The sequence below is a fragment of the Rhodococcus sp. AW25M09 genome (genome assembly GCF_000333955.1).
GTDB lineage: Bacteria > Actinomycetota > Actinomycetes > Mycobacteriales > Mycobacteriaceae > Rhodococcoides.
In genome coordinates this window covers 1-42326 of sequence record NZ_CAPS01000088.1, presented here as the reverse complement: position 1 = coordinate 42326, position 42326 = coordinate 1, and the positions used below count along the sequence as shown (strand labels likewise).

Genomic DNA, 42326 nt, shown 5'->3' with positions numbered 1-42326 from the left:
ACCGGCCGGCGACTTCGAGATCTGATTGGCCGTCGTATGGCTGGTGAGTCTCGATGAGTTGCTCGCCTACCCACTTCGACATTCTCGTGCTGACGGCGTTGCCGACCAGCCGCCATCGGCTTCCGGCGCGGGCACCAGCGTCGACCGCCGGGAGCGTCCAACCGACCGGAAAGCCTTGAAGCTTCTCGGCACCTTTGATGCCGAGTGTGACGATGCCGCGGCCGGGAAGCCAGACCGCAGGAGGGCTCGCGATGCCGACCGTCGATCCTGACTTGATCGTAGGTACTCCATTGACGGCCCAACCGAGACCGGTCCTACCCTCGGTCCAGTAGAAGCCACATGGGTCGTCGCCGTTGCGGAGTTCGGTTTGCGGCTGCGCGTCGCCGCTGAATAGAACCGTGCGGGGATCCTCGTCGCGGGAGGCAAGCAGAACAACGCGGTGCCGGCGCTGCGGGAGTCCGAATGCCCGTGCGTCAACCACCCTGTACGCCCAGTTGTAGCCGAGCTCGGTGAGTGATTGCGTCAGATGGTGCATCGCGGCGCCGCGATCAAGTTGGAGCATAAAGGGCACGTTTTCGAGCAGCAACCACCGCGGGCCTTGCTTCCGCTTGATGAGGCGGAACACTTCGCCGACGAGGCCTGATCGAGAGCCGGTGATGCCCGCGGTCCTGCCTGCTTGCGAGAGATCCTGGCAGGGAAAACCCGCCGCGACCAATTCCGTTCCCTTGGGAAGGGCGCGCAATTTCCGAACGTCGTCGACCGTGTCTACTCCGTCGAACTGAGAGTTCAGCACCTGTCGAGCAGCGGGATCGATCTCACACATGAGCGTCGTCGTAAATCCAGCCTGGTTGAGACCGATCTCCAATCCACCGGTGCCAGCAAAAAGTCCTACCGCGTCCACTTAACCTCCACTTATGCCTCTTGAAAGACCGTACGGCAGGGGTCGGACGTTTACTCGTTGCCACGCGGCGAATCGGCCACGGACCTCGGGTCTCGGCTGATCGACACCGGGCACTTTCTACTCATGCCACTCGGGCCGGAGCCATCAAGTCCGGCCGCCGCGAACCGCGTGCGCGCCATCCGTCGACGGGACACGCTCCCGAGGTCGCGGTGCGTCGACTACTTCACACGGAAGGGCTTCGCTACAGCGTTGATGCGCAACCGGAACCTTCACCGCGCCGCCGGACCGGCATCTTTTTCCGGCGGTACAAAGTCAAGGTGCTCATCGATGGGTGCTCCTGGCACGGCTGCCCTCTTCACGCGACGAGCCCGAAGTCGAACGCGAAGTGGTGGCGCGACAAACTCGACGCCAGCAATGCCCACGATCGGGACACCGACCGCCGCCTCGCGAGGCGGGATGGGAAGTTCTGCGCTTTCGGAGCACGAGGACCCTGTCGCCGTTGCAGCAGAAATAACTCGTTCGATGAGTCGGCAGCAGTAGTCTCTCCCATCTTGCTGTTCGTCACACGAAACCGCGGGACGACGCGTACCGACTGGATAGCTATTGACGATTGGGCGAACTCTACGGGGATCGGACGATCCGCCCGAGTTTGCGCAAGGCAATCGCTGACGCGCTCGACCTGGTTCGCTGGGATGTCGAAGGTGGAAGCCGAGCTCAATTCCCGCGGCTGCTTCCATTTGCTAGTGAATCGAATCTCACCACAACATGCGAGGGTGAGGACTCGTGTCTGAGAAAGACCTGGAGAGGCGACGCTCACCGCTGATTCCGCGGCGGGCAGTCTTAGTACCTGCGCCGAATCTCTCCGTGAGTGTCGGCGACGACCGTGTTGGTGGAGTCCTCGTCCCGTAAGCGGTCTCGTCGGTCCCCCGCACTCAGGTACTCATCGAACTCTTTTTCGGCCTCCGCGACCACATCATTGGTATCTCCTCTGGTGCCACACGCTGCCTCGCACCAGTCGGTGAGTAGCTCTACTTCACGCTCGACCCCTCGCGTACGGTTTCTTAGGTCGTGCAGAGGTGGAATATGACGGGTGAAATGATGAACCACCCTCTGTTGCAGTAGAAGTCGACCCTCTTTTGATAGAGACATGACTCGGTTGGATCGATCTAGTGCAGCTCCTGTCACCGTCCCGACGATCTGGAACTCGCCGGCGTATACGCCTGATTCCGGTCCGAGAAGTTCGGGCAGGGGGATCGCGGAATACGTCGTCGCGAACCGCTCGTACGGACGTTTCTTCGTGGTTTTCTTGATCACTCGAAAGACAGTGATGTGGTCCGCAAGCACTGCCCCCTTGCGCATCACGCACGGATGCATGAAGACCATGGCTAGCGCCTCCGAGCCTGGCTCCTCGAAACCAGGTATTGATACCTCGCGGAAGACGTCGCCCTGCTGCACCGGCAACCAAATAGGGGGCCCGTCGTCGGAGCCGGGCTCTCCGCGATATTCGTAGAAGGCGTCTACCCCCGGAAACCGGCCGAGATCGTCAACCGGTACGTCGAGATCGTCAACCGGTGTGTCAAGGTAGTCCACCGTTACGACTCAGTCCGGCGGGGGCGCATCGAGAGCTCGCCGTCAGCCGCTTCGAACACCTCGTACTCGCTCCTCCACTTGTCGCGCCAGTCCGCCATGATCGCGTCAAGCACGCCTTCGGCAGTCGTTCCCACGTTGCCGGCCGCCAGATCCAGCAGACGCGCTCCGTTGTCCGGCGAGTACACGTCAGCTGGCGTCACGTTGTAGCCATCGACCAACGGCATCGACATCCACCGCGCGGGGGATGCAACCAGCTCCGCTAGCCGCGCGTAGAACGCGGTGAGCTGCGCGAGCCTGCGGTGATTCTCCGGCGTCGTCCCGTTCGTGTTCTTCCGCCACTTACGCAGCGCAGGAACGCTGATTCCAAGAGTTGCGGCAAGGTCTGACCACGCGACGCCGTGGTCAGACAGTTCGGAGAGCATGTCGGTCACTGCGCGCGTCGAGTTGCGATCCGACGCCTCGGCAATGCGCTTGGCATAGTGCGCTAAATGGTCCCGAGCGTCCTTGCGGGCGGCCCCCGTCGAATGCTGACGACGCTCGCGCCACTGGGCCTCAAGCAGTTCGGGGCTGGTCTGGGTCTCGCGCCAAGGTTCAGAATTTGCGCTGAGGAACTCGTTGATGAGTTGCTGCGCGGATCGTCCTGTTCCGGCTTCGGATGCGGTAAGCGTCAAACGGCGTTGTGCGGCTAACAGCGTCGCTCGCACTGATGCCGCAGCAAACTGTATCGAGGCTTGCACTGACTCCACCGAATCCTCAAAGTTCGCGGCCGACTGCATTGCCGCGGCGCGCGCCTCCTCATACTGTGTCTCAGTCATTTGAATCCCCCCTGAACATAGATCGCGCCTGCTCGGTCAGCGAAGCTTGGAAGATCTCGCTGACGGGGCCGTGTAACTCCTTGAACTTTTCAAGTATGCCTGTAGGCGCAGTTGCTACCGGAGATTCGGGGACCCAAAACGCGTCGGCATCAAGCACGAAAAACTTCCCCGGCTCGGCAGGGGTGGTCCGCACCTCCGACGGAGCCACGACTGAATGCCCCACGACCTGGCCCCACTGGAAGACAAGAAAAACACGAGCTGCGACCTCGTACGCTGTCGACCCGAGTAACCGCTCCGGTGTTCGACTGGGAACCAGGTTCGCGGCGGAAACAAGCTGAGGCGCAATCCACCGGTCCCACTCGTGGGTGAGGGTTATGCCTGGCGGACGAACTTCATCGATATATCGAAGTCCAGCCCGCTCGACGTAGAGATTGCCGACAGCCTTCTCAAGGGCTTTAAGGCAAACCCCCAACAGGTCCGAGAAGCTGACGAAGTGTGTGTACTCCGTTGCGTCAATTGTCAGAGCTTGGGAACTGATTACTACAGTGATTGAACGCTGTTCGTTTGTCGCACGCAGCTGGCGAGTGATTTCGCCAGCCTCGTCCTCAACTGATTCTACGTCGAGAACGGGAAGGACCCTCCGCAGGACCTCGGCGGCAACGTCCCGCACCTCCGGCACGTTCAGCTTCGGTTCGTGCGCGTAGCGAAGCTGAGCGGTTACGAGGACCAAAGGCGCCTTCGCGTACACCTCATGCTCAACTGGCATCGGCAACCACGACTCCTCTCATGAGTCCATAATACGTAGGGTGTAACCGGAACTGTAACTCGGACTGCCGACAACCTCCCCGCCAATTCAGGATCACGACGGTGATCGAATGCGAACGGACATCTGCTCGACTGTCAGCGGGCGTTGGCCAGATGGCTCGGCGCGATTCTCGTCTAGACCGATTGGGCTTCCGAATCATAGGTCGAGACCGCCTACAGTCGGCCGCACTGCGGCAGGCGGCGGATCCGAGGTGACCTCGAAATCGTTGCGCCAGTCCGTACTCCTCCCCGATACGCCTACCGCGAACGTCTGCGCCAGCGCATTAGGCGACCCCCGTTCCGCCGCGGGCTGCCGTCATCGCGGCGCGGATGCGGCCCGTTGCCTGCGCGGTCTCGAGGCGGGATTGTGCGCGGCGCTGGCGTTCGGCCCGGCTATTTCGGCGGCCCAGCGCTCGCGGTCCTGGTCGTCTCGACGAGACTGCCACTCCCTGCGGAGTTCGGGCATCGGATCGGGATCGTCATATTGCCATCCGCTGGCGAAGTGGACCGACCGTTGATAGCCGGTCGGCAGTTCTTGCAGGCGGCAGTATTGATGCACGGCGTTGAGGTAGTCGGGTGGCTTGGCGGTCTTGTTTTCCGGCTTTTGTTGGGTGCCACAGTGGGATCCGCGGACACCGTGAACAAGTCCAGCTCGTGGAGACTCCTCCTCGTTCGCGAAAACGCTCTCCGGGGCTTTCCGACTCTCGTGCGCGTAGGGATTCACCTGGAGAGCCGCGCGAACCCAATGCACACCGTTGCTGGTCACTTGTCCTCGACCTCGTTCCTTGCCTTGCCGCCGCGGACGATCTGGTCTCCCGGCGCTTCGGACGCGAGCCCGATAGAGGCCGTGACACGTCGCTCATGCGAAGTCGGCCTGGCGGTCGCCCGACTCGACCTCATCAACGACTCGAGCAACTTATCCCAGCTGTTTTTGTTCCCAGCTTTTTTGACGACCTGCCGATCGTCGTGCCGTTTCTGCCTTGGCTCGTGCCCCGCGTCGGATTTCTCCGTTCTCGATCCTGATCCACTCTTGGGTGAGCAACCATCTCGATTGAGCTTGCGCATCGATGCCGCTCGCAAAGATGCGGAGGTCGCGTTCGTTCTTGGTGAGGCTAGCGAGTTGGTTCCACGTGGGACTGCGGTGATGTTGGAACCTGAATTTACCGATGAACCGTCCAACTTGCTGGCCGATTTTGTATGAACTTCGTCGACCTGGTCTTCCGCGGAGGACGGCGAAGTGGGTTGGCCCGGCACAGAGCGACCGTCGGCTCCGGTTAGAGACAAGCCAGCCTGTGCGGTGAAGTTCCGCGCTAAGTATCGATCGCAGCTGCGAGTTGGTCGGATAAGCGAGGTTGTGTTTTTGCGAGAACGCGACGACCGCTGCCACTGCGAAGGCTTCGCTTCGCAGTGGGCCGCGACTGTTGTCGACCCAAAACTGTTCTACTGCGGTCGATATGACCGGGCCGAATGCATCGATGTGCTCATACCACTGGTCAGCGGAGACCTTAAATCCTTTGTCTGCAGCATGCTTTGACACGGGTGTTCTCGTTCCAGCCTGCTTCAGTTGCGCGCGGACGGATCGAGGTGTGGGAACCTGACCAGCCCGAAGTAGCGAGACGACAATTGCTTCTTCTGCCGTATCTGGATCGGGTGCCGACAAAGCCTCGCGGCCAGAACCGTAGGCATGTGGCGCGAACGCTCGGGCCAGAACTGCGATGATTCGCGGTTCTGTAGGTAGTGCAACTCTCTCGAGCCACTGCTGAGCTGCGGAGTTGGCCTGCAAGGCGGCGTCCCCATCATTGTCGGCACGCACTGGTGTACCTCCTGGAAGCGGCTACCGCAGTCTTCAATGGCAACAGAGAGACCTACTAGTAGGGCAGACTTATGTATACCGAATTGTCGTACTTGACGAGTGCCTACGCGACCGAATCAGACAGATCCTGCGCGTGCGCGCCGATGGGAAGAATACCGAGGACAGGTGGGATCTCGTATCCGTCAGTTACGGATCGAGCAGGGCTTGACGCAGGAGGCACTCGCGCTCGAATCGGGAGTTACACGAAACGTGCTCATACATGTCGAGCACGGTAGACGCGGGCTGCTCTACGAGCGGCTGTTCGACATTGCCGAAGTGCTCGGGGTTCCCGCCGGCTCGTTGCTCGGAGAATCCGACCAGGAATTGACGTAACTCGGCAGTCCTTCGCGACATAGATTTGTACGAGAGCAGCAGTTGCACAAAATCCGCTTCCGTTTACGACGACCGAGTACGGATTCGAGTGTGTCGCCAGTACGGTGAGCATGTCAACGCATCGAGATAGTAGACCTTCAAGCAAGTCTGCGATTGAGGTCGGCCAAGACCGTAACGACCTTCTTGGACGCCTCAGCGATCTGACGCCTCCTCGAATTGGCTGCTGCGGTGACCGCGTTGTGTGCGAACGTTTTCGGAGACACGTTCTCGCGTTCCGCGGCGTTCTACAGGCCCTGTTGCTCTATATCGGTGAGGCCGATGTCGAGCGATGGCATCAACGACATCCTTTCGCCGCTCGTAAGGTCTGCGACGGTGGCCGGTGTCAGGGCTGTTCTGCCGGCGGGGTGGTCGGGCGGCCCGCTGCGGCGTCACGGATCCACTGAGGCACTTCGCGTTCGCTGCGTTCCCGGATGGCGATGGACGCACGGGCAGCTGCAGCGGCAACCTTGGGCCGTCCGGCTGAGGTCTTGCGGCTATCAAGGGGCGGCGAGTCGGTGACGGGAGGTGCGCACGTCCCATCCGAGTCCAGCTTCGGCGGGATGGGTGCTGATGGCGTGTTCGCGGCACCAGGTGAAGCCAGCCCTGAGCGCGTTGGTCCGGCCACGGTGCGTTTGAACCACTTCCCCCTATCTAGTCCTGGCTCAATGTCAACGACGACGGGAGGACGCCCACCGCGCCATCATTCGACATCACTTTCACGCAGAAAAAGCCGTCGCGAGGCTCAGGACGCGATCCATTGATATTTCTACCACTTGTCGTAGATGGACTTTCGATCATTGGTCCAGTTGTTGTCCACATGGAGCGACGGACCTTCCGCCGCTATTCGATCCACTATTCTGGCCACCCGATAGTCTTGGGTGAGTTCCCGCCGGACTTCCGATGCCGCCGCTTCCGCGTCGGCGAGTGCTTCGCTGTGGGTGCGGGCGATCACGACGGCGACAGCGTCCGGACTCGTGCGCGAGAACCCTTGCAAAACAACCATCTTGGTGATTCGGCCATCGATGGAGACTTCGATCGTCACGTCGCCGTCCCTCGATGTGGCCCTGCCTCGTAGCTGCGAAAGGGATCGATGCACGCGGGCGGCCTTGACCGTGAGCGCTTCGACGTCCGCGTCAGGCAGGCTGCTCATCGTTGTTCGATCACCAGAGGAGCCACGGCCCGCGGAGGGGTATGCCCGGCCTCGATTGCGAAGCACGGCGAGGACCCGCCCAAGCTCAACCCGCCGTCCGTGCTCAGCAGCGCATCGACCACATACTGATCGGGTGTTCGCGCAGTCGCCGAGTTTCCTCCGTCGTTGCTGTCATCCTCGACGGTCCAGCCCCACTCGGCCCAGGTGGACAGCAACAGGTCGAGATCGTCCCTCCCGACGCCACCGAAAACCACCCAATAGCTGGCGCTGAACCGATGCGGCCCGTCGACGATGGTGTTGCTTGTGTAGCAGGGTGCGAATCCTCCTGTGGGAAGACTCGATTGCGGGAAGTTCGGATCATCGACATCCAGTCGCGCGCCTTCGGGCAAAACCGATAGTGACCGTCCCAGCACCTCCACGGTCCGATTCAGTGCTTGCTCCTGCGACAGTGCGCTGTCCACGTCATCTGCTCCGTTCTGCGAGCACCCGACTGTGAGAAGAACACAACTGAGTGCGATCGCGAGGGATGTTCTGGTTTTGCCCCGGACGGTCCGAACGGTCATTCGACATTTCCTGTGTTCGTCATGATCTGTGCCATCGACAGCAGGGAGGGTGTGCCTGACTTGAAGTAGTCACTGTGCGAGTCGGGGTCGAACCCGACGTCACCCAGCACCGGTATGTCGATCGACTTGTTGCCCGGCGCGCTCTCGAAGACATTCGCCCCGAATACCTCTCCGGTCGGATCCCCGCCATGAGCTACTTCCGGTGCCAGCACCCCGATCCACGTCACCGGGTCGGCCGGGGCAGCGGTGGCGAACACGTGATCAGCCATCCGATCCGCAGCGATCCCGTCGAGTGCCAGCTCCCCGACCCTGGTCACCCCCACCCCGGGGCTCCCTGCGAACACGACACTGTCGACATCGAGCGAGCCGCCATCGCTCATCGCATGCCCAACGACAGTGCTGCCGTAACTGTGGCCGATGACGGTGTTGTGAGAGGGAGGACCGTCGTGTGCCGCGCGCAGACCGTCCTGGAAGCTGTCCAGTCGGGGAGCGCCGGCGTCGGCGAATCCTGTCTGCGCGGCGTCGGACAGCCCAGGCGGTGCGTCGTACCCCATCCACGCGACAACCGAGTTCTTGCTGTCTCGATCCACACGATCCGCTGTCGCCAGCAGATCGTTGGCGCGCGCCATGTCCCCGCCCATCTTCGACAACTCGGTCCCCGTCCCCGGGACATAGGTCGCAACGTTGTGCGCGGTATCAGGATTGTTGAGCGCAATCGCGCCTCGGCCCTGGTCGTCGATGTTCAACAAGAACGTGGGAACTCTGCCGTCGCGGTCGAGCTGGTCACGCACTTCGTGAAGACCCGCCACCGCACTGGACGCCTTCTCACGATCGCCGGTCCAGCTCTCCCATTCTTTGCGAAGAGCCTGCTGTTCGTCGTCGAGAACGCCTTCGCTCGGCGGCACGTTCTCCCCTCTGGCCCAATCAGGATGACGAGCCTCGACAGCGGCAAGGTCAACTTCCGCCGCTGCGGTGATCGGGACGAGCAAGTCCTCGTTCAAGCGTGTCTTGTCGACCGCCGGTAATCCGTCCCGGTTGCCGATCGTTGGGTCCCAGACCGCGAGACCGTCTTTCTCGGCCGGCGTCAATCCGTCCCAGAGCGCAGCGAGCTCTCGAGGATCGTCCGGCAGAAAAGCATTGCCGTCGAGGATGTCTCGAACAACGTCGCTGTAGCGATCCGGCCCACCGGGCGACGCCGATATCTCTGCGATGGCATCGATCGCACGTTGCAGCGATGCAGCGCACATTCGGTCCACGTCTGCTGAGCTCTGCAACAGAGAACGCACCGCGGCCTCGTGTACGCGCGCTTGCTCATCGAAACTGCTTTGCAGCAACAGATCTGCGACGAGGTTGCCGGACGAGCAGATGGGGGCGGTGACTGAACCTGCATCGGCGACTGCAAATCCACCGGCAGTAGCAGCCTCGACAGCCGCAAGAGTCGACGTCCGCACCTCGGTCAGTAGCCCTGCCGCCGTGCCGAACTCGCTGGCTTGATCGTCCACAGCGGTGACAAGATGGGTCGCGGCCAGCCGATCAGCGACAGATCGAGCAGACGCAGCTGTGGCCGCGTCCCCTTCCCAGTGGCTCAGGCCATCCCTCGTCGCACGGCCGACGTCGCTGACCAAGTCGTCGAATTCTGCGTTCACCGCCGCGAGACTGGAAGCGATATCGACGAGTGCAATCGGATTCCATCCGCGAACCTGCGAGACCGTCGCGCTCATCGATGATCGCCGTTCAGACGCATGAGCTGATCACGGAAATCCAGGTCGGTGTCCTCGTAGCTCTCTGCCGAGGCCAACGACGCAGACGACATGTCTCGAATACGATCCGCCACTCCGCGATAGGCGGCGAGGGTCGGAATCGCAGCGGACCGGGCAACATCGCCGAAGCCCGAATTCGGCATCGCATCGGCCGCGGCCACAATCGGAGCCACCGGATCCAACGACCCCACCGCATCGGCGGTGACTGTCAGCGCCCTGCCCAGTGCCCGCAGTGCATCGAGATCAACTGTCAACATCGGTATTCCCCCCGGACAAGTCCCGTCGCGCCCCCCCAGCGCCGCGTCAGCGTAGCAGTAGGAATGCTGTTGCCAGCAATATCGGTACGGAGCCGCCCAGCTCAATGGGGCGCTCCGCGACGTCCGAAAACGCTGCTGCTGATCCAATCCAGCCTGTGACTTGGTCGACGCTAGAACGGACACTCGGATTGACGTGGTTTACACCTAGGAGATCTCGCATGAACACCCTCACCGAGCAAGAACGCAAGCTAATCGACCTGCTCACACGCTCGGTACATCGGACGTTTGCCGATGCTCGCGCCGCCGGCGTACCGGCCGATGTCTTCGACGACGTCGAAGCGATTGCCCAGCACTACCGACCATCCAAATCTATGACCGGCTCATCGGCACGTTCTACGACACCGCCGGCCTCACCCAGTGGCGAGGCGTAAGCCGTCAGGCGATACACCAAGCGGTCGCCGCGGGCACGATCATCGCGTGCCAACTCGACGGAGGCCAGTGGGCATATCCGACCTGACAGTTCACCGACTCGAAAACGACGGAGCCAGCTCTGCTCACTCTGTGGGCGACGTTGCGCGCGGCTGCCGACCGCTGGACCTGCGCAGTATGGCTGCACAGCCCGCAACCCGAGCTGAATGGTCGCAGCGCGGTTGACTGGATCGCGCAGGGCCGCCCCCTCGAGGCGGCCCTGGACCAGGCCCGGGCCGATGCCCACCGGTGGGCGGCCTGAGCCTGAGACAGTGTTGCGCTGCACCCGCCGGCCCAATCGTTGGACCGGTTTTCCTCTCCGCGAACTGCCCGCGGCGCACCCCCCTGTCCCGCCGACACCACACCGCGAACGGTCCGATGCTAGTTTTTTGTCCTCCGGCGCGGCTGCTTCGACCTGATGGCGCTGCGCGGCGACCGCATCGGCTTCAAGTAACGCTGAGGATGTGCGCGGATGGTACGACCGCCTGGTCAAGCCACACCACGGCCAGAAACCCGACCCCGTGGCTGTGTTTGCCGACTCAGAAGACGGCCCTGGCCGGTCGAGCAGCATCCTGAACTATTCGATCCGCACAAGAACACTTGTGCGCGAAACCTCAGCGACTGTCTGAAAGAATTCTCGAATGGTCGATCAGGAGTCGGGCGCGACTGAAACCGTGCCGGCGCATGTGTGGGAGTTCGCAAATGAGCAGGACCAGTTGAAGAAGGCCGCGGACCAGATGCGGGGCTTTTTGTACGAGCTGTCGACCGAGGGTTTGATCCCGGTACACACCATCGAGACGCGGGCGAAGAGTCTGACCTCATACATGGAGAAGTGCAGTCGGACTGACGACAGCACTGGCGCGATCAGGTACCGGAATCCACTCTCTGAGATCGACGACTGCGTGGCGGCGAGGGTGATTGTGTACACGACGCGAGCGCGGAGAGACTTCCTGAGCCTGTTGACCACGCGATCCAAGACTCGGGATCATGCGAATCCGGGCAAAGAGAAGCACAACGGATATGACAGCGACCACTTAGTCGTGACCTCGATTGAACTGCCGCACCTGAACGCGCGCTACCCCGACCTTGGGGCGTACTTACGTAAGCGACCGGGTCTTGAGGTCCAGATTCGGACAGTGGCCGGTCATGCATGGGCGGAGTACGAGCATGACGTACGTTACAAATCGGCGGCCTACAGAAACTTGGAGCCCGGTCCGCGGAAACGCGTAGACCAATGGTTTATTGAGGCTGGCGGCCTCCGGCGCTATCTCGATCAAGTTTTCAACGAGATCGATGAGTTTCTCGTGCCAAGTTCCGAGAACACGGCGAAGGCTGACGAAGGTGTTGACGACAGTGCAAGCGAAGCTGCAGATGGCCTCGCTGACCCGGACGATCGGTCACTGGATCTCGACACTCTGACCTCCCTGATCAATGACCGGTATCAGAGTGCCGCGCCCGGTAGTGAAGAGGCGGCGCAGGAGCTACTCCATCAGCTCGACACTCTCGGCATACGCACCGTGGCCGAATTGCAGACCGTATTGGATCAGAACGACCCGGACGAGGTCGCCTCTCTGATGGACTATCCCATCCCGGTATCCGCCACGCGCCGCCTCGATGACGAGCTCCTCGCAGCTTTCACCCGTAAATATGTCGACGCTGCAGCGCCGAACGAGGCTCGACAACAACTTCTGAGGCTGCGACTTCGCCGAGTGGACGGCAGGTTCACCATCTATGTCCTGGCGCCCAAGGGCAAAGAGCGCACTCGTCCCATCGCGGCCGCTCGCGCTGTCCGAGAGTTGACTCGGCTCGTCGCCGACGAACTGGGACCGGAGGAGGCATGCATCGAGCACGCAATTGCCTTGGAGCGAAGCGATCTTCAGGCTCACACCAATCCGCGGGTAGTCCAGGTAGGTGACACGCCGATCTACGTCGCAACCAACCTGAACCGCGCCTACTCCGAACAGTTAATGAGGCAGCTGGTTGACCGCCTACCGCGCAACGAGATCCTCGTTCTCAGAGCCGGCGACCAGATACTGCCGTCGTTGGCCAACCAGCAAGCCGAAAATGATCCGCAGGAACTATCGGAGACGCCCATTCAGACTTAGCATCCTGCACTGGCTGTCCGCGAAGACGCCACGATCGTGTGTGTCGTTGGCTGGCGCGCATGCTGCCGCCTGGGGGTGGGTTTGCCTGCACGTCGCGGAAGCTTCAACCGCGATAAGCGTTAGGTGGGAGCTGCTGGTTGCGCTTGTCATCCGGTGCGCGGCAGGGCGGCAAAGCGACTCAGTTCGCTGCGATGGCCCGACGGATTCGAAGGCTTAATGCGCCGAGAACGCAGCAGTATCTGCTGCGCCTGGCCTATGGCCGGTACTGTCAGACAGGTGAACACCGAACACGATGTCGAGCTGCACTCGCTTGGTGTGTCGCCGTCCGCCTCCGAAGTTGCAGACCTCGAGGAGACGTTGCGTCTGGCACGTGGCGAAGCCCGCCGGTGGGAGACGCTTTTGACTCGATTGGCGAAGTGACTCGCTATCTGAGCGCTGAAGCACTGATCGCCATCAACGCAGAACACGGTGGCGCAGGGGCGGGCGTTGCAGACCTCGCGGGTATCGAATCCGCCGCACACCGCCCGCAGACCGAAGCCTTCGGAACCGAAATCTATCCGGACATTTGGTCCAAGGCTGCTGCGTACATCCACAGCGTTGCCAGCACTCAATACTTCACCGACGGCAACAAGCGCACCGCATGGCTTGCGGCAATGACGTTCCTGACCCTCAACGGCCATCGGATGCCCCGGATCGGTGATGCCGACTCCGAAGCGCTCGTTCGGTGCGTAGCCGGAAATTTGTTCGCCAGCGACAGCGAACCAGACCGCACGATCGAGGTTGCGGCCGACTGGATACAAACTCGATACGGGCAGCGCAACCGAGTCGGACCCGCCATCGACCCCAGGCTCGAATTCGTGCAGCTGTGCTATCACTACGAAGTCGACCCGGGCCAGGCCGTTTACTCGATTGCCAACGCCGGATTCGACATCCTGTCGGCCCCGAACGGATTTCCCCATCCGGGCGATTTCTACATGCTCGGCCGAATCCACTGGCGTCCCGTCGACATCACTCGGTCCCATACCCTCACCACTACCGTCGTAGCTCTCGATGGCACTAAGCGTGTCAATCGGGCTAGGAAGTCCGAAACACTTTCCGGTTTCCCGATGCTTGAGAGCGACAAGTGGCAGTACCCCAATGGCATCGTGCCGTGGACGTTCGTGACCGACATCGACGCAGTGTTCCTCGAAGCCGGGGAGTACGTCATTCGCCTGGATATTGACGGAGAGTGCGCCGCAGAACATGCCCTGACTGTCGTCCAGTTCGGGGCAGCACCACCGGACATTGCATTCCTTCACCCGAGCAGCTGACCACCGCGTTTCGCGGTGCGACCGTACCGGACCGAGAGGCGTCGGCGAAGCCGACCTCGGAACGCTATCGACGCGATTAGGCAACCCCTACCGTCGCCGCAGATTTGTCCGAGCAGGAGAAACGCCGTGACTGTCACCCTCACCACGATCGACCGCAGCGCGCTGACCCTGCTGATCGTGCCGGTATAGGTGCTCCCGCCCGCCGACCTGCCGCAGGCCCAACCCATCGATCTTCCTCGCACGCAGCGGTACCGCAGTGCGCTGCGCGACGGGTGGGTGCTGCGACGGCCCGAGCACGACGAGTTTCAAGAGCGCTTCGACGCCGTGTGCGCCGAGTTCGGCATCGACGCGCAGCTTAAACCCGCCGTCCCACAAGCGCTTCGTCCGGGCGGACGGGTCGACGCGAGCGACCGGGTCCAGGCCGGTGCCCGCCTTGTCAGGCGCTCACAGCCGGAGGGCTTTAGCTCCGCGCAGCAACCGCGGCTAATTGCCAGGTGTTGCGCCAAGCGGCCGCGCTCACCTAGACAGAGGAGGTCGTCGCGAGGGCAACTCGTCGCCCTGAACTGGGAAAATTGAACGTGGGAAAGTACCAATCCAGCGAGTTCAAGGAGCACCGTTCCGGTGAGTTAGTCAACGTCGTCGTTCCCCGCCCTGTCCGTCCATGCCACCGGGACCGGTGTTGTGTCGCACGCCGGAGCCCTCACGTAGCTGCGGACGGCAGAGGCCACAGGGCTGGCGTCCGCGTTGTCGACGGGCCTGGCGTCTTGGCGGAAACCGTTGGCGCGGTTCGACCCCAGGAAAGTCGTGCTCGATCTTGCGACGGCGTTGGCGGTCGGTGGAGACTGCATCGCCGACATCGCCACCGCGCGCGAACGCCGCGCCGAGTTCAAGAAAGGGCGGGCACATTTAGAGAAGGAATCAGCTGCGCCTACTTACAAACGAGGATTCGGACTTCACCCCGCTGCTCGCGTTCGTCGACCACGGGAGCGACGGAACTGGTGAACCTGTCGCAGCGTAGCTCCGCCCCGACAACGCCGATCACAACACTGCCGACGGCCACCTCGATCTGACCCGAAAAGCGTTGGCGCAGTTATCGATATTGATCACGGTGGCGGGATTTCAGAACCGCCGCTTTTGGCTTGACTAGAGCAAGACGTTGCGGGAAATTGTTTGCGGGGGATGAATTTCATCACGGTCGTCGGCTCCAGTTTCAGAACCTCGCCTCCTGGAAGCCAATTGCTCTGCTTCGCAGTCATTTTCGCCAGTTAGCTGCAGTTGGGGATGTCGCTAAAATGTCGGCGTTGGGCTGCTCACCAGCACAATGGACACGGCAAAAGCCACGGTGGCATGTTCCAACCTGTCAGCCTGCAACTGGCCTTCCCTGCGGTTAGACAATGCCGTCGGGGTGACTTCTGGCCTGTTGCATGTAAGCTGAGCTTCTAAACGTAGTCCTACCTGTGGATTAGGCTTAAATACAGGGTAATCGAGCAACAGTGCAGACACGCGATAGAACCTTCGGGATCGATGCTGCTGCGCATCGGGCAGCTCTCGGAGTCGAGGGCACGACGATGGCGGTGCTCGCCTGTGGCGTCGACCGCGCGTATCCGGCCGGCCACTCTCGACTGCTGCGCCAGATCGCGGCTCATGGTCTGGTTCTCAGCGAATACGCTCCGGGCACCACTCCGGCCAAACATCGGTTCCTCGCCCGCAACAGACTCGTCGCGGCACTCGGATCGGCTGTGGTGGTCGTCGAGGCCGGGTGGCGCAGCGGTGCTCGCAACACTGCGGCGTGGGCGGCGAAACTGGGCCGTCCCGTGCTCGCGGTACCCGGTCCGGTCACCTCGCCCACGTCCAAAGGGTGTCATCGCATGATCCGGGACGGTGAGGCCGTGTTGGTCTCGAGTTCCCACGACGTCGTCGCCGAGGCCGGCGCTCTGGGATCACCGGAGGAATCGCGACCCGATCTCTTCCGCGAGACCGATGCACTCTCGGATACCGCTCTGCTGATCTACGACGCCTTTCCTGCAACGGGATCGCTGTCGAGTCGCGAGCTGTCCGAGCACTCCGGTGTGCCGCTGAGCAAAGTGCGCGCAGCACTGCCCGTGTTGGAACTGGACGGCTTCGTGGCCAGTGACGAGACCGGATGGTTCCGGGTGGTGCGCGGCTGAGTACCACGCTTCCTCGGCACCGAATGTAGAGTGTTAGGTAATGCTTAGTCGGTGCAGTGGGCATCGGCGTCGTTCGCTCGAAGAGGGGTCCGAAGTGCCACGCAAGAAAACCACCCTGTCCGTCCTGCGTACCGAAGCGCTCACTCCGCACATGCATCGGGTCTATCTGGGCGGTGCGAACTTCGACGACTTCGACACGATCGACCAGACCGACGCGTACGTCAAGCTGTTCCTCGGGACCGACGAGGAACCGATCATGCGTACGTACACAGTTCGCTCCGTCGATACCGTTGCGCGTGAAATTGCCATCGACTTCGTCGTTCACGGAGACGAAGGAGTCGCTGGGCCGTGGGCAACCCAAGCGCAGCCGGGGGACGAGATGTCGTTCTTCGGCCCGTCCGGCGGGTACTCGCCGCGCGACGACGCAGATTGGCATCTGTTCGCCGGCGACGAATCGGCGATTCCGGCGATCTCTGCTGCCGTCGAGGCACTGCCGGACGACGCGATCGCCAAGGTCTTCATCGAGGTCGCCGACCGCCACGACGAGATCTACATGGAGACGCTCGCCGTCGTCGACGTCACCTGGATCCACCGGGGTGCAGCTTCGAACGAGGTCGGCGACGACCGAGCCGGAGACAACGCTCCGCTGATCGCAGCGGTCAAGGAGACGGAATGGCTGCCGGGGCAGGTGCAGGTCTTCGTGCACGGTGAAGCTCAGGCCGTCATGCACAACATCCGGCCGTACATCCGCAAGGAGCGTGCGGTCGGTGCGGAATGGGCATCGATATCGGGCTACTGGCGTCGAGGGCGCACCGAGGAGACATTCCGAGTGTGGAAGCGCGAACTCGCGCAGGCCGAAGTCGGCGTGGACGCCTGAACCGAGGTCGAAGCATGAGCCGCGCCCGACTCGGCTACGTCGGCGTGTCCGGTTGTCGTGCAGCAGTGAAGCGCCCAAGCTGAGCCGATGACCGATTCGCTGCCGCCTCACCTCGGTGTCCACGTCGAGGAGTTCGCCGAACATCTCCGACTCGGTCGAGAGCGCTCGGAGCACACGATTCGGGCCTACGTGACGGATGCTCGATCTCTGCTCACGCATCTTGCGGCGTCGACGCCGAATGCGACGATCTCGGATCTGGATCTGCGGACGGTGCGTTCGTGGTTGGCGACGTACTCGGCTGCAGGCTCGGCCCGAACCTCCATGGCGAGGCGAACCTCGTCGGTGCGGACCTTCGGCAAGTGGCTCGAACGGGTGGGAGCGGTGCAGGTCGGACCGGCGGAACGCCTGGCAGCACCGCCGAGTCATCGCACCCTGCCTGGTGTTCTTCGCCACAATCAAGCGGCTCAGGCGTTGACCAATGCCGAGTCGGGTGCGGCCCAACTCGATCCGATTGCGCTGCGAGACCGGCTGATCGTGGAGCTCCTCTATGCAACCGGGGTACGCGTGGGAGAACTGTGCGGACTCGACGTCGACGACGTGGACACCGAGCGCCGCCTGGTCCGCGTGGTGGGCAAAGGCAACAAGGAACGCTCGGCACCGTACGGTGCGCCGGCAGCGCAGGCCCTCGAGAACTGGCTGATCGACGGCAGGCCCGAACTCGCCGGTGATCGATCCGGTGCCGCGTTGCTCTTGGGTCGGCGGGGTGGGCGACTCGACCAACGGCAGGCCAGGACCGCGGTGCATGCGGTGCTCGACACCGTTCCCGGTGGGCCCAGTCTGGGTCCGCACGGCCTACGCCATACCGCGGCAACCCACCTCCTGGAGGGCGGTGCCGACCTGAGAGTGGTGCAGGAGCTACTCGGACATGCCTCTCTCGCGACTACACAGATCTACACACATGTGTCGGTGGAACGATTGCGCGCCGTCCATGATCAGGCTCACCCTCGCGCGTGATCCGAGCGTCGGCGGCGCTACGTTTGGTAGCGTCGTGACCGACTCACTACACCGAATACGGGGGACCGTGGACCGCGACCGACCGCAAGGTACTTCGGAGACGTGGTCGATGCATGTCCGTGAGAGCTCCGCCGCCGGGCAGCAGGATTCTGTGGACCGCACCGACGACGCCCGAGACAACGGTGGCAGGCCCGCCTCTTCGGGCCCGTCGCCGACATCCCGATCCGCGCCTCGCCAGCCCCCTCCGTGGCAGATGCCCGACTCCGGTGACCGGCGGGTGGTCCCACCTCGGTACAACCCACCGGTGCCGGTTCAGCCCGGTCCGGTCGATCCAGGACCGCCACCGGTGCAGCCAGGACGGCATCAGCCTGCGCAGCCGCACGCACAGCAGTTTCCGGCTCCTTCGGATGCGTGGTCTGCGCAGCCGTGGGCAGGCGCACCCAATGCGTACAGACCGAGCAGTCAGGATCTGGGCGCGGATTCGCTGCTCAAGCGTCCCAAGCGAGCGTCCAACTCCGGCTGGCGGCGAGGCGTGCACCGGCTCACCGGCGGCGTCATCAATCCCGGTGAGTCGACGGCGGAAGAGCGATTCCGAAATCAGGTCGAGCGCATCCGTCAGCCTGTGCTGGGCGACTACCGGATCGCGTTCCTGTCACTCAAGGGCGGCGTGGGCAAGACGACGACCACGCTCGGTCTCGGTTCGACCTTTGCGTCACTGCGTGGAGATTGCGTGATCGCCGTGGACGCGAATCCCGATTTCGGCACCCTGGGAGAGCGGGTTCCCCGACAGACGTCCTCGACCGTTCGCGACTTGCTGGCCGCCGGGCCGCGTATCCGTCGGTACTCCGACATCCGCGAGCACACCTCGCAGGCCCCGAGCCGTTTGGAAGTGTTGGCAGGAGAGCGCGATCCCGCGGCGTCGGAGATGTTCGGCGAAGAGGACTATCGAGCCGTCATCGACATGCTGCAGGTGTACTACAACCTCATCCTGACCGACTGCGGCACCGGCATCATGCACTCGGCGATGAACGGGGTACTGCAACTGGCGAATGCGCTCGTACTGGTCAGCTCTCCGGCGGTAGACGGTGCCCGCAGTGCTGCGGCGACTCTGGACTGGCTCGAGCTGCACGGCTACGGGCACCTGGTCGAGCGAACTGTCGTCGTCATCAGTTCGGTGCGGCCGGGTTCGTCGGCGGTGGACATGAATCTGCTTCAGCAGCACTTCCTCGAGCGCTGTCGCGCTGTGCTGGTGATTCCGTTCGACGAGCATCTGGCCGAGGGTGCCGTGGTCGATCTCGATCTCTTGCGCCCGCAGACGCGCAGTGCATTCGTCGAACTGGCCGCCATGGTGGCCGACGACTTTCCCGCCGCAGCCGGACGACACTCCGGACCGCAACGCTGAACGTCACCTGAGCGGTGTGTCGAGGGGCTTCAACCTGATCGGACTCGCGTGTACCAGTGCCGTCGGATCGAGATAGTCACGACCGCGCCGGATGCCCCAGTGCAGGCAGGTCGACGAACAGCTGTAGTGGCCTGATTCCAGGACACCGAGTACCGTTCCGCGGCGAACGCGTGTGCCGGCTGAAACCGAGGCCGTCACGGGCTCGTATGTCGATCGCAGTCCGCCCGAGTGATCCACCGATACGACGGGTTTGCCCGCGACCGACCCGGCGAACACCACCGTGCCGTCGGCGACCGCCAGGACCGACCGGCCCGCTTCTCCGGCGAGGTCGACGCCGCGGTGGCCGGGCAGCCAATTCTGCTCCGGACGGTCGAACGGGGTGACGACGTGCGGCTTCGGAGCGAGCGGCCAGGCGAAATCACCCGCTACCGCCGGTGCCAACGACACGGAGAAGTAGACGGTTGCCACGACGCACATAGTCAGAATCCGCAGTGCCGAAGCGATGATCACCCGTTGACCATCTCTCGATTCGGGGCACCGAGACGAACGTGAATCCGAATTGTGCAGAAGAAAATTGTTTGTCCACAGGCATTGCAATCTCTTGACAGTCGGGCCTGGTTATGACGGGGGCTGGGGCAGGTCTACACTCGGCAGTGCGACCTGTGCGTGCACGGGTCGACTTCGCGCGTCCGCGTCATCGCATCGACTGCTTCGGCAGAACAACCGATACGAGAACTGGTTGCCGGCGGTCCTCGAATCTCCGTGATTCGTAGGTCCGGCGACTTCAGCGGCCGCCAGGGCAGAGGTCACCGACACTCTGCGTCAACCGCACCATCGAAAGAGAGTTCTTCAGCCATGGCTGTAGTAACAATGAAGCAGCTGCTCGACAGCGGCACACACTTCGGACACCAGACCCGTCGCTGGAACCCGAAGATGAAGCGATTCATCTTCACCGACCGCAACGGCATCTACATCATCGACTTGCAGCAGACTCTGACCTTCATCGACAGGGCCTACGAGTTCGTCAAGGAGACCGTTGCCCACAACGGCACGGTTCTGTTCGTCGGCACCAAGAAGCAGGCGCAGGAGTCCATCGCCGCTGAGGCAACCCGCGTGGGCATGCCCTACGTGAACCAGCGCTGGCTCGGTGGCATGCTCACCAACTTCCAGACGGTGCACAAGCGTCTGGTCCGCCTCAAGGAGCTCGAGGCCATGGAGCAGACCGGTGGCTTCGAGGGACGCACCAAGAAGGAAATCCTCATGCTCACGCGTGAGATGACCAAGCTCGACCGCACCCTCGGTGGCATCCGGGACATGTCCAAGGTTCCGTCGGCCATCTGGATCGTCGACACCAACAAGGAGCACCTCGCGGTTGCCGAGGCTCGTAAGTTGAACATCCCGGTCATCGCGATCCTCGACACCAACTGCGATCCCGACGTGGTCGACTACCCGATCCCGGGTAACGACGACGCGATCCGTTCCGCTGCGCTGCTGACCAAGGTCGTCGCATCCGCAGTCGCCGAGGGCGTGCAGGCGCGAGCCGGTCAGAACACTGCATCCGACGCCAAGCCCGAGGTCGGCGCAGGCGAGCCCCTCGCCGAGTGGGAGCTCGAGCAGCTCGCTCAGGCCTCACCGGCAGCGGACGCTCCGGCAACGGAGGCTCCCGCAGCCGACGCCCCGGCAGCAGAGGCTCCCGCAGCCGACGCCCCGGCAGCAGAGGCTCCCGCAGCCGACGCCCCGGCAGCAGAAGAAGCACCGGCCGCTCAGGCTTGATCGAATTCGGTCCCGGTTCACCCTCAGGGGTGGGCCGGGACCGCTTCGGTATGCCAGGGTTGTCCTCGCGCTCGCTGTGAGCCCGTCGACCGCACCCTTTCAACCGCATTTCGTAACCGTCCGTACCAGCATTTGAGGAGGCTCGCCCAACATGGCGAACTACACTGCCGCCGACGTCAAGCGGCTCCGTGAGCTCACCGGCTCCGGAATGATGGACTGCAAGAACGCGCTCGCCGAGGCCGACGGCGACTTCGACAAGGCCGTCGAGCACCTGCGCATCAAGGGTGCCAAGGATGTCGGCAAGCGCGCCGAGCGCAACACCGCCGAGGGCCTCGTCGTCGCCGAAGGTGGAGTGCTCGTCGAGATCAACTCCGAGACCGACTTCGTGGCCAAGAACGCCGAGTTCCAGACGTTCGCCGCGTCCGTGGCAGCTTCGGCAGCCGCAGGCAAGCCTGCCGACGTCGATGCGCTGAAGGCGCTCGATATGGACGGCAAGACGGTGGACACTGCTCTGAACGAGTTGTCGGCCAAGATCGGCGAGAAGCTCGAGCTGCGCCGCGTCGTGTCCTACGACGGCAACACTGCCACCTACCTGCACAAGCGCAGCGCGGACCTGCCGCCCGCCGTCGGCGTTCTCGTCGAGTACACCGGTGATGGCGACGCTGCGGGTGAAGCCGCACGCGCAGCTGCGATGCAGATCGCAGCTCTCAAGGCCAAATACGTCACGCGCGACGAGGTTCCCGAGGATCTCGTCGCCGCCGAGCGTCGCATTGCCGAAGAGACCGCTCGCGAAGAAGGCAAGCCGGAGCAGGCGCTGCCGAAGATCGTGGAAGGTCGCGTCAACGGATTCTTCAAGGACGTCGTTCTCACCGAGCAGAAGTCGGTGCAGGACGGCAACAAGACAGTCAAGGCAATTCTGGACGAGGCAGGCGTGACCATCACGCGCTTCTCTCGGTTCGAGGTCGGAGCCAGCTAGTCTGCGCACCGGTCGAGGCGATGCCGTTCATTCGATTCCATCGAGTGGGCGGCATCGCTCGTGCGCGGGGCAGGTTGGGTGGACGCCGGAGCCCTGTCCACCACCCGAGCCTCGATAAGGCAGGATGATCGTTGAGTAAACCGTAGTGTTCGACGAGTACCGAGGAGAGCTATGACCGAACCGGCCCCTGACCGTCCCGGGTTCCGACGCGTGATGCTCAAACTGGGTGGGGAGATGTTCGGAGGTGGCCAGGTCGGTCTCGATCCGGATGTCGTCAACAACGTGGCAGAGCAGATTGCCGAAGTGGTGGCCACCGGAGTTCAGGTCGCTGTGGTGATCGGTGGTGGCAACTTCTTCCGAGGTGCCGAGCTGCAGCAGCGCGGCATGGACAGATCACGTTCGGACTACATGGGCATGCTCGGTACCGTCATGAATTGCCTTGCGTTGCAGGACTTCTTGGAAAAGCAAGGAGTAGCCACCAGGGTCCAGACCGCAATTACGATGGGTCAGGTCGCAGAGCCGTACCTGCCGCTGCGCGCCCGCAGACATCTGGAGAAGGGGCGCGTGGTGATCTTCGGGGCCGGCATGGGAATGCCGTACTTCTCGACCGACACCACAGCCGCGCAGCGCGCGCTCGAGATCGGAGCCGAGGTGCTGTTGATGGCCAAGGGAGTCGACGGCGTCTACTCGGCCGATCCGCGTGAGGACCCCGACGCGACGATGTACGACACCATCACCCATCGCGAGGCGATCGAACAGGGACTGAAAGTCGCCGACGCGACCGCATTCAGCCTGTGTATGGACAACGACATGCCGATGCTGGTGTTCAATTTGCTGGTCCAGGGAAATATTGCTCGCGCAGTGTCCGGCGAGAAGATCGGAACGCTGGTCACGTCGTGACCGTCACCGACAGGGACGCGAACGAAACGAAGACCGAGACGATGGAGGACAGACCGTGATTGACGAAGCACTCTTCGACGCCGAAGAGAAGATGGAAAAGGCCGTATCGGTTGCGCGCGACGATCTGTCTTCTATTCGTACCGGACGTGCCAACCCCGGAATGTTCTCTCGCATCGTCATCGAGTACTACGGAGCGTTGACGCCGATCACTCAGCTGGCGAGCATCAGTGTCCCCGAGGCTCGCCTGGTCGTCATCAAGCCGTACGAGTCGAGCCAGCTCGGACCGATCGAAACCGCAATTCGCAATTCCGATCTCGGTGTCAATCCCACCAACGACGGAAACCTGATTCGTATCGGTGTGCCGCAGCTGACGGAAGAACGACGCCGCGAATTCGTCAAGCAGGCCAAGGGCAAGGGCGAGGATGCGAAGGTCTCCATTCGCAACGTTCGTCGCAAGACGATGGAAGAGCTCAAGCGAATCCAGAAGGACGGCGAAGCGGGCGAGGACGATGTCGTCCGTGCGGAGAACGAGCTCGACAAGACCACTGCGAAGTACACCGCGTCCGTGGACGACCTCGTCAAGCGCAAAGAGGGCGAGCTGATGGAGGTCTGACCTCCGAAAGGTAGTTGCTTTTCACGACAGAAGACGATGAATTCCGAGGAGTTGACGACAGTGGTGGGTCCGGATCGGCCGGAGGGCAGCGGTACGCCCGCTGCTTCGTCCGGGGCCGCTGCTTCGTCCGGGGCCGCTGCAGCGAAGTCCGCAGGCAAGGCCGGCCGTAATCTTCCCGCCGCAATCGGTGTCGGTGGGAGTTTGGGAATCGGCCTGATTCTCGTCCTCGTGTTCGTGCCGCTGGTATGGATCGGTGTAGTGGCCGTCGCGTTGGCCGTCGCCACGTACGAGGTGTCCAAGCGACTGCGCGAGGGCGGCGTGCTGGTGCCGCGCATTCCACTGCTCCTCGGGGGACAGGCGATGATCTGGCTCGGCTGGCCCTTCGGTGCCGTCGGAGTGCTCAGTGCGGCCGTGGGCACCGTCCTGATCTGCATGGTGTGGCTGCTGCTGCGGCAGGGCTTCGACGCAGCTCCCAAGAATTACCTCGAAGAACTCTCCGTCACCGTTCTGGTGGCATGTTGGCTGCCCCTACTGGCCTCGTTCGCAGTGCTGATGGTGCTCCAGGACAACGGCGCGGGCCGCATCCTGGTGTTCGTCATCGGCGTGGTGTGTTCTGACGTCGGGGGATACATCGCGGGAGTGCTGTTCGGTAAACACCCGATGGCACCGGCGATCAGCCCGAAGAAGTCGTGGGAGGGTCTGGCCGGCTCGCTCATTTTCTGCGTCATCGGATGTCTGTTGACGGTCACGCTCATTCTCGGAGCCAACTCGATGATCGGAGTCCTGCTCGGGGTGGTGCTGGTGGTGACGGGCACCCTGGGCGACCTGATCGAGTCGCAGGTCAAGCGTGATCTGCGGATCAAGGACATGGGTACGCTTCTGCCCGGGCACGGCGGCATCATGGATCGTTTGGATTCGCTGCTGCCCTCGGCATTCGTGGCGTGGCTCGTGTTCACCGTGCTGCTCTGAGCTGATTGCTCGCAGCTGTGCGCAACGATCGCTCCGGGGTGATTCCCAGTCCGAACATCTGGCACTGGCCGCATGTGTACGAGGCGGAGAACCGTGCTCAGGACGTCGGTGGTGCCCTCTTCGACGCAATTCGTTCCGTGAGTGACTGGGCGTCGAAAACGGTCGTCGATGTCGGCTGCGGAAGCGGATTTCACCTTCCCGTCTTCGCCGCCGACGCCGAGCGGGTCATGGGGATCGAGCCACACGAACCACTTGCCGTATCGGCGAGAACACGCGTCGCCGGTCTGTCGAATGTCGAGGTGATGTCCGCACGTGCGGACTCGCTACCCGTCGCCGACGGCACGGTCGACCTCGTTCATGCCCGCACCGCCTACTTCTTCGGGCCTGGATGCGGACCGGGGATCGTCGAGGCCATGCGCGTACTCGCGCCCGGTGGCGCGTTGGTCGTCGTGGATCTGGATGCGACGGCGTCGCCGTACGGCGATTGGATGCGTGCCGATCTACCGCATTACGACCCGGTAGCCGTCGAGTCGTTCTTCTCGGCGCAAGGATTCGATCTCACGCGTATCGACACCAGATGGACGTTCCCGGACAGACGCGTGCTGCGCGACGTGATGGGTATCGAGTTCGGGCCGCGGGTTGCGCGTGATGCGATGAGGGCGGTCGACGGCGTCTCGTTCGACGTGCGGTACCGAATGCACGTACGGCGGAAGCCGGCGGGGATCGAACTGCGTCGAGTGGGTAGGCGACTCGGATGAGCGTGTTCTCAGGATGCGGCGGAAATTCCGAAGACCTCGGCCGACTCGCTGATCTTGAGTGCCTTCGCCAGTCGTGGCAGATCGCTGCCGTCCTTGACGTGGGCGCCATCGGCACCGAGCGCATCGATCACCTCACGCGCCCACGACACATCGCTGGGTGACGGGGCGAGCTCGCGGTTGACGACGGGGGCCTGCTCGGAGTGCATGCACAGCTTGCCCGTCATGCCCATCGACAAGGTCAGGGCTGCGTCGCGACCGAGAATGGTCTCGTTGGCCGTCAGCGTCGGTCCGTCGATCGGTCCGGGCAGGCGTCCTGCGCGCGAGGACACGACCAGACGCGCACGGGGGTACGCCATCGCCAGCGGATCGTCGCTCATACCGGTGTCGCGACGGAAATCGCCGCTGCCGAACGCGAGACGGAAGGTCGAGTCCGCGCGAGCGATCTCGGTCGCTGCTTCGAGTCCCATTGCCGATTCCACCAGCGCCAGAATCGGAGTACCGGGTGCCAGGCGGGCCGCTGTTGCCTCGACCTGGCCGCCGCTCTCGGTCTTGGCGAGCATGACGCCCACCAGGCCGGGGAGGCCCGACAAGGCAGCGAGGTCGTCGGCCCAGTACGGAGTCGTTGCATCGTTGATGCGGACCCACGCGGAATTGCCTTCGCCGAGCCACCGCACGACCGCCTCACGCGCAGCGGGCTTCTTGGCGGGGGCTACGGCGTCTTCGATGTCGAGAATGACGGCGTCGACTCCGGAGGTCACGGCGTCGCTGAACGTTTCCGGCTTGGTGGCGGGCACCAGAAGCCACGAACGTGCACGGTCGGGGGCAACGCCGGATGCCACTGGTGTCTCCATGAAAGTTGTCACGTCATGCTCCTCGGGTGAAGTCGGGCATCACCTACCTTATCGATTCAGTCGATCGAAGCCAGCTTCCGTACATAGTGTTCACGAACTCCGGGGCCACGTGCTGCCTTCGCTGCGAGCCGAAATCGGAGAATTCCATCCATACTGACCAGGGCATTGTCACCGGGTCGAGATTCTGCACCGTGAACCCGAGCAGAACGGTGAGTGCACGGCTGCGACCACCGGTCCGGTCCACGGCGAAGCTGCACGAGTGTGAGCGATATCCGGCCCGTGCACCCGGCGAGCGGGAGTCGAAAACCGGCGCGAATAGGACTGCACGGCAATCGGGTGGACAATGGTGTCATGAAGTGCAGCAGTCAGGAAGGACTCGGGGTGGAGCATGAGTGAAGCCGTCGACGAAACGAACACCTCGACCGAGCAGAAGAGGCCGAACCTCCCATTGGTTTTCACTGCGCCGCGTCGAGGCATGCCCTCTCGGCACCTGGCCGACCTCGACAAAGAGGGTCTGCGGGACGCAGTGAAGGCGCTCGGTCTGCCCGCGTTCCGTGCCGACCAGTTGGCCCGGCATTACTACTCGCGCCTCGAAGCCGACACCACGAAGATGACAGATCTCCCGGCCGAGGCGCGCGAGAAGGTCGGAGCCGATCTCTTTCCCCCCTTGCTGACCGCTATCAAGCATCTGGCATGTGACGACGGCGACACCCGTAAAACTTTGTGGAAGGCCAACGACGGGACGCTGCTCGAGAGCGTACTGATGCGATACCCGGACCGGGCGACGCTGTGTATTTCGAGCCAAGCCGGCTGCGGAATGGCCTGCCCGTTCTGCGCCACCGGTCAGGCGGGCCTGACGAGGAACCTGTCCACGGCCGAGATCGTCGATCAGGTCCGTTCGGCCGCGGCGGACATGCGTGACGGTGTTGTGCCCGGCGGCGAGGGCCGCCTGTCGAACGTGGTGTTCATGGGGATGGGCGAGCCCTTGGCGAACTACAAGCGCGTCGTCTCCGCAGTGCGCAAAATCGTCTCGCCTGCACCCGACGGGCTCGGCCTGTCCCAGCGTTCGGTGACGGTGTCGACGGTCGGTTTGGCACCGGCCATTCGCAAGTTGGCCGACGAAGGACTGTCGGTGACGCTGGCGGTGTCGTTGCACACGCCCGACGACGAGCTGCGCGACACGCTGGTTCCGGTCAACAACCGGTGGTCGGTGGCGGAGGTGCTGTCGGCGGCTCGGTACTACGCCGATCAGACCGGTCGTCGCGTCTCGATCGAGTACGCGATGATCCGAGACGTCAACGATCAGCCGTGGCGAGCGGACATGTTGGGCAAGAAGCTACGCAAAGCTCTCGGGTCCCGGGTACACGTGAATCTGATTCCGCTCAACCCGACTCCGGGCAGCGAATGGGATGCCAGCCCGAAGCCGGTGGAGCGAGAATTCGTCCGGCGGGTGATTGCCCAGGGTGTGACGTGCACTGTGCGCGATACCCGCGGCCAAGAGATTGCGGCGGCGTGCGGTCAGCTCGCCGCCGAGAACTGATCGGCTACTAGTGGTCCGCGTTTGAAGTTGTTGGGCGGTTGGCCTTCTTGAGGATCTGCTCCGCAGTTTTGGTCCAGACGAACGGCTGAGCGCGTGGGTTCCAGCCGTTGATGAACGCGCGGATCTTGGCGGTGAGGTCGCGGACGTTGCGGAAGGTTCCGCGGTGGATCGCTTGGCGTTCGATGATCCCGAACCAGACCTCCACGAGATTCATCCACGACGCCGAGGTGGGTGTGAAATGTACTGTGATACGCGGATTATCGGCGAGCCAATCTCGTACCTCCTGCTTCTTGTGCGTGGCGTAGTTGTCCATCACCAGGTGAAGTTCCTGATCCGGGTAGGCCCGCGCGACATGTTTGAGGAACACCAGAAATTCCTGGTGACGGTGACGCGGTTTACAAATTCCGGTGACCTTGCCGGTCGCCACCTCGAGTGCCGCGAACAGTGTCGTCGTGCCGTTGCGGACGTAGTCGTGGGTCTGTCGTTCGGGTATCCCGATCTGCATCGGCAACGTCGGTGCGGTGCGGTCCAACGCCTGAATCTGCGACTTTTCATCCACGCACAACACGATCGCGTTCTCCGGCGGTTCGAGATAGAGGCCGACGATATCGGTGACTTTTGCGACCAACTCAGGATCGGTCGAGAACTTGAATGTCTCGCTGCGCCATGGCTGAACGCCGTGTTCGCGCCACACCCGCGCGACGGTGGCGTGCCCGATCTTCAAGTGGTCGGCGAGCAATCTCGAACTCCAATGCGTGACGCCGTACTTCGCCGGTGGGGGCGTCAACGTCACCGAGATCAGATTCTCGCGATCGAGGGTGCGGGGGCGGCCCGATCGCTCTTCGTCGAAGAGCCCGTCGACCCCGAACTGTTCGTACCGGGCACGCCAATTGATCACCGTCTGACGCGAAATCGAGAACCGTCGCGCGATCTCCGCATGCGCCACGCCATCGGCGGCCAGCAGAACGATCCTCGCGCGCTGGACCAACCCGGCCTTTGTCGTCGTCGATCGCACCCACTTCTCGAGCTGGGCACGGTCGGAATCGGCGATCAACAACGGTGCGGCGCGCATGAGTAATTCAACCAAACAAAACCGCCCAACTACTTCAGGCGCGCCGCACTAGCGAGGCTTGCGTCGGACGATCACGTCACGGACGACCAAGCCGACCAGTACCACGGCAAAGCCGATCAGCCAGAGATCCTCGACCTTGCCGGTGTGGTTGCCGATGATCATCAAGAGCAGGAATGCCGCGACGACGATGGCGGCCACACGCATGGCCTTGTTGGATTCGCCGCTCCACCCCCACGCGTCGGACGGCACTTCCGGCACCTCGTTGCGGGTATCGACGACCGGGTCGTACGAAGCGGATTCCAGTTCGGTATTTGCCACCGGTCGGTCCTCTCGGGTGATGAGTTCTCGTAGTCGTCTGCACGAGGCGTCGAGACTGCCGCGTTCGGTCAATATTGGCATACGACCGCCCGTCGTAGCCATCAGGGTTGTATTCACCAGGCGCGGATATCGACTTCGGTGAGACACTGCATCGGTGACGTCCGAGCGCCTGCCGCATCCGCTGACCCAGTTTCCGTTGAGTTACCCCCGTGACATGGTCGGGTACGGCCGCACACCTCCGCACGCCCAGTGGCCCGGTGAGGCGAACATCGCTGTCCAATTCGTCCTCAACTACGAGGAGGGCGCCGAGAACAACGTCCTCGACGGCGACACCAAGTCCGAGACGTTTCTGTCGGAAATGATCGGGGCGCAAGCGTTTCCGAACCGTCACATGAGTATGGAGTCGCTGTACGAGTACGGCTCGCGGGCAGGCGTCTGGCGGGTACTGCGGGCATTCGAGAAGCGAGATCTGCCGCTGACGGTGTTCGCCGTCGCCAAGGCCATGGAGCGGAACCCGGAAGTGGTTGCCGCACTGGCAGAGCTGGGCCACGAGATCGCGTGCCACGGACTGCGGTGGCTGTCCTATCAGCAGATCGACGAGAACGTCGAGCGCGAGCACATGGCCGAGGCGGTGGCAATCCTGAAGGATCTGACCGGCTCGGCTCCACAGGGGTGGTACACCGGCCGCGACTCACCGAACACTCGGTCGCTCGTCGTCGAGCACGGCGGGTTCGTATACGACTCCGACTCCTACGCAGACGATCTGCCGTACTGGGAGAAGGTGTCTCGGGGCAGTGAGAGCGTCGATCACCTGGTGGTGCCGTACACCCTGGACACCAACGACATGCGCTTCGCATCGCCGGGAGGATTCTCGACCGGCGAAGAGTTCTACGCGCATCTACGGGACGCGTTCGACGTGCTCTATGCCGAGGGCGAGAACGGCAGCCCCAAGATGCTCTCGGTCGGACTGCATTGCAGGCTCGTCGGCAGGCCGGCCCGTGTCGCGGCGCTCGAACGTTTTCTCGATCATGTGCAGTCGCACGAGAAGGTATGGGTCGCAAAGCGTATCGACATCGCCGAGCACTGGCGCGCCGTACACCCTCCCGGCTCCTGACTCAGCGAGCGGACGGGCAGGCTTTCTCCAACGCAGCGAAGTACCGGTCGGTGGCCAATGCCTGCCCCCGCCGACCTACCGGGCCGGCCAGCCTGGTGTACCAGCGGCCCGGCCGCGAGAACGCCGAAATGTGTGCGGTGACGGTTTCGTCGGTAGGGGAGTAGTCGATGTGGAACAGTTCCTCTCCGGCTTCGGGATGGCCGTCGAGGGTCCCGTAGGCAAAGCCCTGGCGGTTGGCCTCGTCGATGACGTAGACCACCCGGCACGGTATTCGAATCGGGCCGAGGGTGAGAACCACCACTGCGTCGGGCACGGCGGTGGCGGCATCGGAACGAACTTTCAGACCGGCACCCCGATGCATGTCCCACTGCATCAGTGCATCGGCTGCGGCCTCGAAATCTTCGAGTCCGGACCCGATCGTCCGCGATCTCGTGAGGTGGTGATATCCGCTGGGAAACTTGCCTTTCGTCGCTCCCGCGTCGGCGTAGTTGAACGATGCCGTGCGGTACTTCGAGACGTCCATGGCCTCCAGCGTGCCAGCAACTGTCGGCGCATAGGGGTTTCTCAGACTCGGTAGGCAACAATGGACCGGTGCCAGACCAACGTGAGCGAACGACCATCTCGGATCGTCCCGAGCCGATTCGCGTGCTGCTGCTGGGGAGCACCGGCTCTATCGGGACCCAAGCGCTCGACGTCATCGCAGCCGACCCCGACCGTTTCGTCGTGGTCGGTCTCGCGGCAGGCGGGGCGAACATCGACCTGCTCCGACGTCAGATTGCCGAGACGGGCGTCCGGCGGGTCGCCGTGGCCAACTCCGACGCTGCTGCCGAGCTCGACTTTCCCGGGGTGCTGACCGGTCCGCGGGCGGTGACCGAGCTGGTCGAGTCGACGCCGGCCGACGTGGTGCTCAATGCACTGGTGGGTTCGCTCGGTCTCGAACCGACTCTGGCAGCTCTGAAGACCGGCGCTCGGCTCGCATTGGCGAACAAGGAATCGCTGGTGGCGGGCGGCGAACTCGTTCTTGCTGCTGCCGCGCCCGGGCAGATAGTGCCGGTCGACTCCGAACACTCGGCACTGGCGCAGTGCCTGCGCAGCGGTCACCGCAGTGAGGTCGACCGATTGATCCTGACGGCCTCGGGTGGGCCGTTCCGGGGGTGGAGCGAGACGGAACTGAAGTCGGTCACTCCGGAACAGGCTGCGGCGCATCCCACGTGGTCGATGGGTCCGATGAACACGCTGAATTCGGCGACGCTGGTCAACAAGGGCCTCGAATTGATCGAAGCGCATCTGCTCTTCGCGGTGCCGTACGAGAAGATCGACGTCACCGTGCATCGGCAGTCCATCGTGCATTCGATGGTGACGTTCGTGGACGGATCGACTATCGCCCAGGCCAGTCCTCCGGACATGAAGCTGCCGATCGGATTGGCGCTCGGCTGGCCTGATCGCGTGCCCGATGTTGCGCGCGCACTCGACTTCACCACGGCCTTCTCCTGGGATTTCGAGCCGCTGGACGATCGAGTGTTTCCTGCCGTGCAATTGGCCCGCGAGGCAGGAATCCTGGGCGGATGTATGACGGCGGTGTACAACGCGTCCAACGAGATCGCGGCCGAGGCGTTCCTGGCCGGGCGCATCGGGTTTCCGCAGATCGTGCACACGGTCCGCGCGGTGGTCGACGACGGCAGCGCCGACTGGTCGGCACCGCCGACTACCGTGGACGACGTTCTGGCAGCGGATTCCTGGGCTCGCGCACGTGCGCATGAGCTCCTGAAACAGAAGGGCCTCTGAGTCACATGGTGTTCGCTCTGGGTGTAGTGCTGTTCGCCGTCGGTATCGGTGTGTCGATCGCACTGCACGAGGCAGGACACATGTGGGCCGCGAAAGCGCTCGGCATGAAGGTCCGTCGGTACTACATCGGCTTCGGCCCCAAGATCTTCTCCTTCCGGCGCGGCGAGACCGAATACGGGCTCAAGGCAATTCCGGCCGGCGGATTCTGCGACATCGCCGGAATGACGGCGATCGACGAGCTTGCCCCCGACGAGGTCGAGCGGGCGATGTACCGCCAGAAGACGTGGAAGCGCATCGTCGTCATGGTCGGCGGTATCGCCATGAACTTCGTGCTCGGCATCGTGCTGGTCTACACGCTGGTGCTCGGTTGGGGCACGCCCGATCGGGTGACGCCGCCGACCGTGCTGGTCAGCGACGTGGTGTGCATCGCTCCGTCGCAGACCGAGGACGGCCAGTACGCACCGTGCTCGGGAACCAGTCCCGCTGCCGAGGCCGGCCTGCGAGCCGGAGATGTCGTCACCGCAGTGAACGGTGAGCCGACGCAATACTGGGGCGATGTTGTCGACGCTGTCCGAGAGTCCTCGGGGTCGGTCGACCTGACGGTCGAGCGTGACGGAGCGTCGATCGATCTGACGATTCCGATCACTCAGGTACAGCGATACGTCGAAGATCCGAACACCGGAGCCAAGGAATCCACGATGGTCGGCGCGGTCGGTGCCAGCGGCTCCACGATTGTTCCACCGCGCATTCGGTACAACCCGATCGAGGCGGTGCCCGAGACGTTTGCGTTCACCGGAGACATCTTCGTCCAGACCGGCAAGGCTCTCGTGCAGTTGCCGACGAAGGTCCAGGCTCTGTGGGAGTCGATCTTCGGCGGCGAGCGCGGACTCGACACGCCCATGAGCGTCGTCGGTGCCAGCGTCATCGGCGGCCAAGCAGTGGAGCGGGACGACTTGGTGACCTTCGTGGGACTGCTGGCGTCGCTGAATTTCTTCCTCGGCGCGTTCAACATCGTGCCGCTGCTGCCGCTCGACGGCGGCCACATTGCCGTGACGATCTACGAGCGGATCCGCAACATCTTCCGCAACCGGCGCGGCTTGCCCGACGGTGCGCCGGTAAACTACATGAAGCTCATGCCGGTCACCTACGTGGTCATCATCGTTTTCATCGGGTTCTCCTTGCTGACACTCACGGCGGACATCGTCAACCCGATCCAGATCTATCCGTAGACTCGTTTGTCGTAGCTAGGAAAGAAGGCCACTGTGACCGTGTCAGTCGGATTGGGAATGCCTGCACCGCCGGTACCCGTACTCGCTCCTCGTCGTAAGACTCGGCAACTCCAGGTCGGGTCGGTAGGAGTGGGTAGCGACAGCCCTATTTCGGTGCAGTCGATGACAACCACCAAAACTCACGACATCAACGCGACGCTGCAGCAGATCGCCGAGCTGACGGCATCGGGTTGCGACATCGTGCGTGTGGCATGCCCCACACAGGATGACGCGGATGCGCTGTCGATCATCGCCAGGAAGAGTCAGATCCCAGTGATCGCAGACATCCACTTCCAGCCCAAGTACATCTTCGCCGCGATCGATGCCGGTTGCGCCGCGGTACGCGTCAATCCGGGCAACATCAAGGAATTCGACGGCCGCGTCAAGGAAGTCGCCAAGGCTGCCGGCGACGCGAACATCCCGATCCGCATCGGCGTCAACGCAGGGTCGCTCGATCCTCGCCTGATGAAGAAGTACGGCAAGGCCACCCCCGAGGCGCTCGTCGAATCGGCGCTGTGGGAGGCGGGGCTGTTCGAGGAGCACGGGTTCGGAGATATCAAGATCTCCGTCAAGCACAACGACCCGGTCGTCATGGTCGCCGCGTACGAGCAGCTTGCTGCGCAGTGCGACTACCCGCTGCACCTCGGCGTCACCGAGGCCGGCCCGGCATTCCAGGGCACCATCAAGTCCTCCGTCGCGTTCGGGGCGTTGCTTTCTCGTGGAATCGGCGACACCATCCGCGTCTCGCTGTCGGCACCGCCCGCCGAGGAGATCAAGGTGGGCAACCAGATTCTGCAGTCCCTCAATCTCCGGCCGCGCAAGCTCGAGATCGTCTCGTGCCCGTCGTGTGGGCGTGCGCAGGTCGACGTCTACACCCTCGCCGACGAGGTCACCGCCGGCCTCGAAGGCATGGAAATTCCGCTGCGCGTTGCCGTCATGGGATGTGTCGTCAACGGGCCGGGTGAGGCACGTGACGCCGACCTGGGTGTGGCGTCGGGCAACGGCAAGGGTCAGATCTTCGTCAAAGGCAAGGTCATCAAGACGGTGCCCGAGGCGCAGATCGTGGAGACCTTGATCGAGGAGGCGATGCGCATCGCCGAGGAATTCGAGAAGGATGAAGCCGCAGACGGTGGCGCTCCGGTAGTGACCGTCAGCTGAGTAGAGTCGATCGGGTCGGTGTCCGGTTTGCCGCTCTGCCACCGATACGACAAGTTCTCTGGAATGATTCGGTACACGCTCGGTCGGGGCGGATGCGGTAGGTGGGTCAGGAGGTCGGTAGGTGCTCAAGCTCCTCGGTGCGAAGCCCCTCGGTAATCGGGATGCCGCACACGTGCTCCGAGTCCTCGACGCAGACCCGGTCGCAACCTGCATGGTTGCCGCTCGGGTGCAGGAATCCGGACTCGACCCGCGGACCTTTCACGGTGAGATGTGGAGCAGGGGCGGCCCGGACGAGTCGTTGTGCTTCTCCGGGGCAAATCTTGTCCCGTTGCTCGGGTCCGGTGACGATCTCCGGTCGTTTGCCGATCGCGCATGCCGCGGCCCGCGACTGTGCTCCTCGCTGGTGGGGCGTGCCGAGCTGACACTTCCGCTGTGGGAGATGCTCGAGACCGACTGGGGCCCCGCCCGCGAGGTGCGCGGAGAGCAACCACTGCTGGCGACGTCGGTTCGCTCGACTTTCCCGCCCGATCCACAGGTCCGTCTCGTGCGGCCCGAAGAGCTAGACGTGTATCTCACCGCCGCTGTGGCCATGTTCATCGAGGAGGTCGGAGTCGACCCCCGTGTGAACGACGGCGGCCGGGGTTATCGACGCCGAATTGCGAGTCTCATTGCTGCGCAGCGCGCGTGGGCTCGATTCGAGGACGGTCGGGTGGTGTTCAAAGCCGAGATCGGGTCACAGTCGGCTTCGGTCGGCCAGATTCAGGGAGTGTGGGTTCACCCCGATCTGCGGGGTCATGGGTTGGGCGCGTCCGGCACGGCGACAGTGGTGAACTCGGTGATTCGTCAGGGGCGAACCGCCAGTCTGTACGTCAACAGCTTCAACTACGTCGCTCGGCGGGCGTACGCGAAGATCGGCCTGACGCAGGTGGCAACCTTCACCACGGTCCTTCTCGATTAGCGAGAACGAGCTCGATGAGCTTGGTGCGAACCGCGATTCGTTGACGCCGGTGTAGGCGGTGCCCTATTACGATGGGGCACAATGAGATCACGGGGTGCAAGCGAGATGCGGTATCGAGTCGGCGCGGTGCTGGTGACCGGAGTCGTCGTTGTTGCGACCCTCGCCGGGTGTACCCCGAAGCCCGACGGCCCGGAACCGGCCGCCCAGGCCTTTCTTGCCGCATTCGAATCCAACGATATCGCGGCCGCGGCTGCGGACACCGACAGACCCGATGCGGCGACGGCTGCACTGACCGACACGTGGACCAATCTCCAGGCCGAAGCCCTGAACGCAGAAACGACCTCGGTGCAGGTCGACGGCGACACCGCCACAGTCGGCTACACCTATCGGTGGCAGCTGCCGAAGGATCGGGTGTGGACCTACGACGGACAACTGAATATGGGCCGCACCGAGGGTGAGTGGGTGGTGCGCTGGTCGGCATCGGACATCCATCCCGAGCTCGGCGACACGCAAACGATGTCGCTCCGCTCGACGGCAGCTCCGCGTGCACGGGTGAACGAGCGGTCGGGGACCGATGTGCTGGTTCCCGGCGTCGTGCACCGAATCAAGTTCGACGCGGCCGATGCGAACAATGTGGTCGTCTCGGCGACGGCGCTGTCGTCGTTGCTCACTCCGTTCGATGCGTCGATCACGGCACAGTCGATCGTGGAGTCGGCCACCTCGGTCGACGGCGACTATCCTGTCGCGCTGTTGCGCGACAGCGACTTTCAACCCATCTCGCCTGCACTCGCAGAGATTCCCGGTGTCACCGCGTCCGACGAATCGGATCTGTTGTCCACCGATCCGACGTTTGCGCCGGACCTGGTCGGTCAGGTCAAGAAGGCCGTCATCGACGAGGTCGACGGCAAGGCGGGCTGGAGCGTGGTGACCACCAACCGCAACGGCATCGACATCGACGTCCTCACCGACACGCCGCCCGAGCCTGTGCCGTCGTTCTCGATCAGTCTCGATCGCAACGTCCAGGTCGCGGCGCAGCGAGCGGTGAATGCTCGCACCGAGCAGGCGATGACGGTGGTCATCCAACCGTCGACCGGCGCCATCCTTGCAGTGGCGCAGAATCCGGCCGCCGATAGGGACGGACCTGTTGCGTCCGCCGGCCTCTACCCGCCCGGATCGACGTTCAAGATCATCACCGCCGGCGCTGCTATCTCGAGTGGACTGGCAACCCCGGGCAGTACCGTCCCGTGTCCGGGTCGCATCGTGATCGGCGAGCGCAGCGTTCCCAATTACAACGAGTTCTCCCTCGGTGACGTGACGATGACCACGGCGTTCACCCGATCGTGCAACACCTCGTTCGCGAAGCTCGCCAGCGAGATGTCGGCCGACGCGCTGACCGTGGCGGCATCTCAGTTCGGCGTCGGCCCGGACTACGACGTCGTCGGACTGCCGACCGACTCGGGTTCGGTGCCCCCGGCCGAAGAACTGGTTCAGCGCACCGAGGACGGCTTCGGGCAGGGCAAGGTGGTGGTCTCGACCTTCGGTATGGCCCTTGCCGCTGCCACAGTCGCTCATGGTTCGACTCCGGTACCGAATCTGCTCGTAGGTCGCGACACCGTGATCACCGGCGACCACCCGCCGATCGAGCCGGCGATGGTCGACGGCCTACGCGGGATGATGCGGTCGGTGGTGACCAGCGGTACCGCCGAGCGCATCGCAGATCAGGGAGAGGTCTACGGAAAGACCGGCGAGGCCGAGGTCGAGGGCGGCTCGCACTCGTGGTTCGTCGGTTATCGAGGTGACATCGCGTTCGCCACCCTCGTGGTGCGCGGAGGTAGCTCGGACAACGCGGTCGCGGTGACCCGGGAAATGTTCGAGCAATTGCCGCCGGGGTACTGACACCGACGCGCCATAGGTCCTCGTGGAGAACCGCGTGGCTCAGGAGGGCAGTACGCCCAGCCGACGACAAGCCATGACTGCTTCGTATCGGGTATGCGAATCGGTTTTGCGCATCACGCTACGCAGGTACGACTTGACCGTTTCGGCTCCGATCGACAATCGACGACCCACCTCGATGTTGGTGCAGCCGAGAGCGACCTGGGAGATCACGTCGATTTCGCGTGGTGTCAGCGACCTGCACACGGCGGCGTCGATGCGTGTCTCGGCGGGCGGCGACGCGGCCGGGCCGAGTGATGCCGCCACTCGTGCTGCGATCGCGTCGAGTCTGCGCCGGATCTTGCCGTCACCCACCGACCGGGCGAGATCGGCCAGTTCCTCGTGAACGCTGCGCAATTCGGCCGCGCGTGAGGCGTCGGAATCGCCGATCGATCGGGTGGTCTCCAGCAAGCGGACCCGGCGGTCGACCTCGTCGCGCACGGCGATTTCGTGGCCGAGCCGTCGTGCGGCAGACGTCATGACGTCGCCGACGCGATCGCCGAGAGGTCCGCGCTCGCGTACCGCCGCATACATCACCATTCGGGCGACTCCGGCGACGACCACCGGCACCGCGAGAATCGACTTGAGGCCCTCGCCGAGCACCGGTCGATCGAAGTGATGAGTGATCGACATCGATGAACCGTAATCACTCACGGCGGCCGGTCTGCGCTGCTCCATGACCCGCCCACCGAGACCTGACCTGGGCGCGATGGCAAGACCGTCGAGTCCGCGGGTTCTGGTGCCGTGGAATTCGCTCAGATACAGGGTGTCCGAAGAGACCTCGCCGCCGAATACGACCGGGACGTCGGATGTCGCTGCCGCCTGGCGCAGTTCGGCTCGCAGGGCATCGCCGTCACGAGGTCGTAGCAGATTGGAGTGGGCCACGGTACGTCCTTCCTCGGGGCGGGTGCAGCAGCAGTGAACGTGACCCAGATCATATCCGGTTGGGTCGTCGGCGATTCGACTGCCTGGGGCACACCTGCGCTGCGTCGTGGGGACGATCGCAGGCCGACTACGCTGGTGTGCATGTCTGTGACCGCCGAGAGCAAGCCCCGTCAGCCACTCGTACCAGGCGTCGTATCGCCCGTGCTCGAGGTGCCGAAGTCGATCGAGCGGCCCGAATATGCGTGGAAGTCGACGGTTGCCGAGGGCAGTGAACCCTGGGTTCAGACTCCCGAAGTGATCGAGAAGATGCGTCTGGCGTCGAAGATCGCGGCCCGAGCACTGCAGGAAGCGGGCCGGGCGGTGGCTCCCGGGGTGACCACCGACGAACTCGACCGGATCGCTCACGAGTACATGATCGATCACGGCGCATATCCATCGACGTTGGGCTACAGGGGCTTCCCCAAATCGTGCTGCACCTCGCTGAACGAGGTCATCTGCCATGGCATTCCTGACTCCACGGTGATCGAGGACGGCGACATCGTCAATATCGACGTCACCGCGTACATCGATGGTGTACACGGCGACACCAATGCAACCTTCCTGGCCGGCAACGTCTCCGAGGAAGCCCGCCTGCTCGTCGAGCGCACCCACGAGGCCACCATGCGTGCCATCAAGGCGGTCAAGCCGGGTCGTGCACTGAACGTGGTCGGTCGCGTCATCGAGTCGTATGCGCATCGGTTCGGATATGGGGTGGTAGAGGATTTCACCGGGCACGGAATCGGGACCACCTTCCACAACGGCCTCGTCGTTCTGCATTACGACCAGCCGTCGGTGGACACGATCATCGAGCCAGGCATGACGTTCACCATCGAACCGATGATCAACCTCGGCACGATCAACGCCGAGATGTGGGACGACGGCTGGACCGTGGTCACCCACGATCGGAAATGGACCGCGCAGTTCGAGCACACGCTCGTGGTGACCGAGACGGGTAGCGAGATTCTCACTCTCCCGTGAGTCCGACTGGTGCGCTTCTAGTTGCCGGGACGACCTCCGATGCGGGCAAGAGTGTGTTGGTCGCGGGTCTGTGCCGGATGTTGGTGCGACGGGGCGTCCGGGTGGCACCGTTCAAAGCGCAGAACATGTCCAACAATTCGGTGGTCACGCTCGACGGCGGTGAAATAGGTCGGGCCCAGGCAATGCAGGCGGCAGCTTGTGGCCTCGAGCCGAGTGTGCGTTTCAATCCGGTGCTGCTCAAGCCGGGCAGCGACCGGACCTCGCAGTTGGTGGTGCGTGGGCGGGCGGTGGCGCAGGTCAGCGCGAGCAACTACATCGAGCATCGGCAGGCCTTGCGGTCGGTGGTGGCCGATGAATTGGCCTCACTGCGTGCAGAGTTCGATGTGGTGATCTGCGAGGGTGCGGGCTCGCCCGCCGAGATCAATCTGCGCGCCACCGACTTGGCCAATATGGGACTTGCCATTGCGGCGTCGCTGCCGGTCATCGTGGTGGGCGACATCGATCGCGGGGGAGTGCTCGCCCACCTCTTCGGCACCGTGGCGGTGCTGTCTCCCGAGGATCAGGCGCTCGTTGCGGGGTTCGTGATCAACAAGTTCCGGGGTGATCCGGCTCTGTTGGCACCAGGACTCGACCAGTTGCGTGCGTTGACCGGACGGCCGACCTATGGAGTCGTGCCGTTCGCAGACGGGCTGTGGATGGATGCCGAGGATTCACTCGGGACCGTTGCCGATGCGCCCGTGGGCAGGCCGCGTCCGCCGGTCGGGTCACAGTGGCTGCGGGTCGCGGCGGTGCGTTTGCCGAGAATTTCCAACACCACAGATGTCGAGGCGCTGGCCTGCGAGCCCGGTGTCTCGGTGCACTGGGTCACCGAGCCGTCTCGGCTCGAGGATGCGGATCTGGTCGTTGTTCCCGGCAGCAAGTCCACTGTGTCGGATCTGGAGTGGTTGCGGCGCAGCGGTCTTGCCGACGCGATCGCCGAGCGTGCGACTTCGGGTCGGCCGGTTCTCGGTATCTGCGGTGGCTATCAGATGTTGGGCCGAACCATCTCGGACACCGTGGAGTCCGGTGTCGGGGGTGTCGAGGGTCTCGGTCTGCTCGATCTCGACATCGAGTTCGCGCCGGACAAGGTGTTGGCTCAGGTGAGTGGTTTTTCGGTCGAGTTCGGCTCGGACGCGGTGGCGGGGTACGAGATTCATCACGGTCGCGTCGTGCGAAGCGGCGACCGGCCGTTGTTGATCTCTGCGTCGGGTACCGCCGAGGGCAGTGTGCGTGGCGGCGTCGTGGGAACCCACTGGCACGGTCTACTCGAATCCGATGGCTTCCGGCGTCATCTGCTCACGTGGGTGGCGGAGACGTCAGGGCGTACCGGATTCGTGGTGGCACCCACTACGTCGGTCGCGGCGCTGCGAGAGCAACAGTTGGATCTGCTGGCCGATCTGGTGGAGAACAACATCGACGTCGACGCCGTGCTCGATCTCATCGAGCATGGCGTCGATCCGAGCATCGATACGATCGTCGGTCACTTGCTGTGAACGATCCGACTCTGCCGATGCGTCGATCCCGGTCGTGAAATCCGCGGTAACCGCGCCGAGCGTGCCGGGTTCGGTGGTCTGCAGCACGAAAGTCACGAGTGGGTAGGTCGGGGGACCTGCTATTTCTCGACCCGCACGACAGGCAGTACCGTCGTGCTCATGGAATTCACGCATGTGAGTGCTGCGGGCGGGCAATGTTCGGTGCGAGTCGCGGGCCCGGACAGTCGGCACGCCGTTCTGTTGCTTCCCGATTCGGGCGATCCGGTGAACGTGTACGACGCCGTCAGCGAGCGGCTGCACAATTCCGACCTGAAAACCGTTGCCCTGGAACACATCGACGGCGTGAGCGACGAGGCCATCCTCGCCGTTCTCGACGAGTTGAAGCTGTCCTGGGTACACCTCGTCGGCAGCGGCGCGGGTGCGGAATCGGCGTGGACGCTGGCCGCGAAGACTTTCGGACGCTTCGCCAGTCTGATTGCGGTGAACCGCTGCCACCCGGCGATCGCGGACGAGCAGGGCGTCGTGCGACTCGCTGACTGCCCGCCTGTCGAACTACCGACGACGTTGGTTGTCGGGTCCTCGCTCGGCCGGGCATCGGCCGACGCGAGCGGCCGGTTCGTCTACTCGGATTTCCGAGTGGTCCAGCTCGACGGGGTCGAGAGGATCCCCGCCGACGCGTCGGCCGAGCTGGCCACCGAAATAGTGCTTCGCACCAGCCCCTGGTAGGTGGTCGAACCTACAGATCGAGACCGAGCAGGGCGTTCTCGACCACCTCGGGCAGTCCCGGGTGAATCCAGTACTGCCCACGGGCCATGTCCTGGGCCGACAATCCGAAGCTCATGGCTTGGATCAGCGGCTGAATCAACGTCGGAGCTTGCGCGCCGATGATGTGCGCTCCGAGGATTCTGCCGGTGCCCTTCTCGGCGATGATCTTGCACAGTCCTTGGCTGTCCTCCATTGCCCAGCCGTAGGCGACGTCACCGTAGTTCTGCACCTTGACCGTGATGTCCAATCCGGAGTCGCGAGCTTGCTCCTCGGTCATGCCCACCTCGGCGATCTGCGGATCGGTGAACACCGCCGCGGGAACGAAGCGATAGTCGTTGGCACGCAATGCCGAGGTGTCGCCGTGCCAGGCGTCCTGCAGCAGGTTGTGCTGGACTACCCGGGCTTCCTGGTTTGCGACGTGCTTGAGCTGGTACGGAGACGAGACGTCGCCGAGCGCGAACACTCCCTCGGCAGCGGTGCGGCCGAACTCGTCGACGACAATTCGGCCCTCGTCGTCGAGTTCGATGCCGGCTGCATCGAGACCGAGTCGGTCACCGTTGGGCGCGCGACCTATCGCTACGAGAAAGGCGTCTCCGAGAACCTTCGTGCCGTCCGCCAAAATCACGCCGTGCAGACCGTTCTCCGACATTGTTTTCGTCTCGCCGGCGTCGAGATGGACGTCCCACTTGGCGCGGGCGAGTTCGGTGAACCGGCGCGAGATGTCGGCGTCGTTC

The 42326-nt window shown here is 63.4% G+C and carries 41 protein-coding genes and 2 pseudogenes; 27 read left to right on the top strand and 16 right to left on the bottom strand.

The window, feature by feature from the left end; translation table 11 throughout:
* Positions 1-901 (bottom strand): DNA cytosine methyltransferase (locus RHODMAR_RS18105; RefSeq protein ID WP_008717261.1); only part of this gene is annotated, 901 nt, incomplete at its 3' end.
* Positions 902-921: 20 nt separating this feature from the next.
* On the opposite strand from RHODMAR_RS18105, the gene RHODMAR_RS29505 reads away from it, so the two are divergent.
* The gene (locus RHODMAR_RS29505) at positions 922-1692 is read left to right on the top strand and encodes a hypothetical protein (RefSeq protein WP_442970068.1); all 771 of its coding nucleotides are present in this window, start codon (positions 922-924) and stop codon (positions 1690-1692) included.
* 49 nt (positions 1693-1741) lie between these two features.
* Here the strand turns inward: RHODMAR_RS29505 and RHODMAR_RS18095 are convergent, their stop codons facing one another.
* The 4 genes from RHODMAR_RS18095 to RHODMAR_RS28315 form a co-directional block, all read right to left on the bottom strand.
* Positions 1742-2491, bottom strand: a complete 750-nt coding sequence (locus tag RHODMAR_RS18095; RefSeq protein WP_008717259.1) for a hypothetical protein — start codon at positions 2489-2491, stop codon at positions 1742-1744.
* Between the two features lie 2 nt (positions 2492-2493).
* Positions 2494-3306 (bottom strand): hypothetical protein, encoded by an 813-nt coding sequence (locus RHODMAR_RS18090; RefSeq protein ID WP_008717257.1) that lies wholly within the window; start codon positions 3304-3306, stop codon positions 2494-2496.
* Positions 3299-4072, bottom strand: coding sequence for a TIGR04255 family protein (locus tag RHODMAR_RS18085; protein WP_008717255.1), 774 nt, complete (start codon positions 4070-4072; stop codon positions 3299-3301). The genes RHODMAR_RS18090 and RHODMAR_RS18085 overlap by 8 nt, the downstream gene beginning before the upstream one ends.
* Positions 4073-4426: 354 nt before the next feature.
* Positions 4427-4876 (bottom strand): hypothetical protein, encoded by a 450-nt coding sequence (locus RHODMAR_RS28315; protein ID WP_008717254.1) that lies wholly within the window; start codon positions 4874-4876, stop codon positions 4427-4429.
* A 1146-nt stretch (positions 4877-6022) separates the two neighbouring features.
* On the opposite strand from RHODMAR_RS28315, the gene RHODMAR_RS18075 reads away from it, so the two are divergent.
* Entirely contained in the window at positions 6023-6295 is a 273-nt protein-coding gene (locus RHODMAR_RS18075; RefSeq protein WP_081606042.1) for a helix-turn-helix domain-containing protein, read from the top strand.
* A gap of 805 nt (positions 6296-7100) precedes the next feature.
* On the opposite strand, the gene RHODMAR_RS18070 is transcribed toward RHODMAR_RS18075, so the two are convergent.
* From RHODMAR_RS18070 to RHODMAR_RS18055, 4 genes are all read right to left on the bottom strand, one after another.
* Positions 7101-7484 carry a YbaB/EbfC family nucleoid-associated protein gene (locus RHODMAR_RS18070; protein ID WP_008717246.1) on the bottom strand — a complete coding sequence of 128 codons (384 nt, stop codon included), beginning with the start codon at positions 7482-7484 and terminating at the stop codon, positions 7101-7103.
* Complete coding sequence (locus RHODMAR_RS18065) at positions 7481-7945, bottom strand: hypothetical protein (protein WP_232433700.1); 465 nt, start codon at positions 7943-7945, stop codon at positions 7481-7483. Before RHODMAR_RS18065 ends, RHODMAR_RS18070 begins: the two co-directional genes overlap by 4 nt.
* Positions 7946-8043: 98 nt before the next feature.
* Positions 8044-9768, bottom strand: coding sequence for an alpha/beta hydrolase (locus RHODMAR_RS18060; protein ID WP_008717244.1), 1725 nt, complete (start codon positions 9766-9768; stop codon positions 8044-8046).
* Positions 9765-10064, bottom strand: coding sequence for a hypothetical protein (locus RHODMAR_RS18055; protein WP_008717243.1), 300 nt, complete (start codon positions 10062-10064; stop codon positions 9765-9767). Before RHODMAR_RS18055 ends, RHODMAR_RS18060 begins: the two co-directional genes overlap by 4 nt.
* A 218-nt stretch (positions 10065-10282) precedes the next feature.
* Here RHODMAR_RS18055 and RHODMAR_RS29150 point away from each other — a divergent pair, with 218 nt between their 5' ends.
* From RHODMAR_RS29150 to RHODMAR_RS18010, 9 genes and pseudogenes are all read left to right on the top strand, one after another.
* Entirely contained in the window at positions 10283-10495 is a 213-nt protein-coding gene (locus RHODMAR_RS29150; protein WP_232433699.1) for a hypothetical protein, read from the top strand.
* Between the two features lie 678 nt (positions 10496-11173).
* On the top strand, positions 11174-12637 hold the full coding sequence (locus RHODMAR_RS18045; RefSeq protein WP_008717233.1) for a hypothetical protein: 1464 nt from the start codon (positions 11174-11176) through the stop codon (positions 12635-12637).
* A 276-nt stretch (positions 12638-12913) separates the two neighbouring features.
* Positions 12914-13057, top strand: coding sequence for a hypothetical protein (locus tag RHODMAR_RS28310; protein WP_157226137.1), 144 nt, complete (start codon positions 12914-12916; stop codon positions 13055-13057).
* On the top strand, positions 13054-13947 hold the full coding sequence (locus RHODMAR_RS27055; RefSeq protein WP_051048153.1) for a type II toxin-antitoxin system death-on-curing family toxin: 894 nt from the start codon (positions 13054-13056) through the stop codon (positions 13945-13947). The genes RHODMAR_RS28310 and RHODMAR_RS27055 overlap by 4 nt, the downstream gene beginning before the upstream one ends.
* 651 nt (positions 13948-14598) lie before the next feature.
* Positions 14599-15040: pseudogene (locus RHODMAR_RS29145) on the top strand (IS1380 family transposase); the annotation flags it as partial.
* Positions 15041-15461: 421 nt separating this feature from the next.
* Positions 15462-16115: pseudogene (locus tag RHODMAR_RS18025) on the top strand (DNA-processing protein DprA); the annotation flags it as partial.
* 94 nt (positions 16116-16209) lie between these two features.
* On the top strand, positions 16210-16992 hold the full coding sequence (locus tag RHODMAR_RS18020) for a siderophore-interacting protein (RefSeq protein ID WP_008717226.1): 783 nt from the start codon (positions 16210-16212) through the stop codon (positions 16990-16992).
* A gap of 87 nt (positions 16993-17079) precedes the next feature.
* Positions 17080-18006 carry a tyrosine recombinase XerC gene (locus RHODMAR_RS18015; RefSeq protein ID WP_008717225.1) on the top strand — a complete coding sequence of 309 codons (927 nt, stop codon included), beginning with the start codon at positions 17080-17082 and terminating at the stop codon, positions 18004-18006.
* A 34-nt stretch (positions 18007-18040) separates the two neighbouring features.
* Positions 18041-19408 carry a MinD/ParA family ATP-binding protein gene (locus RHODMAR_RS18010; RefSeq protein WP_332307784.1) on the top strand — a complete coding sequence of 456 codons (1368 nt, stop codon included), beginning with the start codon at positions 18041-18043 and terminating at the stop codon, positions 19406-19408.
* A gap of 3 nt (positions 19409-19411) precedes the next feature.
* Here the strand turns inward: RHODMAR_RS18010 and RHODMAR_RS18005 are convergent, their stop codons facing one another.
* On the bottom strand, positions 19412-19918 hold the full coding sequence (locus RHODMAR_RS18005) for a M23 family metallopeptidase (protein ID WP_008717223.1): 507 nt from the start codon (positions 19916-19918) through the stop codon (positions 19412-19414).
* A gap of 345 nt (positions 19919-20263) precedes the next feature.
* Here RHODMAR_RS18005 and rpsB point away from each other — a divergent pair, with 345 nt between their 5' ends.
* The 6 genes from rpsB (at position 20264) to RHODMAR_RS17975 (ending at position 25397) form a co-directional block, all read left to right on the top strand.
* Positions 20264-21181 carry a 30S ribosomal protein S2 gene (gene rpsB / locus RHODMAR_RS18000; RefSeq protein ID WP_008717221.1) on the top strand — a complete coding sequence of 306 codons (918 nt, stop codon included), beginning with the start codon at positions 20264-20266 and terminating at the stop codon, positions 21179-21181.
* A gap of 151 nt (positions 21182-21332) precedes the next feature.
* The gene (gene tsf, locus RHODMAR_RS17995; protein ID WP_008717219.1) at positions 21333-22157 is read left to right on the top strand and encodes a translation elongation factor Ts; all 825 of its coding nucleotides are present in this window, start codon (positions 21333-21335) and stop codon (positions 22155-22157) included.
* Positions 22158-22328: 171 nt separating this feature from the next.
* The gene (pyrH, locus tag RHODMAR_RS17990) at positions 22329-23057 is read left to right on the top strand and encodes a UMP kinase (protein WP_008717218.1); all 729 of its coding nucleotides are present in this window, start codon (positions 22329-22331) and stop codon (positions 23055-23057) included.
* 55 nt (positions 23058-23112) lie between these two features.
* On the top strand, positions 23113-23670 hold the full coding sequence (frr, locus tag RHODMAR_RS17985) for a ribosome recycling factor (protein ID WP_008717217.1): 558 nt from the start codon (positions 23113-23115) through the stop codon (positions 23668-23670).
* 36 nt (positions 23671-23706) lie between these two features.
* A complete protein-coding gene (locus tag RHODMAR_RS17980) occupies positions 23707-24639 on the top strand; it encodes a phosphatidate cytidylyltransferase (protein ID WP_008717216.1) in 933 nt (310 codons plus the stop codon).
* Between the two features lie 38 nt (positions 24640-24677).
* Positions 24678-25397, top strand: coding sequence for a methyltransferase domain-containing protein (locus tag RHODMAR_RS17975; protein WP_198289474.1), 720 nt, complete (start codon positions 24678-24680; stop codon positions 25395-25397).
* Positions 25398-25405: 8 nt separating this feature from the next.
* On the opposite strand, the gene RHODMAR_RS17970 is transcribed toward RHODMAR_RS17975, so the two are convergent.
* Positions 25406-26248, bottom strand: a complete 843-nt coding sequence (locus RHODMAR_RS17970; RefSeq protein WP_042939779.1) for an HpcH/HpaI aldolase/citrate lyase family protein — start codon at positions 26246-26248, stop codon at positions 25406-25408.
* Positions 26249-26636: 388 nt separating this feature from the next.
* Here RHODMAR_RS17970 and rlmN point away from each other — a divergent pair, with 388 nt between their 5' ends.
* The gene (gene rlmN / locus RHODMAR_RS17960) at positions 26637-27788 is read left to right on the top strand and encodes a 23S rRNA (adenine(2503)-C(2))-methyltransferase RlmN (RefSeq protein WP_008717213.1); all 1152 of its coding nucleotides are present in this window, start codon (positions 26637-26639) and stop codon (positions 27786-27788) included.
* Positions 27789-27795: 7 nt separating this feature from the next.
* Here rlmN and RHODMAR_RS17955 read toward each other — a convergent pair whose 3' ends face one another.
* Together RHODMAR_RS17955 and RHODMAR_RS17950 are read right to left on the bottom strand one after the other, a co-directional pair.
* Positions 27796-28860 carry an IS630 family transposase gene (locus RHODMAR_RS17955; protein WP_042939776.1) on the bottom strand — a complete coding sequence of 355 codons (1065 nt, stop codon included), beginning with the start codon at positions 28858-28860 and terminating at the stop codon, positions 27796-27798.
* 48 nt (positions 28861-28908) lie between these two features.
* Positions 28909-29178 carry a DUF2631 domain-containing protein gene (locus RHODMAR_RS17950; protein WP_008717203.1) on the bottom strand — a complete coding sequence of 90 codons (270 nt, stop codon included), beginning with the start codon at positions 29176-29178 and terminating at the stop codon, positions 28909-28911.
* 214 nt (positions 29179-29392) lie between these two features.
* On the opposite strand from RHODMAR_RS17950, the gene puuE reads away from it, so the two are divergent.
* Entirely contained in the window at positions 29393-30292 is a 900-nt protein-coding gene (gene puuE, locus RHODMAR_RS17945) for an allantoinase PuuE (protein WP_042939796.1), read from the top strand.
* A gap of 1 nt (position 30293) precedes the next feature.
* On the opposite strand, the gene RHODMAR_RS17940 is transcribed toward puuE, so the two are convergent.
* Positions 30294-30815 carry a DUF1990 family protein gene (locus tag RHODMAR_RS17940; RefSeq protein ID WP_008717199.1) on the bottom strand — a complete coding sequence of 174 codons (522 nt, stop codon included), beginning with the start codon at positions 30813-30815 and terminating at the stop codon, positions 30294-30296.
* Positions 30816-30883: 68 nt separating this feature from the next.
* Here RHODMAR_RS17940 and dxr point away from each other — a divergent pair, with 68 nt between their 5' ends.
* The 5 genes from dxr (at position 30884) to RHODMAR_RS17915 (ending at position 37357) form a co-directional block, all read left to right on the top strand.
* Positions 30884-32077 carry a 1-deoxy-D-xylulose-5-phosphate reductoisomerase gene (gene dxr, locus RHODMAR_RS17935; RefSeq protein WP_008717197.1) on the top strand — a complete coding sequence of 398 codons (1194 nt, stop codon included), beginning with the start codon at positions 30884-30886 and terminating at the stop codon, positions 32075-32077.
* A gap of 5 nt (positions 32078-32082) precedes the next feature.
* A complete protein-coding gene (locus tag RHODMAR_RS17930; protein ID WP_008717195.1) occupies positions 32083-33306 on the top strand; it encodes a M50 family metallopeptidase in 1224 nt (407 codons plus the stop codon).
* Between the two features lie 33 nt (positions 33307-33339).
* Positions 33340-34503, top strand: coding sequence for a flavodoxin-dependent (E)-4-hydroxy-3-methylbut-2-enyl-diphosphate synthase (gene ispG / locus RHODMAR_RS17925; protein ID WP_008717185.1), 1164 nt, complete (start codon positions 33340-33342; stop codon positions 34501-34503).
* A 121-nt stretch (positions 34504-34624) separates the two neighbouring features.
* Complete coding sequence (locus RHODMAR_RS17920) at positions 34625-35461, top strand: GNAT family N-acetyltransferase (RefSeq protein WP_008717184.1); 837 nt, start codon at positions 34625-34627, stop codon at positions 35459-35461.
* Between the two features lie 105 nt (positions 35462-35566).
* Positions 35567-37357 carry a penicillin-binding transpeptidase domain-containing protein gene (locus RHODMAR_RS17915; RefSeq protein WP_008717182.1) on the top strand — a complete coding sequence of 597 codons (1791 nt, stop codon included), beginning with the start codon at positions 35567-35569 and terminating at the stop codon, positions 37355-37357.
* Positions 37358-37396: 39 nt separating this feature from the next.
* Here RHODMAR_RS17915 and RHODMAR_RS17910 read toward each other — a convergent pair whose 3' ends face one another.
* Positions 37397-38278, bottom strand: a complete 882-nt coding sequence (locus RHODMAR_RS17910; protein ID WP_008717180.1) for a helix-turn-helix transcriptional regulator — start codon at positions 38276-38278, stop codon at positions 37397-37399.
* A 141-nt stretch (positions 38279-38419) separates the two neighbouring features.
* Between RHODMAR_RS17910 and map the strand changes: the two genes are divergently transcribed.
* The 3 genes from map to RHODMAR_RS17895 all read left to right on the top strand — a co-directional run bounded on the left by map (position 38420) and on the right by RHODMAR_RS17895 (position 41553).
* The gene (gene map / locus RHODMAR_RS17905) at positions 38420-39295 is read left to right on the top strand and encodes a type I methionyl aminopeptidase (protein WP_051048155.1); all 876 of its coding nucleotides are present in this window, start codon (positions 38420-38422) and stop codon (positions 39293-39295) included.
* The gene (locus RHODMAR_RS17900; RefSeq protein WP_008717176.1) at positions 39292-40827 is read left to right on the top strand and encodes a cobyric acid synthase; all 1536 of its coding nucleotides are present in this window, start codon (positions 39292-39294) and stop codon (positions 40825-40827) included. The genes map and RHODMAR_RS17900 overlap by 4 nt, the downstream gene beginning before the upstream one ends.
* A gap of 159 nt (positions 40828-40986) precedes the next feature.
* Positions 40987-41553 (top strand): hypothetical protein, encoded by a 567-nt coding sequence (locus tag RHODMAR_RS17895; protein WP_042939775.1) that lies wholly within the window; start codon positions 40987-40989, stop codon positions 41551-41553.
* Between the two features lie 10 nt (positions 41554-41563).
* On the opposite strand, the gene RHODMAR_RS17890 is transcribed toward RHODMAR_RS17895, so the two are convergent.
* The coding region (locus RHODMAR_RS17890) for an FAD-dependent oxidoreductase (RefSeq protein ID WP_008717172.1) at positions 41564-42326 on the bottom strand (763 nt) is incomplete at its 5' end.

What these genes read in the sequence shown, in the direction of transcription:
- RHODMAR_RS18070 (WP_008717246.1), bottom strand. Translation starts at nt 7,484, where the DNA reads ATGAGCAGCCTGCCTGACGCGGACGTCGAAGCGCTCACGGTCAAGGCC.
- tsf (WP_008717219.1), top strand. Translation starts at nt 21,333, where the DNA reads ATGGCGAACTACACTGCCGCCGACGTCAAGCGGCTCCGTGAGCTCACC.
- RHODMAR_RS18060 (WP_008717244.1), bottom strand. Translation starts at nt 9,768, where the DNA reads ATGAGCGCGACGGTCTCGCAGGTTCGCGGATGGAATCCGATTGCACTC.
- RHODMAR_RS18045 (WP_008717233.1), top strand. Translation starts at nt 11,174, where the DNA reads ATGGTCGATCAGGAGTCGGGCGCGACTGAAACCGTGCCGGCGCATGTG.
- RHODMAR_RS18015 (WP_008717225.1), top strand. Translation starts at nt 17,080, where the DNA reads ATGACCGATTCGCTGCCGCCTCACCTCGGTGTCCACGTCGAGGAGTTC.
- rpsB (WP_008717221.1), top strand. Translation starts at nt 20,264, where the DNA reads ATGGCTGTAGTAACAATGAAGCAGCTGCTCGACAGCGGCACACACTTC.
- RHODMAR_RS18090 (WP_008717257.1), bottom strand. Translation starts at nt 3,306, where the DNA reads ATGACTGAGACACAGTATGAGGAGGCGCGCGCCGCGGCAATGCAGTCG.
- RHODMAR_RS17940 (WP_008717199.1), bottom strand. Translation starts at nt 30,815, where the DNA reads ATGGACGTCTCGAAGTACCGCACGGCATCGTTCAACTACGCCGACGCG.
- rlmN (WP_008717213.1), top strand. Translation starts at nt 26,637, where the DNA reads ATGAGTGAAGCCGTCGACGAAACGAACACCTCGACCGAGCAGAAGAGG.
- map (WP_051048155.1), top strand. Translation starts at nt 38,420, where the DNA reads ATGTCTGTGACCGCCGAGAGCAAGCCCCGTCAGCCACTCGTACCAGGC.
- RHODMAR_RS17895 (WP_042939775.1), top strand. Translation starts at nt 40,987, where the DNA reads ATGGAATTCACGCATGTGAGTGCTGCGGGCGGGCAATGTTCGGTGCGA.
- RHODMAR_RS18055 (WP_008717243.1), bottom strand. Translation starts at nt 10,064, where the DNA reads ATGTTGACAGTTGATCTCGATGCACTGCGGGCACTGGGCAGGGCGCTG.
- pyrH (WP_008717218.1), top strand. Translation starts at nt 22,329, where the DNA reads ATGACCGAACCGGCCCCTGACCGTCCCGGGTTCCGACGCGTGATGCTC.
- RHODMAR_RS17970 (WP_042939779.1), bottom strand. Translation starts at nt 26,248, where the DNA reads ATGGAGACACCAGTGGCATCCGGCGTTGCCCCCGACCGTGCACGTTCG.
- RHODMAR_RS17955 (WP_042939776.1), bottom strand. Translation starts at nt 28,860, where the DNA reads ATGCGCGCCGCACCGTTGTTGATCGCCGATTCCGACCGTGCCCAGCTC.
- RHODMAR_RS29150 (WP_232433699.1), top strand. Translation starts at nt 10,283, where the DNA reads ATGAACACCCTCACCGAGCAAGAACGCAAGCTAATCGACCTGCTCACA.
- RHODMAR_RS17980 (WP_008717216.1), top strand. Translation starts at nt 23,707, where the DNA reads ATGAATTCCGAGGAGTTGACGACAGTGGTGGGTCCGGATCGGCCGGAG.
- RHODMAR_RS18085 (WP_008717255.1), bottom strand. Translation starts at nt 4,072, where the DNA reads ATGCCAGTTGAGCATGAGGTGTACGCGAAGGCGCCTTTGGTCCTCGTA.
- RHODMAR_RS17930 (WP_008717195.1), top strand. Translation starts at nt 32,083, where the DNA reads ATGGTGTTCGCTCTGGGTGTAGTGCTGTTCGCCGTCGGTATCGGTGTG.
- RHODMAR_RS17915 (WP_008717182.1), top strand. Translation starts at nt 35,567, where the DNA reads ATGCGGTATCGAGTCGGCGCGGTGCTGGTGACCGGAGTCGTCGTTGTT.
- puuE (WP_042939796.1), top strand. Translation starts at nt 29,393, where the DNA reads ATGGTCGGGTACGGCCGCACACCTCCGCACGCCCAGTGGCCCGGTGAG.